At 70.6% G+C, this 57,671-nt stretch carries 45 protein-coding genes (1 of these 45 running past the window's edge); 17 read left to right on the forward strand and 28 right to left on the reverse strand.

Going from position 1 to position 57,671, the window contains the following annotated elements:
- Positions 1-366: 366 nt before the first annotated feature.
- On the reverse strand, positions 367-1,374 hold the full coding sequence (locus H9Y04_RS29395) for a stage II sporulation protein M (RefSeq protein ID WP_187817114.1): 1,008 nt from the start codon (positions 1,372-1,374) through the stop codon (positions 367-369).
- 89 nt (positions 1,375-1,463) lie between these two features.
- Here H9Y04_RS29395 and H9Y04_RS29400 point away from each other — a divergent pair, with 89 nt between their 5' ends.
- The gene (locus tag H9Y04_RS29400; protein ID WP_187817115.1) at positions 1,464-2,543 is read left to right on the forward strand and encodes an RDD family protein; all 1,080 of its coding nucleotides are present in this window, start codon (positions 1,464-1,466) and stop codon (positions 2,541-2,543) included.
- A 49-nt stretch (positions 2,544-2,592) separates the two neighbouring features.
- Here H9Y04_RS29400 and H9Y04_RS29405 read toward each other — a convergent pair whose 3' ends face one another.
- Positions 2,593-3,207, reverse strand: a complete 615-nt coding sequence (locus tag H9Y04_RS29405) for a hypothetical protein (RefSeq protein WP_187817116.1) — start codon at positions 3,205-3,207, stop codon at positions 2,593-2,595.
- 144 nt (positions 3,208-3,351) lie between these two features.
- Positions 3,352-4,806 (reverse strand): adenosylhomocysteinase, encoded by a 1,455-nt coding sequence (gene ahcY, locus H9Y04_RS29410; protein ID WP_187817117.1) that lies wholly within the window; start codon positions 4,804-4,806, stop codon positions 3,352-3,354.
- A gap of 397 nt (positions 4,807-5,203) precedes the next feature.
- Here ahcY and H9Y04_RS29415 point away from each other — a divergent pair, with 397 nt between their 5' ends.
- Positions 5,204-7,309 carry a fructose-specific PTS transporter subunit EIIC gene (locus tag H9Y04_RS29415; protein ID WP_308801149.1) on the forward strand — a complete coding sequence of 702 codons (2,106 nt, stop codon included), beginning with the start codon at positions 5,204-5,206 and terminating at the stop codon, positions 7,307-7,309.
- 265 nt (positions 7,310-7,574) lie between these two features.
- On the opposite strand, the gene H9Y04_RS29420 is transcribed toward H9Y04_RS29415, so the two are convergent.
- From H9Y04_RS29420 to H9Y04_RS29450, 7 genes are all read right to left on the reverse strand, one after another.
- Positions 7,575-8,534 (reverse strand): cation diffusion facilitator family transporter, encoded by a 960-nt coding sequence (locus tag H9Y04_RS29420; protein ID WP_187817118.1) that lies wholly within the window; start codon positions 8,532-8,534, stop codon positions 7,575-7,577.
- 125 nt (positions 8,535-8,659) lie between these two features.
- A complete protein-coding gene (gene manA, locus H9Y04_RS29425; RefSeq protein ID WP_187817119.1) occupies positions 8,660-9,811 on the reverse strand; it encodes a mannose-6-phosphate isomerase, class I in 1,152 nt (383 codons plus the stop codon).
- A gap of 74 nt (positions 9,812-9,885) precedes the next feature.
- Complete coding sequence (locus H9Y04_RS29430) at positions 9,886-11,019, reverse strand: SIS domain-containing protein (RefSeq protein WP_187817120.1); 1,134 nt, start codon at positions 11,017-11,019, stop codon at positions 9,886-9,888.
- A gap of 109 nt (positions 11,020-11,128) precedes the next feature.
- Positions 11,129-11,299, reverse strand: coding sequence for a Trm112 family protein (locus H9Y04_RS29435; RefSeq protein ID WP_187817121.1), 171 nt, complete (start codon positions 11,297-11,299; stop codon positions 11,129-11,131).
- 238 nt (positions 11,300-11,537) lie between these two features.
- Positions 11,538-12,899: a phosphomannomutase/phosphoglucomutase gene (locus H9Y04_RS29440; protein WP_187817122.1), complete on the reverse strand. Its 1,362-nt coding sequence runs from the start codon at positions 12,897-12,899 to the stop codon at positions 11,538-11,540.
- 189 nt (positions 12,900-13,088) lie between these two features.
- The gene (locus H9Y04_RS29445) at positions 13,089-14,705 is read right to left on the reverse strand and encodes an L-lactate permease (RefSeq protein ID WP_187817123.1); all 1,617 of its coding nucleotides are present in this window, start codon (positions 14,703-14,705) and stop codon (positions 13,089-13,091) included.
- Positions 14,706-14,852: 147 nt separating this feature from the next.
- Positions 14,853-15,278 carry a DUF3499 domain-containing protein gene (locus H9Y04_RS29450; RefSeq protein ID WP_187817124.1) on the reverse strand — a complete coding sequence of 142 codons (426 nt, stop codon included), beginning with the start codon at positions 15,276-15,278 and terminating at the stop codon, positions 14,853-14,855.
- A gap of 311 nt (positions 15,279-15,589) precedes the next feature.
- Here H9Y04_RS29450 and H9Y04_RS29455 point away from each other — a divergent pair, with 311 nt between their 5' ends.
- Positions 15,590-16,054, forward strand: a complete 465-nt coding sequence (locus H9Y04_RS29455; RefSeq protein WP_187817125.1) for a metallopeptidase family protein — start codon at positions 15,590-15,592, stop codon at positions 16,052-16,054.
- Positions 16,055-16,202: 148 nt separating this feature from the next.
- Here the strand turns inward: H9Y04_RS29455 and H9Y04_RS29460 are convergent, their stop codons facing one another.
- The 3 genes from H9Y04_RS29460 to H9Y04_RS29470 form a co-directional block, all read right to left on the reverse strand.
- The gene (locus H9Y04_RS29460) at positions 16,203-17,729 is read right to left on the reverse strand and encodes a DUF5719 family protein (protein ID WP_187817126.1); all 1,527 of its coding nucleotides are present in this window, start codon (positions 17,727-17,729) and stop codon (positions 16,203-16,205) included.
- Positions 17,726-21,634, reverse strand: coding sequence for a glycosyltransferase family 2 protein (locus H9Y04_RS29465; protein WP_187817127.1), 3,909 nt, complete (start codon positions 21,632-21,634; stop codon positions 17,726-17,728). Before H9Y04_RS29465 ends, H9Y04_RS29460 begins: the two co-directional genes overlap by 4 nt.
- Before the next feature lie 235 nt (positions 21,635-21,869).
- The gene (locus tag H9Y04_RS29470) at positions 21,870-22,133 is read right to left on the reverse strand and encodes a WhiB family transcriptional regulator (protein ID WP_093617031.1); all 264 of its coding nucleotides are present in this window, start codon (positions 22,131-22,133) and stop codon (positions 21,870-21,872) included.
- A gap of 672 nt (positions 22,134-22,805) precedes the next feature.
- Between H9Y04_RS29470 and H9Y04_RS29475 the strand changes: the two genes are divergently transcribed.
- The 3 genes from H9Y04_RS29475 (at position 22,806) to H9Y04_RS29485 (ending at position 25,678) form a co-directional block, all read left to right on the forward strand.
- Entirely contained in the window at positions 22,806-23,318 is a 513-nt protein-coding gene (locus H9Y04_RS29475; protein WP_187817128.1) for a cysteine dioxygenase, read from the forward strand.
- A 78-nt stretch (positions 23,319-23,396) separates the two neighbouring features.
- Positions 23,397-24,356 carry a 2-phospho-L-lactate transferase gene (cofD, locus tag H9Y04_RS29480; protein ID WP_187817129.1) on the forward strand — a complete coding sequence of 320 codons (960 nt, stop codon included), beginning with the start codon at positions 23,397-23,399 and terminating at the stop codon, positions 24,354-24,356.
- Positions 24,353-25,678 carry a coenzyme F420-0:L-glutamate ligase gene (locus tag H9Y04_RS29485; RefSeq protein ID WP_187817130.1) on the forward strand — a complete coding sequence of 442 codons (1,326 nt, stop codon included), beginning with the start codon at positions 24,353-24,355 and terminating at the stop codon, positions 25,676-25,678. Before cofD ends, H9Y04_RS29485 begins: the two co-directional genes overlap by 4 nt.
- Positions 25,679-25,688: 10 nt before the next feature.
- Here H9Y04_RS29485 and H9Y04_RS29490 read toward each other — a convergent pair whose 3' ends face one another.
- The 3 genes from H9Y04_RS29490 to H9Y04_RS29500 all read right to left on the reverse strand — a co-directional run bounded on the left by H9Y04_RS29490 (position 25,689) and on the right by H9Y04_RS29500 (position 29,587).
- Positions 25,689-26,696: a DNA-3-methyladenine glycosylase family protein gene (locus H9Y04_RS29490; RefSeq protein ID WP_187817131.1), complete on the reverse strand. Its 1,008-nt coding sequence runs from the start codon at positions 26,694-26,696 to the stop codon at positions 25,689-25,691.
- 285 nt (positions 26,697-26,981) lie between these two features.
- Complete coding sequence (gene manB / locus H9Y04_RS29495) at positions 26,982-28,064, reverse strand: mannose-1-phosphate guanylyltransferase (protein WP_187817132.1); 1,083 nt, start codon at positions 28,062-28,064, stop codon at positions 26,982-26,984.
- A gap of 152 nt (positions 28,065-28,216) precedes the next feature.
- On the reverse strand, positions 28,217-29,587 hold the full coding sequence (locus H9Y04_RS29500) for a peptidoglycan recognition protein family protein (RefSeq protein WP_187817133.1): 1,371 nt from the start codon (positions 29,585-29,587) through the stop codon (positions 28,217-28,219).
- Between the two features lie 125 nt (positions 29,588-29,712).
- Here H9Y04_RS29500 and H9Y04_RS29505 point away from each other — a divergent pair, with 125 nt between their 5' ends.
- The 5 genes from H9Y04_RS29505 to H9Y04_RS29525 all read left to right on the forward strand — a co-directional run bounded on the left by H9Y04_RS29505 (position 29,713) and on the right by H9Y04_RS29525 (position 37,496).
- Positions 29,713-30,468, forward strand: a complete 756-nt coding sequence (locus H9Y04_RS29505; RefSeq protein ID WP_187817134.1) for a TIGR03089 family protein — start codon at positions 29,713-29,715, stop codon at positions 30,466-30,468.
- Between the two features lie 176 nt (positions 30,469-30,644).
- The gene (locus H9Y04_RS29510) at positions 30,645-32,087 is read left to right on the forward strand and encodes an LCP family protein (RefSeq protein WP_438818163.1); all 1,443 of its coding nucleotides are present in this window, start codon (positions 30,645-30,647) and stop codon (positions 32,085-32,087) included.
- A gap of 245 nt (positions 32,088-32,332) precedes the next feature.
- Positions 32,333-34,021: an LCP family protein gene (locus tag H9Y04_RS29515; RefSeq protein WP_187817135.1), complete on the forward strand. Its 1,689-nt coding sequence runs from the start codon at positions 32,333-32,335 to the stop codon at positions 34,019-34,021.
- Between the two features lie 91 nt (positions 34,022-34,112).
- Complete coding sequence (locus tag H9Y04_RS29520) at positions 34,113-35,765, forward strand: LCP family protein (protein WP_187817136.1); 1,653 nt, start codon at positions 34,113-34,115, stop codon at positions 35,763-35,765.
- Positions 35,766-36,020: 255 nt separating this feature from the next.
- Entirely contained in the window at positions 36,021-37,496 is a 1,476-nt protein-coding gene (locus H9Y04_RS29525; RefSeq protein ID WP_308801171.1) for an LCP family protein, read from the forward strand.
- A gap of 27 nt (positions 37,497-37,523) precedes the next feature.
- Here H9Y04_RS29525 and H9Y04_RS29530 read toward each other — a convergent pair whose 3' ends face one another.
- Complete coding sequence (locus tag H9Y04_RS29530) at positions 37,524-38,072, reverse strand: acyl-CoA thioesterase (protein ID WP_187817138.1); 549 nt, start codon at positions 38,070-38,072, stop codon at positions 37,524-37,526.
- 118 nt (positions 38,073-38,190) lie between these two features.
- Between H9Y04_RS29530 and H9Y04_RS29535 the strand changes: the two genes are divergently transcribed.
- The gene (locus tag H9Y04_RS29535) at positions 38,191-39,477 is read left to right on the forward strand and encodes an LCP family protein (RefSeq protein WP_187817139.1); all 1,287 of its coding nucleotides are present in this window, start codon (positions 38,191-38,193) and stop codon (positions 39,475-39,477) included.
- Entirely contained in the window at positions 39,474-40,031 is a 558-nt protein-coding gene (locus tag H9Y04_RS29540) for a GNAT family N-acetyltransferase (protein ID WP_187817140.1), read from the forward strand. Before H9Y04_RS29535 ends, H9Y04_RS29540 begins: the two co-directional genes overlap by 4 nt.
- Positions 40,032-40,119: 88 nt before the next feature.
- Here the strand turns inward: H9Y04_RS29540 and H9Y04_RS29545 are convergent, their stop codons facing one another.
- Positions 40,120-41,277, reverse strand: a complete 1,158-nt coding sequence (locus H9Y04_RS29545) for an acyl-CoA dehydrogenase (protein WP_187817141.1) — start codon at positions 41,275-41,277, stop codon at positions 40,120-40,122.
- A 230-nt stretch (positions 41,278-41,507) separates the two neighbouring features.
- Here H9Y04_RS29545 and H9Y04_RS29550 point away from each other — a divergent pair, with 230 nt between their 5' ends.
- Positions 41,508-42,833, forward strand: coding sequence for a UDP-glucose dehydrogenase family protein (locus H9Y04_RS29550; RefSeq protein ID WP_187817142.1), 1,326 nt, complete (start codon positions 41,508-41,510; stop codon positions 42,831-42,833).
- Positions 42,834-42,928: 95 nt separating this feature from the next.
- Here H9Y04_RS29550 and H9Y04_RS29555 read toward each other — a convergent pair whose 3' ends face one another.
- From H9Y04_RS29555 to H9Y04_RS29570, 4 genes are all read right to left on the reverse strand, one after another.
- Positions 42,929-44,191: a dipeptidase gene (locus tag H9Y04_RS29555; RefSeq protein ID WP_187817143.1), complete on the reverse strand. Its 1,263-nt coding sequence runs from the start codon at positions 44,189-44,191 to the stop codon at positions 42,929-42,931.
- A gap of 722 nt (positions 44,192-44,913) precedes the next feature.
- Positions 44,914-46,146, reverse strand: a complete 1,233-nt coding sequence (locus H9Y04_RS29560; protein WP_187817144.1) for a dipeptidase — start codon at positions 46,144-46,146, stop codon at positions 44,914-44,916.
- A 59-nt stretch (positions 46,147-46,205) separates the two neighbouring features.
- Positions 46,206-46,727 carry a 5-(carboxyamino)imidazole ribonucleotide mutase gene (gene purE, locus H9Y04_RS29565; protein WP_187817145.1) on the reverse strand — a complete coding sequence of 174 codons (522 nt, stop codon included), beginning with the start codon at positions 46,725-46,727 and terminating at the stop codon, positions 46,206-46,208.
- Positions 46,724-47,863: a 5-(carboxyamino)imidazole ribonucleotide synthase gene (locus H9Y04_RS29570; protein ID WP_187817146.1), complete on the reverse strand. Its 1,140-nt coding sequence runs from the start codon at positions 47,861-47,863 to the stop codon at positions 46,724-46,726. The genes purE and H9Y04_RS29570 overlap by 4 nt, the downstream gene beginning before the upstream one ends.
- Before the next feature lie 127 nt (positions 47,864-47,990).
- Here H9Y04_RS29570 and H9Y04_RS29575 point away from each other — a divergent pair, with 127 nt between their 5' ends.
- Positions 47,991-48,491, forward strand: coding sequence for a GtrA family protein (locus H9Y04_RS29575; RefSeq protein WP_187817147.1), 501 nt, complete (start codon positions 47,991-47,993; stop codon positions 48,489-48,491).
- Positions 48,492-48,508: 17 nt separating this feature from the next.
- Here the strand turns inward: H9Y04_RS29575 and H9Y04_RS29580 are convergent, their stop codons facing one another.
- Both H9Y04_RS29580 and H9Y04_RS29585 read right to left on the reverse strand, forming a co-directional pair.
- The gene (locus tag H9Y04_RS29580) at positions 48,509-49,774 is read right to left on the reverse strand and encodes a sensor histidine kinase (RefSeq protein WP_187817148.1); all 1,266 of its coding nucleotides are present in this window, start codon (positions 49,772-49,774) and stop codon (positions 48,509-48,511) included.
- Between the two features lie 78 nt (positions 49,775-49,852).
- Positions 49,853-50,530: a response regulator transcription factor gene (locus H9Y04_RS29585; protein ID WP_187817149.1), complete on the reverse strand. Its 678-nt coding sequence runs from the start codon at positions 50,528-50,530 to the stop codon at positions 49,853-49,855.
- 532 nt (positions 50,531-51,062) lie between these two features.
- Here H9Y04_RS29585 and H9Y04_RS29590 point away from each other — a divergent pair.
- Positions 51,063-52,577, forward strand: a complete 1,515-nt coding sequence (locus H9Y04_RS29590) for a peptide MFS transporter (RefSeq protein WP_187817150.1) — start codon at positions 51,063-51,065, stop codon at positions 52,575-52,577.
- A gap of 123 nt (positions 52,578-52,700) precedes the next feature.
- Positions 52,701-53,606 (forward strand): alpha/beta hydrolase, encoded by a 906-nt coding sequence (locus H9Y04_RS29595; protein WP_187817151.1) that lies wholly within the window; start codon positions 52,701-52,703, stop codon positions 53,604-53,606.
- Between the two features lie 138 nt (positions 53,607-53,744).
- On the opposite strand, the gene H9Y04_RS29600 is transcribed toward H9Y04_RS29595, so the two are convergent.
- The 4 genes in view from H9Y04_RS29600 to H9Y04_RS29615 are tightly spaced (at most 56 nt apart) and all read right to left on the reverse strand, a layout consistent with a single transcriptional unit that may run on beyond the window.
- On the reverse strand, positions 53,745-55,091 hold the full coding sequence (locus tag H9Y04_RS29600) for a hypothetical protein (protein WP_187817152.1): 1,347 nt from the start codon (positions 55,089-55,091) through the stop codon (positions 53,745-53,747).
- A gap of 14 nt (positions 55,092-55,105) precedes the next feature.
- A complete protein-coding gene (locus H9Y04_RS29605; protein WP_308801159.1) occupies positions 55,106-56,296 on the reverse strand; it encodes a hypothetical protein in 1,191 nt (396 codons plus the stop codon).
- Complete coding sequence (locus H9Y04_RS29610) at positions 56,293-57,312, reverse strand: COG1470 family protein (protein ID WP_187817153.1); 1,020 nt, start codon at positions 57,310-57,312, stop codon at positions 56,293-56,295. The genes H9Y04_RS29605 and H9Y04_RS29610 overlap by 4 nt, the downstream gene beginning before the upstream one ends.
- 56 nt (positions 57,313-57,368) lie before the next feature.
- Positions 57,369-57,671: the 3' portion of an LPXTG cell wall anchor domain-containing protein gene (locus tag H9Y04_RS29615; protein WP_187817154.1), read on the reverse strand. 381 nt of this gene lie beyond the right edge of the window; 303 of the gene's 684 nt are visible here — the last part of the coding sequence; its start codon lies off the right edge, out of view — the gene reads right to left on this strand; the stop codon is at positions 57,369-57,371.

A 57,671-nucleotide genomic window follows, 5' to 3' on the forward strand; every position in this document is an offset into this window, starting at 1 on the left:
CCTTTGTACTCACCCTCTCGGGCTTTCCTCCGGGCTTCCCTTCGGTCTTGCGTTTCCGACTCTATCAGACTCTTTCGAGTCGATTTCCTCGGCGCCTTTCGGGGTTTCCGCTTTTCGGCGGTTTCCCTTTCCGGTGAGTCCGACTTTATCAGAGTTTCTCGGCCGGTCTGACCGGCCTTGGATTCTGATGAATCGGAAGGGGCTTCGTGAGGAATGAATTTCCTGCGAAGCACGTAGATGTGAAGCTCTGCCGCCGAACCTGACCGGTTCCAGGCAACTGTTCGAATCTACCTCCCCCGTCCTGCCGTGTCAACGACTTTCTTGGGGCGGAGAGGACAGTAGCAGGTCAGGAGGGGTGAACGCACATCACGCGGCGATGGGCACCGAGGCACTCTGTTCGGCCTCTGCCACATCGCCCCGTTCGCCGGCGCGGACAGCGCGGCCGCCCACCACGTACACGTACAGAAGGAAGGCGAGTTCCGCGACGATGCCGATGGTGATGCGTGCCCATGTGGGGAGACCGGACGGGGTGACGAAGCCTTCGATGGCGCCCGAGACGAACAGGACGAGGGCGAGTCCGACGGCCATGCCCAGGGCGGCTCGGCCTTCTTCGGCGAGGGCTGTGCGGCGGGTGCGCGGGCCCGGGTCGATGAGGGTCCAGCCGAGGCGCAGGCCCGTGCCGGCGGCGACGAAGACGGCCGTCAGTTCCAGGAGGCCGTGCGGCAGGACCAGGCCGAGGAAGGTGTCGAGGCGGCCTGCAGAGGACATGAGGCCGATGCCCACGCCCAGGTTGAGCATGTTGAGGAACAGGATCCAGATCACCGGGAAGCAGAGGAACGCGCCCAGGACCAGGCACATCGCGGCGGCCTGGGCGTTGTTCGTCCAGACCTGGGCGGCGAAGGAGGCTGCCGGGTGGCTCGAGTAGTACGTCTCGTAGTCGCCGCCGGGGCGGGTGAGCCGGCGGAGCTCCTCCGGGGCCGCGATGGCGGACTGGACTTCCGGGTGCGTGGCGATCCACCAGCCGATGACCGCGGCGAGCAGGGTCGAGAGCAATGCGGTGGGTACCCACCAGTGGCGGGTGCGGTACATCGCGGCCGGGAACCCGTTGCCCAGGAAGCGGGTGACGTCGCGCCATGAGGCGCGGCGGGTGCCCGTCACCGCGCTGCGTGCGCGCGCGACGAGCTGGCTGAGGCGGCCGGTCAGCTGGGGGTCGGGGGCGCTGGACTGGATCAGCGAGAGGTGGGTGGCGGTGCGCTGGTACAGCGCGACGAGTTCGTCGGCCTCGGCTCCGGAGAGCCTGCGCCGGCGCCGTAGCAGCGCGTCCAGGCGGTCCCATTCGGCACGGTGTGCGGTGACGAAGACGTCCAGGTCCATCCGGCGGCTGCTCCCCTTGCTGCGGCGCGATGTGCTCTCAGCTTGGCAGACTGTCCGGTCCAGGGGCAGTGCGGGGAAGGGCGGGACACGTGAGTGAGCTGGTGACCGGTGAGGCCGTGGCGCTCGAACTGCGTGCCGCGCGGCTGCCCAGCCGTGCCTTGGCGGTGATGATCGATCTGGCTGCGGCTTTCGCGGCGTATATCGCCGTGTCGCTGCTGTTGCTCGCCGCTGCCGGTTCTCTCGACGGCGCCGCGCAGGCGGCGATCTCGGTGGCCACGTTCATCCTCGTGCTCGTCGGCGCGCCGATCGCGGTGGAGACGCTGAGCCATGGGCGTTCGCTGGGGAAGCTCGCCTGCGGGCTTCGGGTCGTACGCGATGACGGCGGACCCATCCGCTTCCGGCATGCGCTGGTGCGCGGGGCGATGGGGGTGATCGAGATCCTGGGGACGGCCGGGGTGGTCGCGTGTATCGCCTCGCTGGTGTCGGCGCGCGGGCGGCGGCTCGGGGATGTGTTCGCGGGGACGCTCGTCGTACGGGAGCGGATCCCTGTGGCCCGTACCGCCTATGTGCCACCGCCTCCGCCCTGGCTGGTGGGGCGGTTCGCCGAACTGGATCTGTCCGGCGTTCCCGACGCTCTGTGGCTGGCGATCCGGCAGTACCTGACGCGGATGGGGCAGTTGGATCCGCAGGTGGGATGGTCGATGGCGGCGCGGCTCGCGAACGATCTCGCGGCTTGTACGGGGAGTGCGGCGCCACAAGAGGTTCCGCCGGCGGCCTATTTGGCGGCTGTGGTGCAGGAGCGGCAGGCTCGGGATGCGCGGAAGGCGTTCGGGGCTGCGCCTGTGCCCGGTTATGGGGCCCCCGCCTATGGGACCCCCGGTAATGGGGCCCCCGCCTATGGGACCCCCGGGTATGGGGCTGTGGCGCCCGCTCCTCCTCAGGCGACTCGGCCTGCTTCTGCTGATGCGTCTGGGCCTGCTTCTGCTCAGTACCCTGCGCCGACTGTCGAGTCCCCTGTGTCTGCCCCCGGCTCAGGGGCTTTTGCGCCGCCTGCGGGGCAGCCCGCTTCTCAGCCGGTTCAGCCCTCCTACCGGTCTCCCGCGGCCGAGCCTCCGGCCGTTGCCCAGGAGGACGTGGCGCCCAAGACCGGCTTTGCGCCGCCTGCTTGAGGCGGCTGCGGGTCGCGTGCCCGCACAACCGCCTCGTGAAGAGGCGGAGTTACGGGAACACCGACGGCGGGGACTCCAGGTCTTCGAGCTCGAGGCCCGGCGCCGCGAGCACCACGTCACCGGCGATGTGCACGGTGTGCTGCTCCCCCGTGTCCAGGTCCGCGACCTGGTATTCGTCCACCGCCAGCGGGCCGTTGTCAGTGGCGTGTGTTTCGCTTTTCAGCAGTGACCAGGACTGGTCGAGGGTGCGCGGGGCGAGCACGGGGTCGGTGAAGCGGACGAGGCGGACGCGCTTCGAGGGGGAGTCGGGGGTGAGGCGCAGCAGCCGTGCTGTGGCGATCAGGAATGAGGGTGAGGCACCGCTGAAGGCATGGGCCCGGACATTGCCTTCGGTGGCGTGCTCGCCGGTGGGGTCGGTGCGCACCCAGGTCACGCCGTCGATGGCGGCGCCGCGCACCTGCCAGTCCGAGGTGTGCAGTTCGAGGCGGATGGGGCGGCCGAGTTCGTCGACGGCCAGGTCGACGGAGCCGGTGAAGTCCCCGGCGGGGGAGGTCAGTTGGGAGACGTAGCGCCAGCCGGAAGGGCCGGGGGCGCAGTGGAAGTGCTCTTCACCGAGGGGGGTGTGGTCGTGCGGATCGTGGAGCGAATAGCGGCCGCGGGGCATGAGGTCGAGTCCTTGCTGGGTCCTGCTCGGGGCCTGGTCGGGGCTGCACGCGGGCAGGCCCCCGCCTGAGGGGCGAGGGCCTGCCTGGCGCCAAGTGCTCCGCCAGCGACGGGATCGGTGGCGGTGGTGGTCCGACCTGCGGGATCAGTACCGGTAGTGGTCCGGCTTGTACGGGCCGTCGACCTTGACGCCGATGTAGTCGGCCTGCTCCGGGCGCAGTTCGGTGAGCTTCACACCGAGCGCGTCCAGGTGGAGGCGGGCGACCTTCTCGTCGAGGTGCTTCGGGAGCACGTACACGTCGGTCGGGTACTGCTCGGGCTTCGTGAACAGCTCGATCTGGGCCAGGGTCTGGTCCGCGAACGAGTTGGACATCACGAAGGACGGGTGGCCGGTCGCGTTGCCCAGGTTCAGGAGGCGGCCCTCGGAAAGGACGATGAGGACCTTGCCGTCGGGGAACGTCCAGGTGTGGACCTGCGGCTTGACCTCGTCCTTGACGATGCCCGGGATCTGCGCGAGGCCGGCCATGTCGATCTCGTTGTCGAAGTGGCCGATGTTCCCGACGATCGCCTGGTGCTTCATCTTGGCCATGTCCGAGGCCATGATGATGTCCTTGTTGCCGGTCGTCGTGATGAAGATGTCGGCCTTGTCGATGACCTCGTCGAGCGTGGTCACCTGGTAGCCGTCCATCGCCGCCTGCAGCGCGCAGATCGGGTCGATCTCGGTGACGATGACGCGGGCACCCTGGCCGCGCAGCGACTCGGCGCAGCCCTTGCCCACGTCGCCGTAGCCGCAGACGACCGCGGTCTTGCCGCCGATGAGGACGTCGGTGGCGCGGTTGATGCCGTCGATCAGCGAGTGGCGGCAGCCGTACTTGTTGTCGAACTTCGACTTGGTCACGGCGTCGTTGACGTTGATCGCCGGGAACAGCAGCGTGCCGTCACGGTGCATCTCGTACAGACGGTGGACACCGGTCGTGGTCTCCTCCGTCACACCGCGGATCTCCGAGGCGAGCTTCGTCCACTTGTCGGAGCCCTCGGTGATGGTGCGGTTGAGGAGCTGCAGGATGACGCGGTGCTCTTCGTTCTCGGCGGTGTCGACCGAGGGGACCTTGCCGGCCTTCTCGTACTCGACGCCCTTGTGGACGAGGAGGGTGGCGTCGCCGCCGTCGTCGAGGATCATGTTCGGGCCGCCGGTGGGGCTGCCCGGCCAGGTCAGCGCCTGCTCGGTGCACCACCAGTACTCCTCGAGCGTCTCGCCCTTCCAGGCGAAGACCGGGACGCCCTGGGGGGAGTCCGGCGTGCCGTTCGGGCCGACGGCGATGGCGGCGGCGGCGTGGTCCTGGGTGGAGAAGATGTTGCAGGAGACCCAGCGGACCTCGGCGCCCAGGGCGACCAGGGTCTCGATGAGGACGGCGGTCTGCACGGTCATGTGCAGGGAGCCCATGATCCGCGCGCCGGCCAGCGGCTGCGAGGCGGCGAACTCCTTGCGGATCGACATCAGACCGGGCATCTCGTGCTCGGCGAGGGTGATCTCCTTGCGGCCGAACTCGGCCAGCGAGAGATCGGCGACCTTGAAGTCCTGTCCATTGACAAGGGTCATGTGAAGCTGCTCCCGGATCGGAGGCGGTATTCGGGCATGGAGCGGCTGCGGCGCGGGCACACGACGCGCAGGCGCAACACCAGCCCGCGCAGGCACACAGAGTGGACCCGGTAGCTCGCAGCGCAGTCCGTCGGAGGCCCTCTCTCCCTCGGACGGCCCAACCATCGGCCCGCCCGACCGCCATCAGCAGCGACGTCTGTCAGGTCACGAATCTACACCGATCGGCCCAGCGGGCAGTAGCCCGCCCCAGGCTCTCGCGAGCGGGGCGCCGGGCGGTCCAGAGGCCTGCCGGGCGCAAGCCTTCTAGAATTTTGCGCACAGACATGCTCATAGCAGGATGCAGTAGGCCAAACCCGCACTGCTGTGCGGTGTCGCACGGAAGCCTGAGGAGACCTACGTGACCAGTCCAGCGCAACCGCCCGCAGGCGCCGGGCCCGACGGGCACAAGCTGAAGCTCCTGGCGGTCACCGCGTGCCCGACCGGTATCGCCCATACGTATATGGCGGCCGAGAAGCTCCAGCAGGCGGCCGACGGTCTCGGCATCGACATGAAGGTGGAGACGCAGGGCTCGATCGGAGCCGAGAACGTCCTCACCGACAACGATGTCAGAGAAGCCGACGGCATCATCATCGCAGCCGACAAGGAGGTCGACCTCGACCGCTTCGCCGGCAAGAAGCTCCTGACGGTTCCGGTCGCGGACGGCATCCACCGGCCCGAGCAGCTGATCGCCGAGGTGCAGAGCGCCACGGTGTACACGGGCGGCGGTGCCGGCGGCGGCGCGGCGGGCGGCTCCGGTGGGGGCGGCGCGGGCGGCGGCAAGGAGCGGAGCCTCGCGTACAAGGCGCTGATGAACGGTGTCTCGTACATGATCCCGTTCGTCGTCGTGGGCGGTCTGCTGCTCGCCATCTCGCTGTCCCTGGGCGGTCATGCGGACGCCAAGGGCGGCCTCGTGGTCCCCGAGGACACGTTCTGGTACTACGTGCAGAAGCTCGGTGAGACCGGCTTCAGCCTGATGCTGCCGATCTTCTCGGGCTACATCGCGTACGCGCTCGGCGACCGCCCCGCCCTCGTACCCGGCATGATCGGCGGTTTCCTGGCGGCCAACGCGACGGGCATCTACGGCGCCGACGCGAACGCGGGCTTCCTTGGCGCGATCGTCACCGGTTTCATGGCCGGTTACCTCGTGATGTGGATCAAGAAGGTCAAGGTGCCGAAGTTCGTGGCACCGATCATGCCGATCATCGTGATCCCCATCGTGTCGACGCTGGTGCTCGGCCTGCTCTACATCTACGTGATCGGCCAGCCGATCTCCTGGGTCTTCACGCACCTCACCGACTGGCTGAACGGCATGACCGGTTCCAGCGCGGTCGTGCTCGGCGCCATCATCGGTCTCATGATCGCCTTCGACATGGGCGGTCCGGTCAACAAGACGGCGTTCCTGGTCGCGGCCGGTCTGATCGGCACGAACAACGAGGTCATGGGTATGGCCGCGGCCGCCATCCCGGTCATGCCGCTCGGCCAGGGTCTGGCCACGCTGCTGCGCAAGAAGTTCTATACGCAGGAGGAGCAGGAGACCGGTCTCGCGGCGCTGTTCATGGGCTTCTTCGGTATCTCCGAGGGAGCGATCCCCTTCGCCGCGGCGCGGCCGGCCCAGGTCATTCCGGCGAACATGCTCGGTGGTGCGGTCGCCGGTGCGATCGCCGGTGTAGCCGGGGTGACGGACTCGGTGCCGCACGGTGGCCCGATCGTCTCGCTGTTCGGCGCGATCGGCGGTGCGCTGATGTTCTTCGTCGCGATCATCGCCGGTACGGTCGTCACCGCTCTGACCACCAACGCGCTCATCGGCATCAAGGCCCGCAAGGACGCCGACGAGACCGTGCAGATGGGTGGCGCCGAGCCGGCCATGGCCAGTGTGGGTGCCGGGGTGAAGGCCGCCGGCGCTGCTGCCGCGGCCGCCGGTACCGCCTCCCCCGCTACTCCGGCCGGTACGAAGTCGGCCGGCATCGGGGCCGGGGCCACGGAGCAGCCGGCTTCCGCGGCCGATGACGAGGTCCTCTCCGGTTACCTCACCGCGCAGACCGTCAAGGTCCGGCTCACCTCCGACGACAAGGAGGCGGCGATCCGCGAGATGGCCAACATGCTGGCCTCCACCGGCAAGGTCAACGACACCGAGGAGCTCGTACAGACCGCGCTGCGGCGCGAGGCGCAGGGCACCACGGGACTCGGCGAGGAGATCGCGATCCCGCACGCCAAGACGGATGCGGTCGACGAGCCCGTCGTCGGGTTCGCCCGGTCCCCCGAGGGCGTCGAGTGGGGCTCGCTCGACGGTACGAAGGCCAAGCTGATCTTCATGATCTCCGTGCCGGAGGCTGCCGCGGGCGATGAGCATCTGCGGATCCTCGCGCTGCTGTCGCGCAAGCTGATGGACACCGGGTTCCGTGAGCGGCTGCAGTCGGCGCCGGATGACGCGGCGATTCTGGATGTGCTGCGCGAGATTCGGTAGCTCCCGGATTTCGTACGGCGACGGGCCCCGCACCTCGGAAGGTGTGGGGCCCGTTCGCTTGCCGAAGGTGCTGCCTGGTGGTCGTACGGCAGGTGTGGATTTCCCCTACCCGCCCCTTCCCGAAACCGGGGCTGCGCCCCGGACCCCATGTGCGGGGCCCCAGGGTGGGTGGGACCGCGGGGGCTTCGCCCCCTGCACCCCCAGCATCCGAACTTCGTTCGGATCTCCTCAAACGCCGGAGGGGCTGAGTGGGGCTGAAAAGGGATCAGTGTCCGCCCGGGGACTTCGCCGGGTTGTCGCCCGCCTCGGCCGCCGACTCGCTGTAGATGTCCGGCTCGAGGTAGATCACGCGGGCGATCGGGACGGCGGCGCGGATGCGGTCCTCGGCTGCGTTTATGGCGGCTGCCACCTCGGCGGCCGTGTCGTCGTGCTGGACCGCGACCTTGGCGGCAACGAGGAGTTCCTCGGGGCCGAGGTGCAGCGTACGCATGTGGATGATGCGGGTGACGGTGTCGCCGTCGACCATCGCGGCCTCGATCTTGGCGACCTCCTCGGCACCCGCGGACTCACCGAGCAGCAGCGACTTCGTCTCGGCGGCGAGCACGATCGCGATCAGGATGAGCAGCACACCGATGCAGAGGGTGCCGATGCCGTCCCAGACGCCGTTGCCGGTGGCGAGCGCGAGGCTGACGCCGACCAGGGCGAGGATCAGACCGACCAGCGCGCCGAGGTCCTCGAGGAGGACGACGGGGAGCTCGGGCGCCTTGGAGCGGCGGATGAACTCCTTCCACGACTGCTTGCCGCGGATCGCGTTCGACTCCTTGATGGCCGTACGGAAGGAGAAGGTCTCGGCGATGATCGCGAACACCAGGACGCCGACCGGCCAGTACCAGTGCGTGATCTCGTGCGGGTGCTTGATCTTCTCGTAGCCCTCGTAGATGGCGAACATGCCACCGACGGAGAAGAGCACGATCGAGACGAGGAAGGCGTAGATGTAGCGCTCGCGGCCGTAGCCGAAGGGGTGCTGGGGGGTCGCGGCGCGCTGCGCCTTCTTGCCGCCGAGCAGGAGCAGGCCCTGGTTGCCCGAGTCGGCGAGCGAGTGGACGCTCTCCGCCAGCATCGACGAGGAGCCACTGAAGATGAAGGCCACGAATTTCGCTACCGCGATGGCGAGGTTGGCGGCGAGTGCCGCCACGATCGCCTTGGTGCCGCCTGACGCGCTCATCTAGCCCGATGTCCCTTCGAACCGCTGCCTTGTACGTACGTGAGTAGGCCGTGTACGCAATGGACCGCACGGCCGCCGGGGCCATGCGGTCCGTCATTGTTGCAGCAGTGGCAGGGGACGGCGCGTCAGGCCACCACAGTGGCGCGGAAGAGGGTGCCGTTTCCGGAAATCTCCGCCGCCTCGTCCGCGGGGACGAAGACCGACTGGCCCGGAGCGAGCTCGTACTCCCCCGCGGTCACCGTGCCCGCCGTGCAGAGCAGGATCTGCGGAGTACGGGCGGTCACCGTGCGCTTCTCGGAGCCCTCGGCCAGGACATAGCGCGAGAGGCGGAACTCGTCGATCGGCGTCTCGTAGACCTCCTCGCCGTCGGGGCCCGCCTCGGGGCGCAGGACGCCCGGGTCGGTGGCCTCGAAGCGGACGATGCGCAGGAGTTCGGGGACGTCGACGTGCTTGGGGGTGAGGCCGCAGCGCAGCACGTTGTCGGAGTTGGCCATGATCTCGACGCCCAGGCCGTTGAGGTAGGCGTGCGGGACGCCCGCGCCGAGGAACAGGGCCTCGCCGGGCTGCAGTTGGACGTAGTTGAGCAGCATCGCGGCGATCACGCCCGGGTCGCCCGGGTAGTGGCGGGCGATGCTCGCGTACGGGGCGTAGGCGCCGCCCAGGCTCTCGGCGGCGGCCGCGGCCTCGGTGACCGTGGCCGTCATCGCGTCCTTGTCGGCGCTGAGCACGGCGGTGAGCACCTCGCGCAGCGCCGCTTCCTCGGGCTGTGCGTGCAGCAGGTCGACGTACGGCTTCAGGGAGTCCACACCGAGACCGGCGAGCAGCTCCGCGGCCTCGGCCGGGGCGCGGAAGCCGCACAGGCCGTCGAACGGGGTGAGCGCGCAGATCAGTTCGGGCTTGTGGTTGGCGTCCTTGTAGTTGCGGAACGGTGCGTCGATCGGGACGCCGCGCTGCTCCTCGTCCGCGTAACCCTCCTTCGCCTGCTCCAGATTGGGGTGCACCTGCAGCGAGAGCGGGGCGCCGGCGGCGAGCAGCTTGAGCAGGAAGGGCAGCCGGGGGCCGAACTTCGCGACGGCCGCGGCGCCCAGCTCGGCCTCGGGGGCGGCGTCGATGACCTCGTTGAGCGGGCCGCGCTCCAGGCGCGAGGGGGCGCCGGGGTGAGCGCCCATCCACATCTCGGCCTGCGGTTCGCCGGTCGGCTCCACGCCGAGCAGCTGCGGGATCGCGGTGGCCGAACCCCAGGCGTACGGGCGGATGGTGTTGGTGAGGCGGTCCATGAGGGGTGTTCCTTCGACGTGCGTACTTTGTCCGTACGGGAATCAGGTGCCCGGGACGGGCACCGGCAGGCCGGTCATGATGAGCCCCCGGAGGCGAGCGCCAGGTAAACGGCGGCGAAATCCGTGACGGCGATCAGCTCCGCCAGGGATTCCAGGTCGCTGCCCTCCTGCGGTTCGAGCTCGCTGATCGCGATGTCGTGACCGAGCGCGAGCTCGCGGGCGGCCGGGGCGGCGCTGAGGCCGCCGGTGGGGCGGTCGCGCAGGAGCACGGCGCGGGCGCGCAGGGCCTGCGGTTCGTCCACGCGGTCACGGAAGAAGTCCTCCGGGTCGCCGCCCGCCGCGAGGTTGCCCGTCAACAGGGCGCCATGGGCGGGCAGGGCCTCGGGCAGCTCGCCGGCGAGGGCGGCGCGGCCCGCGATCTCGGCGAGCATCGCGGCGAAGCGGCGGCCGACCGGGCCCGCGGGCGGTCCCTCGGTCCAGATCAGCGGCAGGGACTCGTCGAGCTCGGCGGCGAGGGTCTTGGCCGGGTTGCTGTACGTGGCGATCGCCGGGCCGCAGCGTTCCGCGGTGGCGTCGAGCCGGTCGGCGACCTTCTGCAGGCTGTCGGGTGCGGCCTCGATCAGGCCCGCGCGGTCGAGGAGCGCGAGCATCGGGGTGAGCAGCGCCCACAGGGCGTCCGGGCCCGCGGCCGCGCCCTCCTCGTACTCGGCATGAAGGCTCTTCGCCATCGGTACGGCCAGGCCGTGCTTGGCCCCGACGGTCTCGTGCAGCGGGGATCCGGCGGGGGCCACGGAGGTGACCGAGCAGCCCCGGCGGTACGCCTGCTCGGCGAGGAGTTCGAGGCCGGGCTCGGTGCCGTCGGGTGTGGCGATCAGGAGCAGGTCGACCGGGCCCGCCCAGCCGGGCAGGTTCCAGCGGAGGGCTCCGGCGGCGGGGGCCACGCCGGTGGGCTGCAGCCTGACGACCGGGCAGGCCGCCCCCGCCAAGGTGTCGATCAGGTCGGCGACGCACACGGACGCGGCGCCGGGGCCCGCGATGAGGATCGCCCGGGGGCGGCCCTCGGGGCGCAGGCTGCTGACACCGGCCTCCTCCGCGAAGCGCACCGCGGTGCGCACCCTGGCACCGGCCTCGGCCGCGCCGCGGAGCAGGCCTCTGCGGTCGGCTCGGGCCAGGGCTTCGGGGCTGTCCAGCAGCGAGTCGTCTAGCACGGGGGTGGGCCTCCGAACGCTGGGTGCGGGGTGGCTTCGGTGTGTGCGGGGTGCGGCGGCTTGTCGCGTACGGCTCCGGAGTCGTCGCGTCCGTGCCGCCGGGGCCGGATCAGGCCGGGCGGCGGGCCTCGTCGACCAGGAGGACGGGGATGCCGTCGCGGACCGGGTAGGCCAGGCCGCAGTCCGTGCCGGTGCAGATCAGCTCGGTGTCCGCTTCCTTGAGGGGTGCGTGGCACGCCGGGCAGGCGAGGATCTCGAGGAGTCCGGCTTCGAGCGGCATGGTGAGGGTCCGTCCCTTCGAACTGGTGGTTTGACCACGTCAGGGTATCGCTGTGTGCGGTGGGGTGCCGGGTCTTGGGGCGGCGGGGCCGCGGCCTCAACGCGGCCGGAGGGGACGGGGTCGGGTGCCTGGCATTCGGGCGGTCCGATACGTCAGCGTCAGTCCCTCGGTACCGGCCCACAGCCCCAGCAGGGGCCCGGGGGCTGTGCCCCCGTGACCCCCGCGGCGTCAGGCCGGATCAACCGCGTACCAGTGCCAGGACCTCGTCCCGTACCCGCTCCATCGTCGCCGCGTCGCGCGCCTCCACATTCAGGCGCAGCAGCGGCTCCGTGTTCGAGGCCCGGAGGTTGAACCACCAGTCGGAGGCCGAGACCGTCAGGCCGTCCAGCTCGTCCAGGGCGAGGCCCTCGCGGCCCTCGTACGCGGTCTTCACCGCGGCCGCACGAGCCACCTGGTCGTCGACGGTGGAGTTGATCTCGCCGGAGCCGGTGTAGCGGTCGTACTGGGCGACGAGGTCGGACAGCGTGCCCTCCTGGCCGCCCAGCGCGGCGAGGACGTGGAGCGCGGCGAGCATGCCCGTGTCCGCGTTCCAGAAGTCCTTGAAGTAGTAGTGCGCCGAGTGCTCGCCGCCGAAGATCGCCCCGGTGTGGGCCATCTCCTGCTTGATGAAGGAGTGGCCGACGCGGGTGCGGACCGGGGTGCCGCCGTTCTCCCGGACGACCTCCGGCACCGACCACGAGGTGATCAGGTTGTGGATGATCGTGCCCTTGCCCCCGTGCTTGGCCAGCTCACGGGCCGCGACCAGAGCCGTGATCGCGGACGGCGAGACCGGCTCGCCCCGCTCGTCGACCACGAAGCAGCGGTCGGCATCGCCGTCGAAGGCGAGGCCGAGGTCGGCGCCCTCCTCGCGCACCCGCTTCTGCAGGTCCACGATGTTGGCCGGGTCCAGCGGGTTGGCCTCGTGGTTGGGGAAGGTGCCGTCCAGCTCGAAGTACATGGGGACGAGGTCGAGCGGCAGGCCGTCGAAGACGGTCGGCACGGTGTGGCCGCCCATCCCGTTGCCCGCGTCCACCACGACCTTCAGCGGCCGGATCGAGGTCAGGTCGACCAGGCGCAGCAGATACGCCGCATAGTCGGTGAGCGTCTCGCGCTGCGTGATCTCGCCGGGAGCGGCGGCCGGCTCGGGGGCACCGGAGTCGGCCCACTGCTCGACCAGCTCACGGATCTCGGCGAGGCCCGTGTCCTGGCCGATCGGGGCGGCGCCGGCGCGGCACATCTTGATCCCGTTGTACTGCGCGGGGTTGTGCGAGGCCGTGAACATCGCGCCCGGCAGATCCATGTCACCGGAGGCGAAGTACAGCTGGTCGGTCGAGCAGAGGCCGATCTCGGTGACCGCGACGCCCAGTCGCGACGCACCGCGCGCGAAGGCGCGCGAGAGCCCCGGGGACGACGGGCGCATGTCATGTCCGACGACGATCGCGTCGGCACCGGTGACCCGGGCGAACGCGGCGCCGAACAGCTCCGCGAGCTGCTCGTCCCACTGGTCGGGCACGACGCCGCGAACGTCGTACGCCTTCACGATCTGTGTCAGATCAACCACAGCCCAAGCCTCTCTGGAATGTCAGTGCGGTGCACCAAAACTACCCGCCGCCCACAAGCCCCCGTACCAGCCTGTGGACAACCGGCGAAGCAGGTCGGAAGTGAGGACCGACAGTCCGTTTCCGGGCCGCCCGGCCACCTCACCCGACGGCCCGCAGCAAGGCACTCACGGCAGCACTCCCAGCACCACTCACGGCAGCATCCACCCCAGCACCGCCGTGCTCTGCAGCACCACGATCAGGCACATCACCAGCAGCAGCCCGACACTCCACGGCAGCACCTTGCGCAGCAGATCGCCCTCCTTGCCGGCGAGCCCGACCGCCGCGCACGCGATCGTCAGGTTCTGCGGCGAGATCATCTTGCCGAGCACACCGCCCGAACTGTTCGCCGCCGCAAGGAGATCCGGCGACAGACCCGACTGGCGCGCCGCGGTCACCTGCAGCGCACCGAACAGTGCGTTCGCCGAGGTGTCGGACCCCGAGACCGCCACCCCGAACCAGCCGAGCACGGGCGACAGGAACGCGAGCCCCGCACCCGCCGCCGCCACGTAGTGCCCGATCACGGCCGCTTGACCGGACAGGTTCATCACATAGGCGAGCGCGAGCACCGACGTCACGGTCAGGATCGCGAAGCGCAGCTCGTACACGGTGGCCAGCCACTCCCGTACGGCGGGACGCAGCCGCACCCCGATCACGGCGGCCGTGCCGACTCCCGCGAGCAGCACGAGAGTTCCGCCGGTCGACACCAGCGGCAGCGTGAACAGGTCGGCCCCGACCGGCTCACCGTCCGGCCCTGCCACATCGAGCAGCGGCCAGTCGAAGACCTGCGTCGCCCCGGCCAGGAAATCCTTCACCGGCGGGATCTGCGCGACCGAGAACACGGCCACGATCAGCCCGTACGGAGCGTAGGCGCGCACCACTTCGCGCCGCGCGTCCACCACGTCCAGGTCCTCACTCCGTACGCCGGTGAGGACGGCGGTCCGTACGGGCTCCGCCGCCGGCCTGCGCGCCCCGGGCAGGGCCACGAGCGCGGCCGCACCCGCGAGCGCGGCGCCGATGTCGGCGAGCTGGGCGGAGACGTAGTTGGAGGCCGCGAACTGGGCCACGGCGAAGGCGACTCCGCACGCAAGGGCGGGCACCCACGTCTCGCGCAGCCCGCGCCTGCCGTCCACGAGGAAGACGAGAACGAGCGGCACGACCAGCGCGAGCAGCGGCGTCTGCCGCCCGACGACCGAGGCCACGCTGTCCAGCGGCAGCCCGGTGACCTGCGCGAGCGTCACGACCGGTGTGCCCATGGCGCCGAAGGCGACCGGCGCGGTGTTGGCGACGAGCGCGACCACGGCCGCCTTCACCGGCGCGAAGCCGAGCGCGACCAGCATCACCGCGCTGATCGCGACCGGCGCCCCGAACCCCGCGAGCGCTTCGAGCAGCGCGCCGAAACAGAAGGCGATGACGAGTGCCTGGATACGGGGGTCGTCGGAGAGCCTGCCGAAGGAGCGGCGCAGGATGTCGAAGTGCTGGGTGCGGACCGTCATCCGGTACACCCACAGGGCGTTGACGACGATCCACATGATCGGGAAGAGCCCGAAGAGCACCCCCTGGGCGGCCGCCGACGCGGTCTGCGTCACCGGCATCCCGTACGCGATCCAGGCCACGGCCGCCGCCACGGCCAGGCCGATCAGACCGGCGCGATGGGCGCGCATACGGACGGCGCCGAGCAGTACGAGGACGGTGACGAGCGGCAGCGTCGCGACCAGTGCGGACAGGGCGAGCGAAGCGGCGACGGGTTCCAGTTCCTGAACGAACACACAGGCCTCCCGGGTCGCGGGAAATGGTCGTGTCCGCAGCGAGAAGGAGTCAATGGCCCGTACAACGAAGGGTGTTGAGGGGAGTGCGACGATCCACGTCAGGAGATGTGAAGGGAACTAGACGGCGGCGAGGGCCATTTGAGCCGCTCAGGACTCCGGCGACCGCAGCACCCGCAGATGGCCGCGGCGCGCGACCTCCATCGGGTCGGCCCCCGCACGCCCGCTGCCGCCGGCCTCCGCCGTGCGCTCCTGGGGCCTCGCGGCCTCCCGTACGGCATTGGCGAGGGCTTCGAGATCATCGCCACTCGGGCGGGGCGGGGCGGAGCCGTCGGCCAGGCGGACGACCTCCCAGCCGCGCGGGGCGGTCAGGCGTTCCGAGTGCTCGGCGCACAGGTCATAGCAGTGCGGCTCTGCGTACGTGGCGAGCGGACCGAGCACAGCGGTCGAGTCCGCGTAGACGTACGTCAGCGTCGCGACGGCGGGACGGCCGCAGGCGGTGCGCGAACAGCGACGTACGAGGCTCACGACGTTGGACGGTACCGCACTCTTGAGCGGGCCGCGACGACTCTCCACGAGGTCACCCCACCGTGTCGTGCTGTGAGCCCGCCCACACCGCGCTCTTCCCTCTCCTCGCTGACCTGCGCGGAGCCCATCCGGCGCGGCAGTGACGGGTGTTGAATCCGGTCACCACTCGATGCAAATGACGTCATTTGCCATGAGAAGGGCGGTCTTCAAGCCGTACGGAATCGAGCTCAATCGCGATCCGAACGGTCAGGAAGCGACAGCCCGCCCGCCGGACGCCACACCTCCCAGCGGCACCGCCCGGGTGACGCCCCGCGCCGGGAACAGCGCCTGTCGGTCGAGAGGACTAGGCTGCACCGGTAATGGACAGCCCCGTACCGCCTCGCCCCACCGAGCCCAGGCCCCGTCGCCGCGACCGTCATGGCCGTGGCATGCGCGGGCCCGTCGCTCCCCCGCAGGTGCCGCTGTCCGCGAGCCGGGCCGAGCTGTTCACCGATCTGGTGCAGGACTCCGTGGAGCGCCTGGAGCGGCGGCTGCCCCAGCTCTCCGACATCGAGTTCCTGGTCCTCGAAGTGCCTCGGCTCCAGGCCCCGGCCGGTACCCCCGACGGGGACTTCGGCGGCGGCTCCGTACCGCTCGGCGGCATCGTCCCGGCGCGTGACGGCAAGCCCGCCCGTGTGGTGGTCTACCGCCGCCCGGTGGAAATCCGCACCAAGAGCCGCGACGAACGGGCCGCGCTGGTGCACGAGGTGGTCGTCGAGCAGGTGGCCGAACTCCTGGGCCTGTCACCGGAGTCGGTGGATCCGCGGTACGGCGAGGAGCAGTAGGTCCGCCCGTCCCGCCGTCCGCGACACCTCTGCTTCGGCTGACCGCCTGCTTCGGCAGGGCGACCGCTTCGGCAGGCCGCCCGCTTCAGCAGACCACCTACTTCTGCAGGCCGCCAACTTCTGCAGGCCGCCTACTCCTGCAGACCACCTACTTCTGCAGCACCGACAGATCCTGCTTCGCCTCCGGCACCGACACCATCCCCCGGTCGTACGGCAGCGTCTGCACCGTGAACATCGGCACGCCCTCCGTGGGGAGTTCGAGCGTGCGCGCCGCGTGGACCGTGCCGGACAGCGACTCGACCGTCAGCGCATACGTACCCTTCAGGCCGCTCGGCACCTTCGGCGCGACCTCCAGGGTGGTGCCCCTGCGCACGGTGTACGTCTCCGTCACCGACGTACCGCCGCCGCTGCCGTCCGAAGCGGTGACCCGCACCTTGGCCTGACCGCCCGGAGCGGTGAGGCTCAGCGTGGAGCCCTTGGCGCGGTTGTCCGGCGAGGTCGCGCGCTCGCCCACGGCGGCCGTCGCCGGGATGAACGCCACGTCCTGCTTCGCGCCCTTGCCCCGCGTCACCCGCAGCGCCGCCACCACCGGTACGGACCGGTCGGTGGGGGTGAGCACCAGCGAGCCCGCCTCGCCCTTGGTGACGTCGCCGAGGTCCACCGCGGCCGTCATACCGCTCTTGACGTGCAGCGACTCATGGCCGGCCGGGGTGATCGAACCGGTCGCGCCCGCAAGGGAGATCTTCAGGTCGGCGTCCTCGTCACCGGGCGCGAAGGCCACCAGCCGTACCGACTCGGCGTCCTTGGGGATGCCAGGCAGCACGACGCTGCCGCTCGGGTCGGCCGACGCGGGCAGCCAGTCGGCGCCCAGCTTCTGGTCCGCGACCTGCACCGCGGCGCCGATCCGGCCGGTGCGCGCGGTGACATGGGCCGTCACGTTGTCCACGGGCTCGTCGGTCAGCGTCGAAAGGAGCACGGGCACGCTGGAGTGCGGCGGCACCGTGATGTCCTCGCCCACCTCGGACTCGAGCGCGCCTTCGGGCCCGAACAGCTCGATGTCGACGACCGCCGCCGTGGCGTCGGGGTTGGACAGATGCACATAGTCGGCGCGGTCCGCGGCGGTGCTCGCCGCCGGGAACCAGAAGTCGGTGTCCGGCGCACCGCAGTTGAGCCCGAGCAGTCCGCGGCCGTTGCCCGGGGGCAGCTCGGTGGTCTGCTGCACGGACCAGCCGGGCGCGAGCGCGCCCTGGGCCGAGCCGATCAGCGCCGGGGAGTCGGCACCCGCGGCCTTCGCGGTGACGGGCTTGCCGACGGCGTCGGCTTCGAGGGCGGGCTTGGCGGCCTTGTCCTCCGCCTTCTTGTCGTCCGCCTTCTTGTCGTCCTTCGCGTCGTCCGCGTCCTCCTCGGAGGACGGCAACTTCTTTGCGGCGCGCTCCAGTCGGGCCTCGCCCTTGCCTGCGGCGTCCTCGGCCTTCGGCGTGAACGAGGTGTAGACCGTCTCGGCCAGCTCCGACGCACTCGGCGCCGGGCACAGCAGCGAGGAGCGGTCCACCGGCCGCTGTGCGGCCGCCTCGGCCGGTGCCGCGTCGCCGCCGGGGGCGTTGAGCGCCGCGAATCCGGTCACGGCGACGAGCGCGGTGCCCGCTGCGATCAGGGACAGGGTGGTGCGGTTCACTGCCGGCTCCCGTCGGGGCGCTCTTGGTCGGTCTGGCTGCTCTGCCCGTACGGATCCGGCTCCTGGCCCTCGTACGAACGGGGCGCGTCACCCTCGTACGGCTGCTGCCCGTGCCCCTCGTACGCGCCGGAGTCGTAACCCCCGCCGTACGCGGCGTCACCGCCGTACGTGCCGTCCGTACCGCTGCGGTAGATCGACGGGTCGTAGCCGCGGCCGTCGTTCTCCGCGTAACCGCCGTCGCCGCGCTCGCCGTAGCCGCCGTCGCCGCCCTGGCCGTAACCGCCGGAGTTCTCGCCGTAACCACCGGCGTTCTGCTCGTACGAGCCCTGCGCCGGGAACGTGCCCGCCCCGTAGCCGCCCGCGGCATAGCCCTGGCTGTCATAGCCGTACGGGTCGAACTGGCCGCCGCCGTCCGGGTTCTGGCCCGCCTGGTACGGGTCGGCCTGGTACGGCTGCTGGTAGGAGCCGGCCTCGTAACCCTGGAACTGCTCACCCGCGGACACGGGTTGCTGCTCGTCCCACTCGCCGTACGTCCCTTGCGCGGGTACCTCCACCGGCTCGGGTCCGTTCTGCTCCTGCTCGGCCTGCGCGCGCATCCTGCGGGCTCTGCGGCCCTCGCCCGCGACCGCCTGCGCGGGCAGCGCGACGGGCTCCTGCGGCAGGTCGTCGTCCACGGTGCGGCGGCGGCCCGGCAGGGCGAGCACGACGAGCACGAGCGCGAGCGCGCCCTGGGCCCAGAGCCATCCGGTGTGGGCGCCGGAGTCCTCGTGGACGACGCTCAACCGGCCTCCGGCCGCGGGCAGTTCGAAGCCCTGCGCCCAGCCGTCGACGGTCTTCTTCGCGAGCGGCTTTCCGTCGAGTGTGGCGGTCCAGCCCTCGGCGGCCGAGTCGGCGAGCCGCAGCACGCGGCCCGCTTCGCCCGGCGGGATCTCGGTGTCGACGGTGACCGGGCCCGCGGCCACGGGCTTGGGCTCCTCGCCGCCGGAGACGATCGCGGCGCGGGAGACCTGGCGGTCCACCCGCCACAGCGAGGTGCCGTCCTGCTGGCTGAGCCGGGAAAGGCCCGGCGTCGAGTCGAGCACGCGGTGGACGCGGCGCGGCGCACCGTCCTTGACCAGCACGTAACGCACGGCGAACGCGCCGAGTTCATCGGCCTGGTCGGCGCCCGAACCGGCCACGAGCCGCGCCACGGCCTCGTCGAGCAGCTCACCGCCCTTGCCGTGCGCCGTGAGCTCGGCGTCACCGAGCCGCGCGCCTGCGCCCCGTACGAGCGTGTACGTGACGCGCTGCGGGGAGTCGCTGTCGAGGATCAGGGTGCGGGCCTGGTCGCGGGTGTTGGCCTCCTCGGCCACGAACGCGGGGACCTGGGCGGGGTCGGTGCGCCGCAGCGGGCCGTCGGCGCCGCGGATCATCCATCCCGCGGCCGCGAGCAGCGGTGCCGCCGCCGCGGCGAGCGCGATCAGGGCCGCGACCGGCTGCCGCCAGCCGAAGCTCTGCTCGGCCACTCGGGAGCGCGCGCCGTCGGCGCCGAGCACGGCGGCCGCGATCAGCGCCAGACCCTGCACGAGCGTCGCGGGTCCGGCCCAGACCGAGCCGTTGGAGAGCGCGGCGAAGAAGAAGCCGAGCAGCGCGACGACCCATGCCGTACGGATGGGCAGCAGGCGCTCCTGGCGCAGGAGCGCGCCGAGCGCCGCGAGCACGATGCCGATCAGGAGCAGCCCGCCGACCGTGCCGGGACCGCCGGGGCTCGCCCCGAGCAGATCGAGCGCGCCCGCCGATCCTGCGCCGAACTCGAGGCCCGCCTCGCGGAAGAACCCGAACGGCAGGAGCGACAGCGACCAGGGTGCGAGCACCAGGAGCGGCGTGCCGATCTGGGCGAGGAGGCGCAGCCCGTACGCGGTGATGTCGTCGCGCCGCAGCACGAGCAGCCCGATGCCGAGGAGCAGCGCGAGGGGCCAGACGATCGGCGTGAAGGCGGTGGTGACGGTGAGCAGCAAGGCGTACGCCCAGGTGGCACGCCAACTGCCGCGCGCCCCTTGGCCCTGCGCGAGCAACCCGCTCGCCGCGATCGCGGCGCGGGCCATCAGCGGGAGCAGCACCGCGAGCACGGCGGTGCCGATGCGGCCGCCCGCGAGCGCACCCGTGGCGGCCGGCAGGAAGGCGTACGCGACCGCCGCCCAGGCGCGCAGGAGGCGCGACTCGACCAGCGGGCGTGACGCGAAGTACGCGGTGAAACCGGCGAGCGGCACCGAGCAGACCAGGAGCACGGTGACCGCGAGCCCGGTGGAACCGAAGAACACCGTGGCCAGGGCGGCGATGAACGCGAGATACGGCGGGGCCGCCTCGGTGCCGCCGGTACCGGCCTCGTGCCAGCTGTCCAGATAGCGCGACCAGAGCCCGGCGGCGTCCGCGGGCGCGGGCAACAGGGCGCCGCCCGCGAGTGCGCCGCTGCCGATCAGGGCGCGGCAGGCGATCAGCGAGACGAAGAGCAGGACGACGAAGAGCATCGGGCCCGGCTTGCGCGCGATCCGCTTGAGGCGCGCGAACTGCTCGATCTCCAGGAAGTCGGCATCGTCGCCGCCGGGCCCGGACTCGACCGCGCCATGGCGTCCGGCGGACACCTCGGGGTCGGTGCGGCCCGCGACTTGGGACGCGACCTGCTCGACGGTGAGGCGCACGGTCGCGCCGGGCGGCGGGAACAGCGGCCGCAGTTCGGCCGCCTCCACCACGCTGCGCCGACGCCTGCGCGCCCCGAAGATCCGGCCGGGGCGCAGCAACGTACCGAAAAGACCGGTGACTTCGTCGACCGCCTGGCCGGGGGCCTTGCCGACCAGATACGCGAGGGTGCGCAGGAACGTGCCGAGCACGAGCCGCAGGAGCACCCAAGGCACCACCGCACCGCGCGCGTTGGCGAGCAGGGTGTAGACCGCGCCCGCCTTGTCGACCCGGTGCGGGCTCGCGCTGGTGCGGCCCGCACAGTCGACGGTGCGCCGCTCGCGCGAGGCGGCCTCGGCGTGCCGGAGCACGGCGTCGGGCGCGATCAGGACACGGTGACCGGCCTGATGAGCGCGCCAGCACAGGTCGACGTCGTCGCGCATCAGCGGAAGCCTGCGGTCGAACCCGCCCAGCTCCTCGTAGACATCGCGCCGGATCAGCATGCCCGCGCTGGACACGGACAGGACGGGCCGCACCTGGTCGTGCTGCCCCTGGTCCTGCTCGCGGCGGTCGACGCCGGTCCAGCGGCGGCCGCTGTGGGCGATCGAGACACCGACTTCGAGCAGCTGCCGGCGGTCGTACCAGCCGCGCAGCTTGGGCCCGACGACGGCGACCTCGCGGCCGAGCTCCTGCTCGTTCTCCACCACGCGAAGCAGCTCCGCGAGCGCGTCGGGCTCGGGCGCGCAGTCGTCGTGCAGCAGCCAGAGCCACTGGACCGGTTCGCCGTAGGGAAGTTCGGGCAGGTCGTAGGCGTCGTCGCGCCAGCTCCTGCTGACCGGGTCCCAGCCGCTGGGGCGCTTCAGATACGGAAGCTCCTCGGGGCCGAGGGTCCCCGCCGTGCGGGCCGCCTCGTCCACGGCCGTGCCGAAGCCGGACCTGCGGGCGAGATGCAGCACCCGGTCGGCGCCCAGGGCCTCGGTGACGAGCCGCGCGGAGTCGTCGCCGCTGCCGGTGTCGGCGGCGATGACGTTCTGCACCGGGCGCTCCTGGCCGAGCAGGCCGGACAGGGCCTCCGGCAGCCAGCGGGCGCCGTCGTGCGAGACGAGGACGGCCGTGACCACGTGCCGCGGATACTCGGGTGGGCGGGTCGGGTCCGCCACGGACGCGCGTGAGGGATCGAACGGCGCCGGGCGGTTCGGGTCGGCTGCGGCGGCGCCATGGGCGCCGGCCGGTGAGCTGTGCACGGACATCGAGGTACGGGCCCCGGTTCGATGGACTGCGGTGGACGCCTGTGCCCAGCGGGGGGCACGGGGCGTCTCGGACGGGGCCCCACACTAACGGCAACCAAACAACGAGGTCCGCCGCCTGTGGATAACCCACGGACGACGGACCGTTCCTTACGTATGGCTGTGTGCGATTTGATCGAGCTTGCGCGGCTCGGCGCCGGCCTCCCGCCTTCTCAGGCTGCCTGCGGCTGACGCGGTCTCAGACCGCGGCCTTCTTGAGCCGTCGGCGTTCGCGCTCGGACAGGCCGCCCCAGATGCCGAAGCGCTCGTCGTTGGCGAGCGCGTACTCGAGGCACTCGGAGCGGACCTCGCAGGCGAGGCAGACCTTCTTGGCCTCCCGGGTGGAGCCGCCCTTCTCCGGGAAGAAGGACTCGGGATCGGTCTGGGCGCACAGCGCGCGCTCCTGCCAGCCGAGTTCCTCTTCCGCGTCCTCGACCAGCAGTTGCTGGAACGACTCGGTCATGTGCGCCCCTCGTCTGTTTTGTGCAGCCCCGTGATGTTGCCGTTACCGATTTCGGCCGAACGACACGAGTGAAATTACAAGTGTGCCGATCCGGGCCAGTCAAGCCGAGATCTGCTATTGGGCCCCTTATTCACTCTGCGGAACCAAGGCTTTGCGGAAAGTGTTCAAATCGCCATAAACCCAGACACTTACCTTTGGCCAACCCTGTGCATCCATCCGACAGTCAGAAGGACGCGTTGGAGTTTGATCTCGTTGCGGAGTGAGCGTCGAAGCGAAACGGATCACATTCGGATCACGGGACGACCCCGACGTTTGCGCACCCGGACACTGCGCCACCTGTCCTTCGCGGGTTCTGCACAAACCTTTCAGCAGACAGGACAACCGGATACGGTGAAACATATCTCGCAATACGGACAATGAGTTGACAGTCCGTGCATGAACCGGTCTCCTGGTGGGCATGCTCGCGAACTTGGCGCTCACCCGGACCCACAGCAGTGGGTTCCGCAGTGCTGCCCTCGCGAGCTGTTGCTGTTGCTGTCCCAGCTGTTGAGCCCACCGAGCTCCGGCTGATTCCCGCCGCTTTGGCACACCGCCTCTTGGCACCTCTCGCCCGCGATCCGGGCGTATGACCGCGACGCCAGCACTTCTCCCCGCCGAGGAACCCAGCACTCCATGAACAGCGACAGCGACCTGCAGATCGCCGGCGACATCCTTGAAGTCCCGCACCTCCTCCAGCCCGCCCGTGAGCACCCGTCGACCGTGGCCGAGTTCGTCGGCCTCGCGCGTTCCATCGCCGCCGACCGCTCCCAGTGGGAGCACCTGGTGCAGTACGACGCGACGAGCCGCTGGTACCACCGGCTGCGCACGGGTCCCGGCTACGAGGTCTGGATCCTGAGCTGGGTCCCGGGCCAGGGCACCGGACTGCACGACCACGGTCCGTCCTCCGGTGTGCTCACCATGCTCGACGGCGAGCTCACCGAGCACACACGCCGCGGCACCCGGGCGCTCGGCGCCGGTGCGCAGCAGGTGTACGCGCCGCGCTCGGTGCACGGGATCGTCAATGACAGCCTGGAGCCGGCCGTGAGCCTGCACATCTACTCGCCGGGCCTGACCGAGATGCCGATGCACGCCGCCGAGATGCCGGCGCATGCGGTCACCGAGCCGTACGCGGCTGCGCGCCTCTGACCTCGTATTTCCTTGGTGACGGCGGGAGTTGTCCACAGGCGGCCGAACCTCCGTGCGGGCACCTGACAGACTGTCCGCATGCAGCGCATTGTGGTTCTGGCCGGTGGCATCGGTGGTGCCCGTTTTCTGCGTGGTCTCAAGGCGGCCGCGCCCCAGGCGGACATCACCGTGATCGGCAACACCGGTGACGACATCCATCTGTTCGGGCTCAAGGTCTGCCCCGACCTCGACACCGTGATGTACACGCTCGGCGGCGGCATCAACGAGGAGCAGGGCTGGGGGCGCACCGACGAGACCTTCAAGGTCAAGGAGGAGCTCGCCGCCTACGGGGTCGGACCCGAGTGGTTCGGGCTCGGCGACCGTGACTTCGCCACGCACATCGTGCGCAGCCAGATGCTGGCCGCCGGCTATCCCCTGAGCGCGGTCACCGAGGCGCTGTGCGACCGGTGGCAGCCCGGGGTCCGGCTGATCCCGATGTCCGACGACCGGGTCGAGACGCATGTGGCCGTCGAGATCGACGGCGAACAGAAGGCGATCCACTTCCAGGAGTACTGGGTGCGGCTGCGCGCCTCCGTGGACGCGCTCGCGGTCGTGCCCGTCGGCGCCGAGCAGGCCAAGCCCGCGCCCGGGGTCCTCGAGGCCATCGCCGAGGCGGATGTCGTCCTCTTCCCGCCGTCCAACCCCGTGGTCAGCGTCGGCACGATCCTCGCCGTGCCCGGCATCCGCGAGGCCATCGCCGAGGCCGGGGTGCCGGTCGTCGGCCTCTCCCCCATCGTCGGTGACGCGCCCGTGCGCGGCATGGCCGACAAGGTGCTCGCCGCGGTCGGCGTGGAATCCAGTGCCGCCGCCGTCGCCGAGCACTACGGGTCGGGGCTGCTCGACGGCTGGCTCGTCGACACCGTCGACAAGGGCGCGGTCGAGCGGGTCGAGGCGGCCGGGATCCGGTGCAGGGCGGTGCCGCTGATGATGACGGACGTGGCCGCGACGGCGGAGATGGCGCGGGCCGCCCTGGAGATGGCCGAAGAGGTACGAGGGTGAGCGACGGGGTTGCAGAGGCAGGCGGAGCGCCCGCCTTCCGGGTGTGGGCCGTGCCGGGGCTGCCCGAGGTGCAGCGCGGTGACGATCTCGCGAAGCTGATCGCCGCCGCCGAGCCGGGTCTGGCCGACGGGGACGTCGTGCTCGTCACCTCGAAGATCGTGTCCAAGGCGGAGGGCCGGATCGTCGCCGCGGACTCCCGTGAGGAGGCCATCGACGCGGAGACGGTACGGGTGGTCGCGCGCCGCGGGACCCTCCGTATCGTCGAGAACCGGCAGGGCCTGGTGATGGCCGCGGCCGGGGTCGACGCGTCCAACACCCCTGCGGGGACCGTGCTGCTGCTGCCCGAGGACCCCGACGCCTCGGCGCGCGCGATCCGCGACGGGCTGCGTGACGCGCTCGGCGTCGAGGTCGGTGTGCTGGTCACGGACACCTTCGGACGGCCCTGGCGCAACGGGCTCACCGACGTCGCGATCGGCGCGGCCGGTGTGCGGGTCCTCGACGATCTGCGCGGCGGCACGGACGCGTACGGCAATCCGCTGAGCGCCACGGTCGTGGCCACCGCCGACGAACTGGCCGCCGCGGGCGACCTGGTGAAGGGCAAGGCTGCCGGGCTTCCGGTCGCCGTGGTGCGCGGGCTTGCGCAGGCCGTCTCCTCGGATCAGGACGGCGGCGCGCGGGAGCTGGTGCGGTCCGCGGCCGACGACATGTTCCGGCTCGGCACCTCCGAGGCCGTACGGGAAGCGGTCACGCAGCGGCGGACCGTTCGGGAGTTCACCGACGAGCCGGTCGATCCGGGCGCCGTACGGCGTGCGGTTGCGGCGGCCGTGACGGCTCCCGCCCCGCACCACACGACGCCCTGGCGGTTCGTGCTGCTCGAATCGGAGTCCTCGCGGGTGCGGCTGCTCGACGCGATGCGCGAGCAGTGGATCGCGGATCTGCGGCGCGACGGCAAGTCCGAGGAGTCCATCGCCAAGCGGGTGCGGCGCGGTGACGTGCTGCGCAAGGCGCCGTATCTGGTGGTGCCCTGCCTCGTGATGGACGGGTCGCATACGTACGGGCATGCGCGCCGGGATGCCGCCGAGCGCGAGATGTTCGTGGTGGCGACCGGCGCGGGGATCCAGAACTTCCTGGTGGCCCTGGCCGGTGAGCGGCTGGGGTCGGCGTGGATCTCGTCGACGATGTTCTGCCGTGAGGTCGTACGGGAGGTGCTCGGGCTGCCGGACGACTGGGACCCGATGGGCGCGGTGGCCGTCGGTCACGCGGCCGCGGCGCCCAAGTCGCGGCCCGCGCGGGAGGCTTCGGACTTCATCGAGGTGCGCTGAGCCCGTCGGCTCAGAGTTTGCCCATGTCCGTCTTCGGCATCTTCGGGGTGCGGCGCGGTGGGGTGCGGCCGGTGAGCAGGATGTAGCGGGCGGCGCGGTGGCGCTGGCCGCGGTAGGGCTCGAGGAGTTCGAGCATGCGGGCGTCGTCGGCGTCGCGCTCACCGGCGAGCGCGTAGCCGATGATGCCGGGCAGGTGCAGATCGCCGACGGTGACCTCGTCGGGGGCGCCGTGGGAGCGCTGGACGGTCTCGGCGGAGGTCCACGGGCCGATGCCGGGGACCAGCTCCAGGCGTTTGCGGGCCTGTTCGGGGTCCATGGCCGTCGCCTCTTCCAGGCGCGGGGCCACGCGTACGGCGCGCAGGATCGTCTGGGCGCGCTTGTTGTCCACGCCGGCGCGGTGCCACTCCCAGGACGGGATCATGCGCCACTGCTGCGGCTCGGGCATGACGTACAGGTCGGGCATCCCGTCCGGTCCGGGTGCCTGCTCCCCGTACGTGCGGACCAGGATGCGCCAGGCGCGGTAGGCCTCGTCGGTGGTGACCTTCTGCTCCAGGATCGACGGGATCAGGGACTCCATGACGAGTCCCGTACGCAGGAGTCTGAGGCCGGGGCGGCGGCGGCGGACGTCGGCGACGAGGCGGTGGCGCGGGGCGAAGGCGGCGGGGTCGTCCGCGTCGCCGAGCAGTCCGGGCAGCCGGTCGAGCAGCCACTCGGCGCCTTGGCCCCAGGCTTCGGCCTCGACTGCCGTGCTCCGCGCGGTGATACGGAGGGTGGCCGGGCCCTGGGGTGTGCGGGTGGCCCGCCAGACGGCGCCGTTCGTGACCCGGAAGGTGGGGTCGGCGGGGCCGCGGCGCAGGGGGCCCACGACGAGGCCGAGGTCCAAGGGGGCGGTGGGGGTCCAGGTGCGGGTGCGGCCGGTGAGCGGGCCGCTCGGCCGGGCCACGGGTACGCGGGTGTCGCCGCCGCGCACGGTGGTGCGGGTCGGGCGTGGTGCGCGGGGCTGGAAACGGCCTGCCACTCGTGGGTCCTCGGGGGTCGGGGGTGCCCTACGAGGGTAGGGCGTTTTTTCTCCCCCACCCCGCCCCTTCCCGAAACCGTGGGCTTCGCCCCCGGGCCCCGGGTGGGTGGGCCTCTTGGGGCTGCGCCCCTCGCCCCCCTTTCGCGCCTGGACGGCGCTCGTCCTCAAACGCCGGACGGGCTGGGAGTGGACGCTCCGTCCAGCGCAGCCTGCGCTGCCAGCGCAGGCGGGCAGGCGGGCAGGCAGCGCAGGCGGGCAGGCGGCGCAGCCCTCGTGGGCGGCCGGCTACATGTCCGACGAGAAGCGGACGCAGCCGTCCGGGAGGGTCGTGTTGCACCAGACCCTGACGCCCGCGCGGAGTTCGTTGTCCGCGCCCACCGATGCGCCGTCGCCGATGACCGCTCCGGTCAGGACCGAGCGCGCGCCCACCCTGGCGCCCGCGCCGATCATGGAGTCCGTCACGACCGCGCCCGCTTCGATGACGGCCCCGGACAGGACCGTGCTGCCGGTCACCCGCGCGCCCTCGCCGATCACCGCGTCCTCGCCCACCACCGTGCCGCCCGTCAGCTTGGCGTCCGGTGCGACGCGCGCCGTCGGCAGGACCAGGCGGTCGCCGCAGCGGCCGGGGACCGCCGGGGACGGTGCGCGGCCGAGCACCAGGTCCGCGGAGCCGCGGACGAAGGCCTGCGGGGTGCCCAGGTCGAGCCAGTACGTGGAGTCGACCATGCCCTGGAGGTGCGCGCCCTCCGCGAGCAGGCCCGGGAACGTCTCGCGCTCGACCGAGACCGGGCGGCCGGCCGGGATGGAGTCGATGAGCGCGCGGCGGAAGACATACGCGCCCGCGTTGATCTGGTCGGTGACGATTTCCTCGGGGGTCTGCGGCTTCTCCAGGAAGGCCGTCACACGCCCCGTGGAGTCGGTGGGGACAAGACCGTACGCGCGAGGGTCCTCGACCCGCGTCAGGTGCAGGGACACATCCGCGCCCGTGTCCGTATGCGTGGAGACGAGCGCGCGGATGTCGAGGCCCGTGAGGATGTCGCCGTTGAAGATCAGCACCGGCTCGTCGGGGCCCGAGCGCAGCCGCGAGGCGACATTGCGGATGGCACCGCCCGTGCCGAGCGGCTCGTCCTCCGTGACGTACTCAAGATCGAGGCCGAGGTCGGAGCCGTCACCGAAGTGCGGCTCGAAGACCTCGGCCAGATACGAGGTGGCCAGGACGACATGGGTGACGCCGGCCGCGCGGGCGCGGGCCAGCTGGTGGGTCAGGAAGGGCACACCGGCCGCCGGGACCATCGGCTTGGGTGTGTTCACCGTGAGCGGACGCAGCCGGGTGCCCTTGCCGCCGACCAGAAGGATCGCTTCAGTCACCGATGTCTTCGCTTCCTGCCGGGGGCCGGGCGGCCCAGGTCACGGATCGGCCAGTGTATGCAGTTCTGAGTAGGAAATTTGTCCGGTCGCTACGCCTCACGTACGCCTTGTGTCCGCCGGCCGCGTACGCCCCGCGTCCGCCTGCCGGCGGCTCAGCGCCCCTGGTACTGCGCCGAGGTCTGCCGTGCGTTGCCGAGCTTGCTGTACAGCCGGCGGCCCGGGCACTCCGTGGCGAAGCCGTCACGGTGGCCGGAGATCACATGGAGCCGGACGTTCTTCCCCTTCTTGTACAGATTGCTGCCGCCCGATTTCAGGACGGTCGTGCCCTTCGGATTGGCTCCGTACAGCCCGAGCTTCCACGCCGAGAGCTTCGCGACCGCGTTGAGCGCGGCCGCGGGCGGCGCCGAGTTGCTGTACGTCCCGAGGACCGCGATGCCCATGCTGTTGCTGTTGAAACCGAGGGTGTGCGCCCCGTAGACCGGCTTGGCCACGCCGCCCGCGCGGCCTTCGTAGATGTTTCCGCACTTGTCGACGGCGAAGTTGTAGCCGAAGTCCCGCCAGCCGCTGCTCTTTACGTGGTAGCGGTAGATACTGCGCAGTACGGAGGGCGCCTGCGCACAGCGGTAGTTGTTGCCGGACGCGCTGTGGTGCACGAAGGCCGCGCGGACCGCCTTCGTGTAGACGAAGTTCTTCTCGCGGAGCTTCTCGTCCGCACCCCATCCCTTGCGCGTGATGATCCGCGGCCGGGGACCCACGTACGGCTTGCCCGTGGTCTCGCCGCGCGCGGCGAGCAGATCGGCCTCCGTCTCCTCCTTGGTCAGCTCGGGGATCACGGCCGCGCCGAGCGGCGCCATCTCCGCGTTGACCGCCCAGCTCGCCGCCGCCTCGGCCGTGAGCACGCTGCGCGGGCCGTCCGCGAGCGAGCCCTGGGGCGGGGTGGGGTCGTCGCCCGGGTCGACGAGTTCGAGCCGCATGTTCCTCGGGAACTCGGGGGCGGCGGCGCGGTCGGAGTGCGCCGCGGTCTCGGCGAGGACACGGACCTCGACGCCGTCCGAATTGCCCACCCACAGCGGTGCGGTGGAGCCGCGCAGCCGGCCCGAGGCGCGCTCCGGGGAGTCGAGGTCGGCGGCGTGCTCGTGGTTGTGCGTCTCCAGTGCCTGCCAGGCCGACCACGCATGGGTGTCCGCGGCGCGGGTGCGCACCTCGACCCGGCCGTGCAGTTCGGCATCGGGGTTGTCCCAGACCACGCCGACCAGGGCGAACGGCAGGACGTCCTGGCTGAGCACGCCCTGGGCCGCGCCCGCGCGCAGCGCACGGTCCGAGGTGAGCGGCTTCAGGGGCAGCGACTGGGTCGAGCCGGCCACGTCGGTTGCGCGCAGCGACTCGGCAGCCTCGGGGCCGCGCGCCGATGCGTCCGCACCGGCCTCGCGCAGCGACTCGTTCGCGCTCGCCGGCAGAGCGAGCGGCAGGGACAGGGCGACGGCGCAGGCCACACCGATCGAGGAAGCAAGGAATCCACGCATGCGTCGATGGTGGGCGCAACCGGACATGGCCGCATGTCGTGGACGTAAGGGAATTGACGGTCTGTCGGGTGCCGTGGAGCGCGGACCGCCTGGCCCCGGGGCCCGGCGCGCGTAGGCTTGCCGCTGTGAACGCGACCGACCGCACCCCCGCCGACCTGCTGCGATCCGCGCTCGCCGCGGACCCGGGCCGCCCGCTTGTGACCTTCTACGACGATGCGACCGGTGAACGGGTCGAATTGTCCGTGGCCACCTTCGCCAATTGGGTGGCCAAGACCGCGAATCTGCTCCAGGGCGAGCTCTCCGCCGAGCCCGGCGACCGGCTCGCGCTGCTGCTCCCCGCGCACTGGCAGACAGCGGTCTGGCTGCTCGCCTGCTCGTCCACCGGTGTGACGGCCGTCGCGGGCGGCGACCCCGCCGATGCCGATCTCGTGGTCTCGGGTCCCGACACGCTCGACGCCGCCTCCGCCTGCTCCGGCGAGCGGATCGCGCTCGCGCTGCGCCCGCTCGGCGGCCGCTTCCCGCAGCCGCCCGACGGATTCCTCGACTACGCGGTCGAGGTGCCGGGCCAGGGCGACCAGTTCGCCCCGTTCGCCCCCGTATCGCCGTCGGATGACGCCCTGGTCATCGGCGATACGGCGCTGTCCGGCGCCGAGATCGTGGAACGCGCCCTCGCCGACGGACGCGGCCTGGGGCTCGGGCCCGGATCACGGGTGCTTTCCGGTCTCTCGTACGGGAATTGGGACGGCCTCTCCGCAGGGCTCTACGCGCCCCTGGCCACCGGGTCTTCGGTGGTGCTCTGCCGGAATCTGGACCGGCTCGGGGCCGAGGAGCTGGAGAAGCGGGTCGAGAGCGAGCGGGTCACGGTACGCCGGGAGGGCTGACCCACGGCCGGCTCCCGCCGCCGGCTCACGCGCCCCGCTGCCGCGAAAGTCCACCCGTCCGGCGCAGGCCGGGACCGGCCCGCAGGCGCGGGGGCGGGGCCTCGGGTCATGGTCGAGGAAGCGCCCTTCGCCGGGTGCCGTCCGTGACGCCGAAGCCATGAGGGGTGGACCCCGACGTGACCGACACCGCAGGCACGCCTGAGGTTCCGCAGGAACCCGGAGACGACGCGCCTGAGCCGGTCCCGCCGGAGGCCGAGACCGGAGCCCCCGCCGATGCCGGGGCTCCGGCGCACCAAGGTCCGCACTGGCTGCGCTGGATCGCGCTCGGCGTCTCCGTGCTCGTGCTCGTCGTGGCCGGGATCGGCTGGGGGATCTACAAGCAGCTGCAGGGGAACATCACCCAGGACCTCACCGCCGCCGAGGAGCTGGAGCGCTACGAGAAGGAGCGGCCCGCGCCCTCCACGCACAACGCGCAGAACATCCTCCTGATCGGCTCCGACACCCGGGCCGGCAAGGGCAACGACCGGTACGGCAAGGACTCGGGCACCGACGGCGGCCGTTCGGACACCACGATCCTGCTGCATCTGGCCGCCGACCGGAAAAGCGCCACCGCGGTGTCCCTGCCGCGCGATGTGATGGTGGACATCCCGAGCTGCCGGCGCGGCAACGGGACCCGGACCGAGGAGCAGTTCGCCCAGTTCAACTGGGCGTTCGAGTGGGGCGGAGCGGCCTGCACGATCCGTACCGTCGAGGCGCTCACCGACATCCGCATCGACCACCACATGATCGTGGACTTCCGCGGCTTCAAGAAGATGGTGGACGCCGTCGACGGCGTCGAGGTCTGCCTGAAGGATCCGATCGACGACCCGGACGCCAAGCTCAAGCTGCCGGCCGGCCGCCACAGGCTCGACGGGGAGCAGGCGCTCGGTTACGTCCGCGCGCGCAAGACGCTGGGCGACGGCAGCGACACCGAGCGGATGGACCGCCAGCAGGCCTTTCTCGGCGCGCTGGTGAACAAGGTGAAGAGCAACGGCGTGCTGCTCAATCCGACCCGTCTCTATCCCGTCCTGGACGCGGCGACCTCCTCGCTCACGACGGACCCCGCGATCGCCGGTCTCACCGATCTCTACGACCTCGTACGGAGCATGCGCAACATCCCTGCGGAGAAGGTGCAGTTCCTGACCGTGCCCCGGCAGTCGTACATCTACGACGCGAACCGGGACGAACTGGTGCAGCCTGACGCGGGGCGCCTCTTCGACCGGCTGCGCAACGACGCCCCGCTGCAGGTCGCCGAGGAAGTACCCGCGACGGAGGAGGCGTCCGCCGAGGAGCCGGCCGAGGGCGAGGAGCCCGCGAGCGAGCGGGACGGCGCCGAGAACGGCGACGGCGGCTACTGGGTGGACACCGGCTATTGGAGCGACGAGGGCTACTGGGTCGACGACGGGTACTGGGTCGACGGCAAGTCGGCGGACGAGGATCCGGCCGAGCGCAAGAAGAACGAGCGCAAGAAGAAGTCGTCCGACGACGGCAAGCCGGACGAACCCACGAGCAAATCGGGTCAAACCCCTTCCCCGGAGCCGACGTTCCGCGGCAGCACCGCCGCCGGAGCCACTTGCTAGCTGTGGACTTGGTAAAGGGATCCCAAAGCACAAGGGGCCGTTGACCTTGAATTGGGGCGGATTGACCGTTGTAAGGCCAGTGGAATTTGTCACCGTCGTCCCTCGGCGCCGACCTGGGCGGATAGTGTGAGCGATCCGGTGCAGCCGACTGCGATGAGGCAGCGATCCGCACTTGCACTACCGATCGACCGGACGCCTTGGAGGGGGAAGGCGCCGCGTGGCCCCGACGGAGGACTCAAGCAACCGTGGACGCGCAAGGCCGTGGGCGGGCGGAGAACGTCGACCCCGCAGACCAGTGGGTACTGAACCCGCAGACCGGCGACTACGAACTGCGACTGCACCCCTCCGCACCGGAGTCAGGCATCCCCTCGCCGCGCAGATCCAGTTTCGCCCCGGGCAGGCCCCAGGCCCGGCCGGGCCGCAGGCCGCAGGGGCCGCCGCCGAGTGATGTCCCCGGGCAGCGCAGGCGCCGGATGCCCGAGGAGCCGATGCCGGGCCGCCGCAGGCCCAAGCAGCGGAAGTCCAAGGGCAAGAAGGCCCTCATGTGGACCGGTGGCGCGCTGGCGTTCCTGCTCGTGGGCGGCGCCGCCACCGCGTACTTCTACATAGAGCATCTGAACGGCAACCTGAACTCGATGTCCACGGACGGCGCGGGGACGGGTGGCTGGGCCAAGGACCGCGCGATCAACGTCCTGGTCGTCGGCACGGACAAGCGCACCGGCAAGGGCAACAAGGGCTACGGCGACGCCGGCAGCCCCGGCCACGCGGACACCACGATCCTGCTGCATGTCTCCAAGGACCGCACCAACGCAACGGCGTTGAGCATTCCGCGCGACATGATCGTGGACATTCCGGACTGCCCGACGGAGCAGGACGGCGAGACCAAGGTCATCCCGGGGTCGCAGAACGTCCGCTTCAACGAGAGCCTCGGCCAGTCCGGCCGTACTCCCAGCTGCACGATGCGCACGGTCACCGAGCTCACCGGTGTCGAGCTCGACAACTTCATGGTCGCGGACTTCAACGCGGTCAAGACGCTCAGCAGCGCCGTCGGCGGTGTGGACGTCTGCCTCGAAAAGCCGATCAACGACCCGAAGTCGCATCTGAAGCTGCCCAAGGGCGACAGCACGGTCGAGGGCGACGACGCCCTCGCGTTCGTACGGACCCGTCATGCGGTGGGCTTCGGTTCGGACCTCGACCGCATCAAGTTGCAGCAGCAGTTCCTGAGTTCGCTGATGCGCAAGATGAAGTCGAAGATGACCGACCCTGGCGCCATGCTGGATCTCGCCGAGGCCGCCACGAAGGCGCTCACCGTCGACGAAACGCTCAGCGATGTGTTCAAGCTCCGCGATCTCGGTACGGAGCTCGGCAAGGTGAACCTGAAGAACATCAGCTTCACCACCGTCCCGGTCGTGGACAACACGGACGGCGCCACCGTCCTGGTCAACGAGCCCAAGGCGAAGCCGCTGTTCGCGGCCATCAAGGGCGATGTCTCGCTGACGGCGACGAAGCAGAAGAAGAAGGATGCCGAGGCCGCACGCCTCAAGGGCACCAAGTCCGCGGCCGCCGACGTCCGCGTGAACATCTACAACGGCAGTGACACGCAGGGCGCGGCGAGCAAGACGCTCACGTATCTGCAGACCGAGCACGGCATGAACAAGGCCAGCCAGCTCGGCAATCACGATCCCAAGCAGGCGAAGACCACGCTCGAGTACTCACCCGACCAGGCCGACCAGGCACGCAAGCTGGCCGAGGTGATGGGACTTCCGGGTTCGGCGTTGAAGCCGGGAAAGAGCGAGACCAATGATCAGGGGCTGCCTGCGATGGTCCTGATCCTCGGAGCGGATTTCTCGGAACCGGGCACACCCGTGGGGACTGTGGCCGTACCGGACGACCTCGACAAGACCGAGGCCGACAAGAAGACCTGCGCCAAGTAGACAACCCGGGGGCCGTCTCGACCGTCTGCTCGTGCAGAGCGACGTACGGACGTGGGTTGTCCAGGGCGCGCCAGGCTGGGGAGGGACTGGCATGACGCAGAACAGCGTGCGCGGACACGGAACGCGACGATCTCGCGTACCGCATGCGCGTGACCGGGGCTGGGACGACGGCTTGTACGAGGGGTCCGGTGCGCCGGACCCCGGTACACCGGGCGATTCCCCCGCTCCGCCGGGCCGCGGCCGCCGCTCCAGGCGCAAGCCGCTCAGCCGCAAGCGGCGGATCCTGCGCTGGACGGCGGTGGTGTTCGCGCTCCTGATACTCGGCACGGCCGGCGCCGGATATCTCTACTACCAGCACCTCAACAACAACATCGAGACCACTCCGCTGCCCGAAACGGGCCGGGCGCCCAAGGCGACCGCGAACGCCGCGGGCCAGACTCCGCTGAACGTGCTCCTGATCGGTTCCGACGACCGGAACAGCAAGGAGAACCTGAGGCTCGGCGGGCACAAGGAGAGCGTCGGCGCGAAGCCGCTCGCCGACGTGCAGATGCTGCTGCACCTGTCGGCGGACCGCAGCAACATGTCGGTGGTCAGCATGCCGCGTGACACGCTGCTCGACATTCCCAAGTGCGAGGACCCCGAGACGGGCGAGAAGTTCGGGGCCCTGACCTACACGCCGACCAACCAGAGCCTCGGCCGCGGCGGTCCGGCCTGCACGGTGCTCACCTGGGAGAAGCTCACCGGCATCCACATCGACCACTACGTGATGGTCGACTTCACCGGTGTGGTCTCGATGGCGGACGCGATCGGCGGTGTGCCGGTCTGCGTGGACGCCAACATCCACTCGCGCAACTCCAAGGGCGAGGGCTCCGGGCTCAAGCTGGAGAAGGGCACCACGGAGGTCAAGGGCGAGGACGCGCTGAAGTGGCTGCGCACCCGTTACGGCTTCGAGGACGGCAGCGACATCGCCCGCGCCAAGGCCCAGCACATGTACATGAACTCGATGATCCGCGAGCTCAAGGCGAGTGCCCGGCTCACGAACCCGAGCGAGATGCTGAGCCTCGCCGAGGCGGCCACGGACGCGCTGAACGTCGATGACGGCCTCGGCTCGGTGTCCAAACTCGCCGATCTGGGCGGCGAGTTGAAGAAGGTCCCGACCTCCCGCATCAACATGACGACGATGCCCTTCAACTACGTGGGCCCCAAGGTCGTGCCCAAGCCCGGCGAGGCGGAGGACCTCTTCGAGCTCGTCCGCGAGGACATCGCGCTCGACGGCAAGGACGCGGCCAAGAAGAAGAAGGAGGAGGAGCTCTCCGACGACCCGGCCGCGGCGCCCGCCGACACCGGGGTCGTGGTCCAGAACGCCTCGGGCGACGCCACCCGTGCCCCGCTCCAGGGCCGTGCCACCGCCGTGGCCGAGCTGCTCAAGCAGCAGGGCTATACCCGCGCGACCGCCGAGCGGCCGGCCGCCGGCGCCGATGTCTCCGTGGCCCGTACGGTGATCCGCTTCCCCAGCGCCGAGCTGGAGGGCGACGCCCAGGCACTCGCCAAGTCCCTCGGCCTGCCGCCGAGTTCGGTCAAGAAGAGCACGGACGTCTCCGGCGTCACTCTGATCGTGGGCGCGGACTGGCGCGAGGGGAACACCCCGGCGAAGCAGACCCCGAAGGCACCGGACAAGAAGGCGATCTCGAACGGCGCCGACAAGGACGCGTGCATGCACGTGGACCCGGACTTCACCTGGTAGCACCTGGTCCCCCCGTACGGGAGGAGCCCCGGCCGATCGGATCGGCCGGGGCTCCTCCCGTACGGGAAGACTCAGGCATGCGCGCCGGTCTCCGCCAAGCGCTCATCACCCGTCGCGTTACCGCGAATGGGGGACAAGGCCGCGCGGCCCCCGGGTGGCCTCCCCGGGCCGCATTTCGTATGGGCCTACGGTTGCACGGTCCCTGCGCCCGCTTGTGGTCCGAACGTCCCACCGCGGAGGTGTCCCCCTGTGCCCGTGCCGCCCAGCCCCGCTCGACCTCCAAGGCAAGGGCCACGGCAGCCCGGGCGCCCAGCCGCGCGGCAGGCCCCAGGACGGCGCAGACGGCCGCCGGCCCGGCCCAAGTGGGCGATGCGGATGGCGACCACCCTCTCGATGGCGGTGCTCGCGGCGGCGGGCATCGGACATGCGGTGGTGACCAGCCTGGACACCGGGATCGACCGGGTCGACCCCTTCAAGGACATGAAGAATCGTCCCTCCGGCGGGGACGGCATGAACGTCCTGCTCGTCGGCACGGACGGCCGCGACAAGATCACCGAGCAGGAGCGGCAGAAGTACCGCCTCGGCGGCGCACCCTGCCACTGCACGGACACGATCATGATCGTGCACATCTCCGCCGACGGTGACCGCGCCAGCATCGTGAGCCTGCCGCGCGACTCGTACGCCGAGGCGCCCGCGCACACCGACCGCAACAGCGGCGAGAAGCACAAGGCGCACCCGATCAAGCTGAACGCCGCGTACGCGGAGGGCGGACCGAATCTGACGGTCCGGACCGTCGAGCACATGACCAAGGTCAAGATCGACCACTATCTCGAGGTCGACTTCACCAGCTTCATGAAGACCGTGGACGTGCTCGGCGGTGTGGAGATCTGCACCGCGAGCCCGATGAAGGACTCGTACACCGGTCTCGACCTGGCGGCCGGCCGGCACCATCTCAGCGGCGGCGAGGCGCTGCAGTACGTGCGCTCGCGGCATATCGACGGCGCCGCGGACCTCGGCCGGATGCAGCGCCAGCAGCGCTTCCTCGCCGCGGTCATCGCCAAGGCCACCTCGTCGGGTGTGCTGCTCAACCCCGTGAAGTTCCGCGATGTGACCCGGACCATCCTGGGTTCCGTACGCGCGGACAAGTCCTTCGGCACGGACGAGATGCTGGACCTCGGCCGGGCGATGCGCGGTTTCACGCCCGCATCCTCCGAGTTCACCTCGGTGCCCATCGGTGAGATGGGCTACATGGTGAAGGGCATCGGCTCCACGCTGAAGTGGGACAAGGAGCGCTCGGAGAAGCTGTTCCAGGCGCTGCGCGACGACAAGCCGCTCGCGCCGCTGCGCAAGAAGCGCAAGGCGGTCCTGGTGGATGTGGCCCCGCAGCAGATCCGCGTCCAGGTCGCCAACGGCACGGATGTCTCCGGGCTCGGCGGCCGGGTGGACAAGGCCCTGCGCAAAACGGGCTTCCGTACGACGGGGGCGCCGCAGGACGCGCCGCCGGTCAAGCGCACACTCGTCGAGTACGACCCCCGCTGGGACCGCTCGGCCCGTTCGCTGGCGACGGCGCTGCCCGGCTGTCAGCTCAAGGAGGTCAAGGGCCAGGGCGGGACGCTGAAGGTGACGGCGGGGCCCGACTTCAAGCAGGTGCGTGCGGTGCGGGCCTCGGACATCAACCAGGGCGAGTTCGGTGTGGTGACCGGGGACCAGGTGGTGTGCGGCAAGGACTGAGAGGGCTGAGCCTGCCAGGCGAGGCCCTCAGTCCTCCAGGCCCTCCGCCGCCCGCTTCTCGCGCAGTTCCATGATCGCCCGGCGGCGCGCGAGGCGGTGCGTGCGGCGGATCTGCGCCTCCTGGTAGCGGCGCCGGTCGCGCTCCGTCTCCGGCAGCACCGGCGGGACCCGGCGCGGCTTGCCGTCGGCGTCGACCGCCGCGAACACCAGATACGCGGAGCCGACCTGCTGCAGCGGGGTCGACTCGTTCCACCGCTCGGTCAGGACCCGGACGCCGACCTCCATCGAGGTGCGCCCGGTCCAGTTGACCTGGGCCTTCACATGGACGAGATCTCCGACACGTACGGGTTCGAGGAAGGCCATCTCGTCCATCGAGGCCGTCACGGCGGGGCCGCCCGAGTGCCGTCCCGCCACCGCGCCCGCGGCATCGTCCACCAGTTTCATGATCACGCCACCGTGCACCGTCCCCAGTAGGTTGGTGTCGTTGTGGGTCATGATGTGGCTGAGCGTGGTCCGGGAAGCCGAGGTCGGCTTGCCCGGAATCTCCGCCTCCGGGGGACGGGCCTGGTCTGTCATGGCCTCCACTCTATGTCCGCCCAGGTGATGGGTGCTTTGTGTCAGCTCTGCAACAGCCGTGGTCCGGTTTCTCGGCATCCCTTGTCTCAGACCTTTATGGAACCTGCACACTGGGGTCATGAATGACTGGCCCCAGGGTTTGAGTGGAGACCGCGACCGTGGATACGGACGCGGCGCGAGCAGCGCGCAGCCGGAAGGCGCGCGCGTGATGCGCCATGTCCAGCGCGGCCAGGCCCCCAGGCCTCAGGCGGCCCCGCAGTACGGCGTCCCTTCGCAGCCCGCGTACGGCGACGGCGAGCGCTACGACGACGGCCGCGGCGGCTACGACAGCGGCTACAGCGACGGTCAGGTCTACGGCGGCACGTCCCGCGGCAGCCGCGGTGGCGGCGGCCGGGGCGACGACGGCTACTACGACGCGGGCCGGCCCGCCCCGGACTGGCGGCGCCGGATCAAGGTCGGCACGATCACGCTGCTCGCGGTTGTCCTGGTCTGGTCCGTCGCCACGTACTTCTGGGCGGACTCCAAGCTCAAGCGCGAGGTCGACCTGTCGAAGGTCATCGAGCGCCCGAGCGGCGGGGACGGCACCAACTACCTGATCGTGGGCTCCGACAGCCGCGAGGGCATGTCCGCCGAGGACAAGAAGCGCCTGCACACCGGCTCGGCCGAGGGCAAGCGCACGGACTCGATGATGATCCTGCACGTGGGCGACAACGGGAACACGATGATCTCGCTGCCCCGTGACTCGGACGTGGAGATCCCGACCTTCGTGGGCTCGGAGTCCGGCAAGACCTTCCAGGGCACGGGCCGCAGGGTCAAGCTCAACGCTGCGTACGCGGAGGACGGCCCCGAGCTGCTCGTGCGCACCGTCGAGCACAACACCGGCCTGAAGATCGACCACTACGCGGAGATCGGCTTCGGCGGCTTCGCGAAGATCGTGGACGCGGTCGGCGGTGTCGAGATCAACGTCGAGAAGCGGATGAAGGACAAGAAGTCCGGCTCCGACTTCGAGCCGGGCAAGCACACGATGAACGGCGAGCAGGCGCTTGCCTTCGTCCGCCAGCGCTACGGGCTCGACGGCGGCGACCTGGACCGTACGAAGAACCAGCAGAAGTTCCTCTCGGCGCTCGCCAACCAGGCCGCGACCCCGTCGACGGTCCTGAACCCCTTCAAGCTCTACCCCACGATGAGCGCGGGCCTGGACACGCTGGTCGTCGACAAGGACATGGGCCTGTTCGACGTGGCCGAGATGTTCTGGGCGATGAAGAGCGTCTCCGGCGGCGACGGCAAGTCGATGAACATGCCGATCTCCGGCAGCCGCGGCGGCAACCTGGTCTGGGACAAGGCCAAGGTGAAGCAGCTCGTGGAGCAGCTGAACAACGACGAGAAGGTGACGGTCACGGAGTGACCGACGTCCGGCTGGGGGTGGACGCGACGGCGTCCGCCCCCGCGCTTGTCCTGCGTCCCTGGCACGAGGACGACCTGGAGCCGCTGATCGAGGCGTTCCGCGATGCCGAGATGCGCCGCTGGCTGCTGTCCTCGATCGAGAACGCGGCGGACGCGAGGAGCTGGCTGGAGTCCCAGGATCGCGGCTGGGCTTCCGGGAGCCGGCTGAGCTTTGCCGTACGGGAGTCGTCCGGCGGTTCGGGAGTACCGGGCCGGCTGCTCGGCAACGTGGTCCTGAAGCGGGACGACAGCGGGAAGTCCGCCGAGGTCGGTTACTGGACCTCGGCGGCGGCGCGCGGAAGGGGCGTGGCCTCCCGCGCTCTCGAAGCCCTCACCGCCTGGTCCTTCGAGACCTTCGCGGCGGACGGCCTCGAACGCCTCGACCTGCTCCACCAGGTCGGCAACCGCGCCTCCTGCCGCGTCGCCGAGAAGACCGGCTACGGCTTCGACCGGATCCTGCCGGCCGAGCCGCCCTGGCCCGAGGACGGGCATCTTCACGTACGTCGTCACCGCTGACGGGTATCTCCACGTACGTCATCACTGCTAGGGAAACGTATGGCGGGCGCCCCGCAGGACGCCCGCCATACGTTCAACTGCCTTGCCGCTACGGCAGGTTGCGCGCCATCACGATGCGCTGGACCTGGTTCGTGCCCTCGTAGATCTGGGTGATCTTGGCGTCGCGCATCATGCGCTCGACCGGGTAGTCACGGGTGTAGCCGTAGCCGCCGAGCAGCTGGACGGCGTCCGTGGTGACCTCCATGGCGATGTCCGAGGCGAAGCACTTGGCGGCCGCGCCCAGGTACGTGAGGTCGGCGTCGCCGCGCTCCGAGGCGGCGGCGGCCTGATAGGTCAGGGCCCGCGCGGCCGAGATCTTCATGGCCATGTCGGCGAGCATGAACTGGATGCCCTGGAAGTCGGCGATCGGCTTGCCGAACTGCTTGCGCTCCTGGACGTAGCCCTTGGCGTAGTCGAGGGCGCCCTGGGCGATGCCGAGCGCCTGGGCCGCGATGGTGATGCGGGTGTGGTCCAGGGTCTTCATGGCGGTCGCGAAGCCCGTGCCCTCCTCGCCGATCATGCGGTCGGCGGGGATACGGACGTTGTCGAGGTAGACCTCGCGGGTCGGGGAGCCCTTGATGCCGAGCTTCTTCTCCGGGGCGCCGAAGGAGACACCCTCGTCGCCCTTCTCGACCACGAAGGCGGAGATGCCCTTGGAGCGCTTCTCGGGGTCCGTGACGGCCATGACCGTGTAGTACTCGGACTCGCCCGCGTTGGTGATCCAGCGCTTGACGCCGTTGAGCACCCAGAAGTCGCCGTCGCGCACCGCGCGGGTCTTCATGCCCGCCGCGTCCGAACCGGCGTCCGGCTCGGAGAGGCAGTACGAGAACATGCCGTCGCCCTTGGCGAGGGGGCCCAGGTACTTCTTCTTCAGCTCCTCGGAGCCGGAGAGGATGACGGGGAGCGAGCCCAGCTTGTTCACGGCGGGGATCAGCGAGGAGGAGGCGCAGACGCGGGCGACCTCTTCGATCACGATGACCGTGGCGAGCGCGTCGGCGCCGGCGCCGCCGTACTCCTCGGGGACGTGCACGGCGTGCAGATCATTGGCGGTCAGCGCGTCCAGGGCCTCCTGCGGGAAGCGGGCCTCCTCGTCGACGGCCGCGGCGAAGGGCGCGATCTTCGCTTCGGCGAGCGAGCGGATGGCGTCGCGGAGCATGTCGTGCTCCTCCGCCGGGCGGTACAGGTCGAATTCAGCGTTTCCCGCCAAGTTCTCTCACTCCCAAGGTGCCACTGCTGCTAACTACCGTTAAGTAACCAAGATTTTAGGCGCCGTGCGCCTCGCTCGATACGTGAGTTTGGCGACAGCGGGAAGGACCCTGGCCGCAGGCTCCGTACCGGGCCCTGTATCCGGCCCCGTGCCCGGGGCGAATGTTCCCCTCCGTATCCCCGACTATGCTCGGGCGGCAGTCCTGCCCCGCACCCTCAGGAGCACCGCGCATGTCCCTCAAGATCACCGTGATCGGCACCGGCTATCTCGGCGCCACGCACGCAGCGGCCATGGCGGAGCTCGGGTTCGAGGTGCTCGGTCTCGATGTCGTACCCGAGAAGATCGAGCTGCTCTCGGCGGGCAAGGTGCCGATGTACGAGCCGGGGCTCGAGGAACTGCTCGCCAAGCACGTCGCCGGGATCGAGGGCTCCAGCGGACGGCTGCGCTTCACGACCTCCTGGGAGGAGGTCGGCGCGTTCGGCGACATCCACTTCGTCTGCGTCAATACGCCGCAGAAGCACGGCGAGTACGCCTGCGACATGAGCTATGTGGACGCGGCCTTCGCCTCGCTCGCCCCCGTCGCACGGGAAGGCTCCCTGGTCGTCGGCAAGTCCACCGTGCCCGTGGGCTCGGCGGACCGGCTCGCCACGCTGCTGCCGGAGGGCGTGGAGCTGGCGTGGAACCCGGAGTTCCTGCGCGAGGGCTTCGCCGTGCAGGACACGCTGCACCCGGACCGCCTTGTGGTCGGTGTGCGCAGCGAGCGCGCGGAGAAGCTGCTGCGCGAGGTGTACGCGGCCCCGATCGGCGAGGGCTCGCCCTTCGTCGTCACCGACTTCCCCACCGCCGAGCTGGTGAAGACCTCCGCGAACTCCTTCCTCGCGACCAAGATCTCCTTCATCAACGCGATGGCCGAGGTCTGCGAGGCCGCCGGCGGCGATGTCGTGAAGCTGGCCGAGGCGATCGGCTACGACGACCGGATCGGCAAGAAGTTCCTGCGCGCGGGGATCGGCTTCGGCGGCGGCTGTCTGCCGAAGGACATCCGCGCGTTCATGGCGCGCGCCGGTGAGCTCGGTGCCGACCAGGCGCTGACCTTCCTGCGCGAGGTCGACTCGATCAACATGCGCCGCCGCGGGCACATGGTGGAGCTGGCGCGCGAGGCCGTGGGCGGGGACTCGTTCCTGGGCAAGCGGGTCGCGGTGCTCGGTGCGACCTTCAAGCCCGACTCCGACGACGTACGGGATTCGCCCGCGCTGAACGTCGCCGGGCAGATCCATCTGCAGGGCGGCCAGGTCACCGTCTACGACCCCAAGGGCATGGACAACGCCCGCCGTCTCTTCCCGACCCTCGGTTACGCGGACACCGCGCTCGGGGCGATCCGCGGCGCGGACGTCGTGCTGCATCTGACGGAGTGGCGCGAGTTCCGCGAGCTGGACCCGGCCGCGCTCGGCGCGGTGGCCGCCGAGCGCGTGATCCTCGACGGCCGCAATGCGCTCGACCCGGTCGTCTGGCGCGAGGCGGGCTGGACGTATCGGGCGATGGGGCGGCCGGCGGCGTAGGTCTTTCAGGGCCGCCCTGGTCTCCTCAGGGCCGCCCCGGTCTGCTCAAGGCCGCCCTGGTCTCCTCAGGGCCGCCCCGGTCTGCTCAAGGCCGCCTATCCGTCGAGGCGCTCGATCGTCGCCGTCGACGGAGGGCGGCGCTGCTGGGCCGCGCGGGCGGTGAAGTCCGTGTCCCTGAGCACCCGTTGGGCATTGCCCCAGGTGAGCAGGGCGAGATCGGGCTCGCTCCAGCCGCGGCGCACCAGCTCCGCGATCAGCTCGGGGAAACGCGAGGTGTCCTCGACGCCCTCGGCCGGCTCCTCAGTCGTGTCGTACGTACCGGAGAGCGCGACGCACTCCGCTCCCGCCACCTCCCGTACGTGGTCCAGGTGGTCCGCGATCCGTGCCAGCGTGCCGCCCGTACGGGCGGAGGCGCACGGGACCATGCACAGGCCCTTGTTCGTACGCAGAGCAGTCAGCGTTTCGTCGGAGAGGTTGGCCGGGTGCGGGGTCAGGGCGGCGGCGCCCGACCGGGAGAAGACCACCGGGGCCTTGGTGACAGCGAGGGTGCGGGTGACGGTCCGCTCCGAGCTGCCGCAGAGGTCGATCAGGAGGCCCAGGCGGTTGCACTCGCGGACGACTTCCTCGCCGAAGCGGGTGAGGCCTTCCGGACCGGCCCAGGACGTTCCGTGGAGGCCGATGCTGCGCACGCCGAGCGCGTACAGGGAGCGCAGGGCGCCGAGCGAGTCGCCGAGGGCGACGGCCTCGGCGGGGCCGAGCAGACAGGCGATCCGGCCGTGGGAACGGGCGTCGGCGGCGTCCGAGGGCGAGCGGGTCAGCCGCATGGCCTCGGGGTTGGCCTCGATGACGTGGGCGGCCAGGTCGACGAGGTCGAGCGTGGCGGAGACGGCGCGCTCGCCGCGTACGCCCTCGGGGAGGGCGAGGGACCAGAACATCGCGCCCACGCCGCCCTCTCTGAGGCGGGGGATGTCGGTGCGCAGGGCGCTCTCGCCCAACTCCAGGTCGTACCAGGAGAGTTGGCGCAGCGCCCAGGGGAGGCCACTGTGGCCGTCGGCCACGGGGTGCCGCCTCAGGAGGGTCTGGGCCTGGGTGAGGGGGTTGGTCTCGGCGGGGTTAGGTGCCTCGGGGCGCTGCGGCTCGTCGGGGCGCAGCGGTTCGGCTGTCTCCGCGCTCGGTCGTTCGTCCGTGCTCGGTCGTTCGTCCGTGCTCGGTCGTTCGTCCGTGCGGGACGGCTCGGCGGCGGCCGGGCGGGCCTCGGTGGTTGCCGGGGCGTGGGTGGTCGGCGGAGCGGCGGCCGGGGGGTCGTCCAGCTTGCCGATCTCTCCAGGGGCCAGCGACTCTTCCTGCAGGTCCGCCATCGGGGGCTCCGGTCACGTGGGGGTGCGGGGGCGCGTATCGCCACGGTGGCATGTGCGGGCGGGGGTGACCTGGCGGGTGGTGCGTCCGGGGGTACGGGGTTCGGCCAAGCGTGGCGGTTGCTTGGGCGGGTGCGGGTTCGGGTGGTCGGCGCGGGGTGCGGTGCGGTGTCGCGTGCGGGTGGTAGCCGCGTAGTGCGGTGCGTTGTCGCGTGCGGGTGGGTGGGGGTGCGGGTGGGGGTGCCTGCGGCGGGCGGATGTCCCCTACCCGCCCCTTCCCGAAACCGGGGCTCCGCCCCGGACCCCCGGGGTGGGTGGCCAACACGGGGCTGAGCCCCGGCTTGCGAGCGCCCGGGGTGGGTGGGCCTGCGGGGGCTTCGCCCCCTGCGCCCCCGCATCCGAACTTCGTTCGGATCTGCTCAAACGCCGCAGGGGCTGGATTGCCGAACCGGCTGGAAGCCCCACCGAGCGGCAGCCGCGGAACCGGCCGGAGGGGACGGGGTGGGGTGCCTGGTTTTCGGGCGGACCGTCAACACCAACGCGAGTCCCTCGGTACCGGCCCACATTGCCCGAAAACCAGGTACCCCACCCCGGCACCGACCCCACGCCGAACCGCAGGCGCAGCCAAGGCGGCAGAGCGCCGGACACGAAGCGGCAGCGACAGCAGAGGGGGGTCCGGGCTGCGCCCGCCCCCAGACCCCGCCGCCGCCTCCGACCGCAGGGCGCTAGTTGGCGTTCACCCCGTCCAAGGAATCCAGCGTCGCGTTCGAAGGACCCCGCTGGGACTGGAGCGACGCGGCCACCGATTCCGCGTCGCGCAGGGCGCGGACCGCGTTGGACCAGGTCAGCTTGGAGAGGTCCGTGGACGACCAGCCCCGGCGCAGGAGCTCCGCGATCAGGTTGGGGTAGCCGGCCACGTCGTCGAGGCCGGACGGGGTGAAGGCCGTGCCGTCGTAGTCGCCGCCGATGCCGATGTGGTCGATGCCGGCGACCTCGCGCATGTGGTCCAGGTGGTCGGCCACGGTCGAGACGGTGGCGATCGGGCGCGGGTTCGCCGCCTCGAAGGCGCGGTGGATCTCCATCGCCTCGGGGGTGGTGTCCAGGTGGTGGCGGCCGTGCGCGCGCATGTTCTCGTCCGCCGCCTGCGTCCAGGCCACGGCCGCGGGCAGGATGAACTTCGGGACGAAGGTGGCCATGGCCACGCCACCGTTGGCGGGCAGCTGGGCCAGCACGTCGTCCGGGATGTTGCGCGGGTGGTCGCAGACCGCGCGGGAGGAGGAGTGGGAGAAGATCACCGGGGCCACGGACTCGTCCAGTGCGTCCCGCATCGTCGAGGCCGCAACGTGGGAGAGGTCGACGAGCATGCCCGTGCGGTTCATCTCGCGGACGACCTCGCGGCCGAAGGCCGACAGACCGCCGACACCGGGCTCGTCCGTCGCCGAGTCCGCCCACGCGATGTTGTCGTTGTGGGTCAGCGTCATGTAGCGCACGCCCAGTGCGTACAGCGCGCGCAGCGTCGCAAGCGAGTTGTTGATCGAGTGGCCGCCCTCGGCGCCCTTCAGGGAGGCGATCCGGCCCTCGCCGCGGGCCTTCTCCATGTCGTCCGCGGTCAGCGCGCGGGCGAGGTCCTTCGGATACGCGGCGAGCAGCTGGTCGACACAGTCGATCTGCTCGAGCGTGGCGCTGACCGCGTCCTCGCCGGCCATGTCGCTGCGTACGTACACCGACCAGAACTGCGCACCGACCCCGCCGGCCCGCAGCCGCGGGATGTCGGTGTGCAGCCGGCCGCGCAGATCTCCGGCGATGTCGCGCCGCGCGAGGTCGTACCGCACGGTCTCGCGCAGCGCCCAGGGCAGGTCGTTGTGCCCGTCGACCACGGGGTGCTCGGCGAGCAGGTCGAGGGCCTCGGCCAGGTACGGAGAGAGATCGGTGTCCGGCGACGAGGAGGGAGAAGTCATGCCCCCAACGTAACCCCGGGGGCATGACCTGCTCATAAGCGCCGGACCCGAGCGGACTCCTACTTCGCGAAGCCGAAGGATTTGTTGCCCTCCGCCTTGGCGCGCAGGCGGCGGCCCTTCTCGGTGGCCTGGTCGTTGAGCTCCTGCTGGAACTCCCGCATCCGGCCGAGCAGTTCGGCGTCCGAGGTCGCGAGGATCCGTGCCGCGAGCAGTCCGGCGTTGCGGGCGCCGCCCACCGACACCGTGGCGACCGGCACACCGGCCGGCATCTGCACGATGGACAGAAGCGAGTCCATGCCGTCCAGGTACTTCAGCGGTACGGGGACGCCGATCACCGGCAGCGGCGTCACCGAGGCCAGCATGCCCGGCAGATGGGCCGCTCCCCCGGCGCCCGCGATGATCGCCTTGAGACCACGGTCGGCCGCCTCCTCGCCGTACGCGATCATCTCGCGCGGCATCCGGTGCGCCGAGACCACATCGACCTCGTACGGGATCTCGAACTCGGCGAGCGCCTGCGCGGCCGCCTCCATCACGGGCCAGTCGGAGTCCGAGCCCATGACAATGCCAACGACAGCACTCATTCGGTGATCGTTCCTCGCAGGTAGCCGGCGGCGTGCGATGCGCGCTCGAGCACATCGTCCAAGTCGTCGCCGTAGGTGTTGACATGACCGACCTTGCGGCCGGGCTTCACATCCTTGCCGTACATATGGATCTTGAGCTGGGGGTCCCTGGCCATGCAGTGCAGATACGCGGAGTACATGTCCGGGTAGTCGCCGCCGAGGACGTTCGCCATCACGGTCCACTTGGCGCGCGGGCGCGGGTCCCCGAGCGGCAGATCGAGCACGGCGCGTACGTGGTTGGCGAACTGGGAGGTGACGGCGCCGTCCTGGGTCCAGTGGCCCGAGTTGTGGGGGCGCATCGCCAGCTCGTTGACCAGGATGCGGCCGTCGGGCGTCTCGAAGAGCTCGACGGCGAGGTGCCCGACGACACCCAGTTCGTGGGCGATGCGCAGGGCCAACTCCTGGGCACTGCCCGCCAGTTCCGCCGAGAGATCGGGCGCGGGCGCGATCACCGTGTCGCAGACGCCGTCCACCTGGCGGGACTCCACGACCGGGTAGGCCACGGCCTGGCCGTGCGGCGAGCGGACGACGTTGGCCGCCAACTCCCGTACGAACTCCACCTTCTCCTCGGCGAGCACCGGGACACCGGCCCGGAACGGATCGGCGGCGTCTTCGGCGGAACGTACGAACCACACGCCCTTGCCGTCGTAACCGCCGCGCACCGTCTTGAGGATGACAGGGAAGCCCCCGCCCTCCTCCGCGAACGCGACCACGTCCGCCACATCGCGCACGATGCGATGGCGCGGGCAGGGTGCGCCGAGCGCGGTGAGGCGCTCGCGCATCACGCCCTTGTCCTGCGCGTGCTGGAGCGCATCGGGCCCGGGGCGTACGGGGATTCCGTCCGCCTCCAGGGCGCGCAGGTGCTCCAGGGGCACATGCTCGTGGTCGAAGGTGATCACGTCACAACCGCGCGCGAAGTCACGCAGCGTGTCCAGGTCGCGATAGTCGCCGATGACGACATCGCCGACGACCTGCGCCGCGGAATCCGTGGGGGTGTCACTGAGGAGCTTGAACCTGATGCCGAGCGGGATGCCTGCTTCGTGCGTCATGCGCGCGAGCTGCCCACCGCCGACCATGCCGACTACCGGGAACGTCACATCCTCCAGGGTAATGGCCCCCGGGATACGTAAAGTCCTACGAGTCCTGCGTCACACATCACAGCGTGGTTAGCATGGTCGGAAGACATAAGCGGGGGAAACGACCGAACGGGGCTGGCCGATCACCATGAGTGAGCGTGGCGCACTGCGCGCACAACTGGATCAGCTCTGGCGGGAGATCGCGAAGTTCGGTGCCGTGGGTGGCGTCGGCATGCTGGTCAACCTCGGCGTCTTCAACCTGCTGCGGCACACCACGGAGATCCCCGTGGTGCGCGCCTCGATCCTCGCGACGGCCGTGGCGATCTGCTGCAACTACGTGGGGTTCCGGTACTTCACTTACCGTGACCGGGACAAGAGCAGTCGTACGAAGGAGATGACGCTCTTCCTGCTGTTCTCGATCGTGGGACTCGTGATCGAGAACGGGGTGCTGTACGCGGCGACGTACGGATTCGGCTGGGACAGCCCGCTGCAGTCCAATGTCTTCAAGTTCGTCGGCATCGGGATCGCGACGCTGTTCCGGTTCTGGTCGTACCGCACGTGGGTGTTCCGGACGCTGCCGGCCCGTGAGGCCGTGGCCAGCGCGGAATCGTTCCTCGAGGAGTCCTCGCCGGAGCGCACGCGGCGCTGAGCCGCTCCTCGCCGTCGCTAGCGGACCGTGCGCTCCTCGTCCGCCGGTGTCCGCGGCGTGCTGGACAGGAACAGGCCGAACACCGGCGGCTGCGCCTGCAGCATCTCCAGACGGCCGCCGTCCGCCTCCGCCAGGTCGCGGGCGACCGCGAGGCCGATGCCGGTGGAGTTGCGGCCGCTGATGGCGCGCTCGAAGATCCGGGTGCCGAGCTCGGGCGTCACGCCGGGCCCTTCGTCCGTGACCTCGATGACCACCTGGTTGCCCGCGACGCGGGTGCGCAGCGCGACCGTGCCGCCGCCGTGCATCAGGGAGTTCTCGATCAGGGCCGCGAGCACCTGGGCGACCGCGCCCGGGGTGCCGACGGCCCGCAGGTTCTGCTTTCCGGAGTGCACGATGGCGCGGCCCGCGCTGCGGTAGGCCGGGCGCCACTCCTCCAGCTGCTGTTTGACGACCTCGTCGAGGTCGAAGGAGACCGCCGAACCCGTACGGGGATCACGGGAGTTGGTGAGCAGCCGCTCCACCACGTCGGTGAGCCGCTCCACCTGGGTGAGCGCGATGGTCGCCTCCTCCTTCACCGTGTCCGGGTCGTCGGTGAGCGTGATCTCCTCCAGGCGCATGGAGAGCGCGGTCAGCGGGGTGCGGAGCTGGTGGGAGGCGTCGGCGGCGAGCCGGCGTTCGGCGGTCAGCATGCGGGCGATGCGCTCGGCCGAGGAGTCGAGGACGTCGGCGACCCGGTCGAGCTCGGGCACGCCGTAGCGCTTGTGGCGCGGGCGGGGGTCGCCCGAGCCGAGGCGTTCGGCGGTCTCCGCGAGGTCGGTGAGCGGGGACGCGAGCCGGTTGGCCTGGCGTACGGCGAGCAGCACGGCGGCGATCACGGCGAGCGTGGCCACCGCGAGGATCATGAGGAGCGTGCGCCAGACCTCGTTGGTCACCGAGGAGCGGGGCTCCTGGACCGTGACGGTCTCGCCCTGCTCGCCCTTCTCCTCGGCCTCGATGACATCGCCGGCGGGGCGCTCGCCGATCTCGATGGGGTCGCGGCCGGGGATCTCGATCAGGGCATAGCGCCCGCCGTCGACCTGGTCGCCCAGGACCTGGGCGCTGATCGACTCATGGCCGAGGATGCGGGAGTCGACGATGGACGCGAGCCGCACCGCCTCGGACTCCACCCGCTCCTGGGCACTGGTGGTGATCGTCCGGGTCTCCACGATGACCAGGGAGACCCCGAAGACGGCGATCACGACGAGCACCACGGCGAGCGTGGAGTTGATCAGACGGCGGCGCACAGGGGGGACCTTTCGGTACGAGGGGGTTCAAGGGGCGGTCCCCCACACCCCCCGTATCAGCTCTGCCTCGGCTCCGCGTCAGCTCTTCTCGAAGCGGAAGCCCACTCCGCGCACCGTGGCGATGTAGCGCGGGTTGGCCGCGTCGTCGCCGAGCTTCTTGCGCAGCCAGGAGATGTGCATGTCGAGGGTCTTGGTGGAGGACCACCACGTGGTGTCCCAGACCTCGCGCATCAGCTGGTCGCGGGTGACGACCCGGCCCGCGTCGCGCACCAGGACCCGCAGGAGGTCGAACTCCTTGGCGGTGAGCTGGAGTTCCTCGTCGCCCATCCAGGCGCGGTGCGACTCGACGTCGATCCGCACGCCGTGCGTGGCGGGCGCCTCCTTGACCTCCGCGGCGCCGCGCCGCAGCAGGGCCCGTACGCGGGCGAGCAGTTCGGCCAGGCGGAAGGGCTTGGTGACATAGTCGTCGGCGCCGGCGTCGAGGCCGACCACCGTGTCCACCTCGTCCGCGCGGGCGGTCAGGATGAGGATCGGGATCGCGTGCCCGTCGGCCCGCAGCCTCCGTGCGACCTCCAGGCCGTCCATCCCCGGCAGCCCCAGATCGAGCACCACCAGGTCGACACCGCCCTGCAGGCCCGCGTCGAGAGCGGTCGGTCCGTCTTCGCGTACTTCGACCTCGTAACCCTCCCTGCGCAGTGCACGGGCCAGTGGCTCCGAGATGGACGCGTCATCCTCGGCGAGCAGTACACGGGTCATGGCCCTGATGGTAGTCGGCCCGGGCTGCGGAGATACGGGCATCCGGCATGCCTTCCGTACCTCTGGGGCAGGAGGGCCGCATGGGAGCCCCAAGAGGTACGGAGCACCTTGAGAGACCTGCGAGACTGTTGGCGTTTCTCGTGAGTTACCTTCGAATTGCGGGTTCGGTTCCATCAGGGCTTGTGATCCAGCTCTCAAATGCTTCCATACGCACCCTTAATCTCTTTATGGTGTGCGAACGCCTATAACCCCAGATGGGACTTTCGGCCCCCTGAATCAGCCGAAAGTCTCTTATTGCGGGGCGAGGTTGCGCCGCAACCTTTAGTGATTGACCTATGGGCCGGGCCCCCTGCGCGAAGAAGCGCGAGGGGCGTGGATCCCGGAGCGCACTGCTCTCTTCTTCGTCTCCGTACGGAACGAGGCCCCCTGGGCGTGGGGACGAGCTGAGGCGACCGGTGCCGGCCACCCCCCACCGGGCGCGCATCACGCTCACAGCTGCGTGCAGCGCGTCCCGAGCGAACAAGGAACGACCATGGCGTCCAGCCTGACGAAGCCTTCCGCCGCCGGCGAGAAGACCTTCTTCGGCCACCCCCGCGGCCTGGCCACACTCTTCATGACCGAGATGTGGGAGCGCTTCTCCTACTACGGCATGCGCGCGCTGCTCGTGATGTACCTGATCTCCGGTGGCGCCGATGCCGCGACCGGTTCCCAGGGCGGCGGCCTCGCCTACACGGCGGCGGCCGCGACCGCGATCTACTCGGTCTACGTGTCGCTCGTGTACCTCTTCACGCTGCCCGGCGGCTGGTTCGGTGACCGCGTCTGGGGCGCCCGCAAGACGGTCGCCATCGCGAGCGTCGTGATCGTCGCCGGTCACGTCAGCCTCGCGCTGCCCACGCAGGTGATGTTCTTCGTCGGTCTGGCCCTCGTGGCCGTCGGCTCCGGCCTCCTGAAGGCCAACATCTCCACGATGGTCGGCCAGCTGTACACCGACCCGAAGGACGTCCGTCGCGACGGCGGCTTCACGATCTTCTACATGGGCATCAACCTCGGTGCCTTCGCCGCTCCGTTCGCGATCGGCATCCTCGGCGAGAAGGTCAACTGGCACCTCGGCTTCGGTCTCGCGGCCGTCGGTATGGCGCTCGGCGCCATCCAGTTCATGATCGGCTCGAAGCACCTGGCCCCGGTCTCCAGCGAGGTCCCGAACCCGCTGACCGCGCCCGAGAAGCGCGCCGTCATCACCAAGACGCTGGCCGCCATCGCCGTGACCGCCGCGTTCTACCTGGTCGTCGCCTTCACCGGTGTCTGGGACCTGACCCTCAACTGGGCGCTGCTCCCGATCACCATCATCGGCCTGGTCGTCCCGATCGCCGTGATCGCCCGCATCAAGTCCGACAAGGACCTGAACGGCGAAGAGCAGACCAAGATGAACGCGTTCATCTGGTTCTTCGTGGCCGCGGCCGTGTTCTGGATGATCTTCGACCAGGGCGGCTCGACGCTGTCGATCTTCGGTGAGACCTCCACCGAGCGCTCGATCTTCGGCTGGACCATGCCGAACACGCTGTTCCAGTCGCTGAACCCCGGCTTCGTCATGATCTTCGCGCCGATCGTCGCCGCGATCTGGCTGGCCCTGGCCCGCCGCAACCGCGAGCCCGACACCGTCGTGAAGTTCTCGATGGGTCTGGTCATCATCGGCGCCTCGTTCTTCGTCTTCCTGGTCCCCATGGGCATGGCGGGCGAGGGCAAGGTCTCCATGTGGTGGCTGGTGCTCATCTTCCTGATGCACACCTTCGGTGAGCTGTGCCTGTCCCCGGTGGGTCTGTCCCTGACCACCAAGCTGGCGCCCCGCAAGTACGCCGCCCAGATGATGGGTGTCTTCTTCCTCGCCGTCACCGCCGGTGACTCCGTGACCGGCATGCTCTCCATCGCCGGTGTGGACCTCAACGGCAAGGGCGTCGTCGCCCTGGAGGCCGCCGCCGCGGTCCTGGCCGGCTTCGCGATCTACATGTCGCGCAAGAAGGTCAAGTCCCTGATGGGTGACGTCCGCTGAGGTAGCTCACGGATCGCGCGTCTCGTACGCCGCTCTCGAACGAAGGGCCGTCGCACCACTCGGTGCGGTGGCCCTTCGTGTTTCTCCCGTGGACCGCGGCGCGCCCCGTGGACGATGCGGGACATGCGCCTCCTCCCGCGCCGCCCGACCCCGCGCCACGCGCTTCCGCGCCGCACGTTCCCGCGCCACGCGCCGCACCACTCCTTCCCGCGCCTCTCGCTGCGCCGCGTCTCGCTCGCGCTGCTCGCCTGCGCGGGGCTGCTGTCGTCCTCCGCGGCTCCGGCCGTCTCCGATCCGGTCGTACGGAAGTTCTCCTACGGATCGCACGCACGGCAGACCGTCACCGTGTACGGGGACCACGGCCCGGCGCTCGTCATCGTGCACGGCGGCTACTGGGCCGACGACACGGACTGGAGCCGCTGGGCGCGCTGGTTCGCCACGGAGGGCTTCCGCGTGTACGACGTGGACTACCGGCTCAACTCCGACGCCCGCTGGCCCGCACAGCGCACGGACGCCCTTGCCGCCCTCGACTGGGTGGCCCGGCACAGCGGCATGCGCCCGGTGGTGCTCGGCTCGTCCGCGGGCGGCCAGATCGCCACGGTCGCGGGCGGGTACGGGGAGGGCGCGTCCCGGGTACGCGGGGTCGTGGCGCTGTCGCCCGTGGCCACGCCGCGGCGGGCGTGGACGGACGGGGGCCGCGCCACGGCCTCGGCCAAGCAGCAGCGGCTGCGCAAGGAGGCGCGTCGGCTCGCGGGCTGCACGCCGTCGGTCTGCCCCGCGCAGTGGCGGTCGATGGCGGCGGCGACGTATGCGTCGGGTCCGGACGACGCCCCACTGTTCCTGGTGCACTCGGCCTCGGAGTTCGTGCCGCCGGCGCACTCGCGGGATCTGTCATCGGCCGCGCGGGGAGCGGGACTTGGCGATGTCACCGTCCGTACGGTGGCGGGCTCGGCGCACGGGGCGGCCCTGCTGTCGTCGGCCGCCGTGCGGGGTGCGGTGGTGGACTGGCTGCGGTCGCGGTCCGGTTGAGGGCGGGGCCTTTTCCCCTACCCGCCCCTTCCCGAAACCGGGGCTCTGCCCCGGACCCCGTATCCGAACTTCGTTCGGATGTCCTCAAGCGCCGGACGGGCTGGATACGCAGCCCGTCCGACACCGTTGGACCATCACTTACTGCGTGCGTCGCCGCGGCATGAACGTGAAGACCGCTCCGCCGAGGAGGATCACCGTGCCGGCCACGAGGCCGAGCGCGCGCAAGGCGCCGTCGGACTCGGCGCCGGTCTCGGCGAGGTTGCCGCCGTCCGTACCGGCCGAGGCCGTGGAGCCGCTGTCGCCGCCGCCGGCCACTCCGCCGTCGTCCTTCACGTCGAGTTCGAGGGAGACGTTGGTCTTGACCGCCTTGCAGAGCACCTTGATGTCCTGCCCGCCCAGGTTGACGCTGATCGTCATGTCACCGGGGCTGAGGCCCACCTTGCCGTCCGCGCCCGGCTTGTAGGTGCCGGTCATGTCCGAGAGCGCGACCGGAGCGTCCTTCGGGATCTTCTCCTTGTTGGCCGGCCCCTTCACATCGACCGAGCCGGTCTCCGCGCCGCTCACCTTGATCTTCATCGAAGGTGCCATGGCGTTGGCCGGCAGCTCCATCGGCATCGTCATCAGACCCTTGGCGGTCGACACCGTGAGGTCGTAACTGTTGCCGTTCTTCTTGGCGTTGACGGTCGCCGCGCCCTTGATGTTCTTCTTCGGGCTGGGCGAGGCGCACTCGAAGTCGACCGTGGCCTCCTTGCCCTTGAAGTCGCTCCCGCCGCCGCCACCGCCCGCGTCGCCGCCGCCGGTCGAGGTCGTACCGCCGGCCGTCGTACCGCCGGCTGTCGTGCCACCGGCTGTCGTGCCACCGGACGTGGTCGTACCGCCGTTGTCACCGCCGCCCGTCGTGGTCGTGCCGCCGGAGGTGGTCGTGCCGCCGTTGTTGCCGCCACCGGTGGTCGGGGCGGGCTCGCCGGTGACCTTGACGGTGACCGCGGTCGGCACCTTCTCCAAGGGGACGCACTCGGTGTCCACGGTGAAGCCGCTGACCTTGGCGTTGATGTTGTACACATCCGGCGTCAGGGTGAGGTCACCGGGCGCCGTCAGCTTGAACTTGCCCTTCATGTCGGCGAGTTTCATGTCGCCGCCCTTGGGGATGGCCGGGTTCTTGCGCGGCCCCTCCAGCTTGATGTCGCCCGTCTGCGCGCCCGCCGCCTTGATGGTGCCGGTCGGGAGCAGCGAGTCCGCGGGCAGATCGATGATGTCGGGGTTCTTCGACGCGGCCTGGACGAATTTCCAGGTCACCTCGATCTCGTCGCCCACCTTCGCCTCGGCGGGAGCCGTGATGTCGGCGATCGACGTGCCCTCGATCGGGTCCGAGCCCATGCTCGGCGTGCACTTGGCCTTCCAGGTCGACTCTGCCGCCTGGGCGGGTGCCGCGGTCAGCAGTATTCCCGCGCCGCCGAGCATGAGCGCGACGCCCAGCGCGCTCACTCTCCTTTGAGTGTTCACGTAGTGCCCTTCCTCTCGGATGAAGCTGGTGGAGCTGGTGGATTGGGGCGGTTCTCTTGCGGTGCGGAGTGCTGTGCCGGTACGCCCGGCGCGGTGTCCGGGGTGAACCACGGCAGGGTGGCGGTGGTGCCGGTCCCGTTCGCGGCGGCCCCGGAGTTCTGGGGGGTGGGTACGGGTGCCGTCGCATCCGGATCGCCCTTGGGGCGTCCCGGCACACGCGGCTTCTTGTGCTCGCCGCCGACGCCCGACAAGGGCCCCCGCAGCTTCGGCAGCTTCGCGGTGACCTCCGCGAGCCGGCGTGACCTGTTGCCCTTGCGGGTGGGCCGCACCCGGTCGACCACGGCCATGCCGATACGGAACACGGCGGCCGGCACGACGATGCAGAGCAGGATCCAGAAGAGCGTCACGCCCCACGGCCTCGGCACACCCCACGGCTGCTCGGCGAGCACCTTGCCGCCGTACTGGAGGGAGACCAGATAGTCGCCGTGGGCGCCGGCGTCGAGCTGGACGGACAGTTCGACCTGGGCCTTCTGCCCCGGCGCGATGGTGCCCTTCCACTGCTGTTCCTCCCACTGCGGCGCGAAGACGCCGTGCGAGGTGCCGACTTTGAAGACGGGGTCCGTGACGGGTGCGGAGCCCAAGTTGCCCATGGTCACGACGAGTTTGCGGCTCTGCGGGGAGCCGAACCAGTTGAGGATCCCGCTGTCGCCCTCGAACCGGGGCGCCGCGAGCACGGCGAGCCTGCCGCCGCTCGTACGGTCGGGAAGCGCCTTGACCGGATGGCCCGCGACCTTGAACGGCACCTGGGCCGTGGCCTTCTCGCCCGTCACGGTCGCCACATGGATCACACAGGGGCAGGCCTTGGGCGGCTCGGCCACCGGGACCTTCTGCTTGAACTCGCCCTTGTCGCTGGTGTTGATGGCCACCCCGTCGGCGTTGGCGCAGCTCGGGGTGCCGCCGATCATGTTCTGGCCGCAGATGAGGATCGTCACCAGGGCGCCGGGCTTCCATCCCTTGCCGCTGACGGTGACCTCGCCGCCCTTGCCCGCCTCTTCCTTGTCGACGGATATGGACGGTTTCTCCGCGGCGGCGGCGCCCGGCGCCGGGAGCGTGACGAACGCCAATGCCGCCAAGAGCGCGGCCACCAGCGGGCTCAGCCACTTCGAGCGGTAGCGGTCGACGTTCACTTCTTCTCTCCCGTCCCTGCGGAAACCAACTCGCGCTGTCCGTCCTCTGGTTGCAGCTCTGCGGTGAACGCTTCGAGCGCGCGTCTGCGCCGTACGGTGAAGACCGCGAGCCCCGCACAGCCGGCGACCAGCGCGCAGCCGCCCGCCACCGCGGCCCAGGGCACCAGGCGCACCTCGGCGGCCTCGCTGTCCTTGCCCGCGCCGTCCGCGGAGACCGTGAGTTCCACCCGTACGGAATCGAAGGCGGGCCGGTCCGTCCAGGGTTCGGTGAGCGTGATCTCGCGGCCGGGCAGGAGCTCCACCGGCAGCGGGCGCGCGGGGCGGTCGAGCACCTCGCCGAAGAGGCCTTCGGCGTGCACGGCGAGCTTCGGTGCGAGCACCGTGTTGCCGCGGTTCACCAGGGAGTACGTGATGGTGTCGCCGTCGACGGACACATCCTCGACGGTGACCGCGGACAGCGTGGGCCCGCTGACCCGCAGATGCACCCGCACCCCCATCTTGCGCTCGCCCGCCTGGGCGATGACGGCCGCGGGATGGTCGCCCGGCATCGCGCCCTCGGGCACCGCCACCGAGAACGGCACGCGGGCGGCGGTGTGTGGCGGGATCTTCACCTCGTCGTCGGCGAAACGCAGCCAGCTCCCCGCGTCCTGCGGCTTGTCGGTGCCCTTGGTGTCGCGCACCGCGAAGGAGCCGTCCGCCCGGTTGTAGGCCTCGGCGGCCCGCAGCTTCACGACGGTGGGCTCGGAACCCGGGTTCGTCACCGTGACGCTGTCCTCGAGGACCGTGCCCGCCGCCCCCTCCATGTAGAAGTAGGGCCGCCCCTCTCCGGCAGCGCCTCTGCCGCTGCCGGAGGAGGGGGCGATGGACCACGTGGGGTCCTTGTCCTTGGCGGACACCGCGCGGTCCTTCGCGGACACCGCGCGCTCCGCCGATGCCGCCGCGCCGCCCGTGGGCAGCCCTACGAGACCCGCGACAGCGAGCAGGCATACGGCGGCGCTACGGTGACCGGACAGCATCGGCGGCTCCAAGTGCGGTTCTTCGCGGGCGCGTTGAGCGGGCGCGTTGTGTTGACCTACCGGCGGGCCGCTTGGTTGCGCCGGGTCAGCCACAGAACGCCGCCGGCACCGACGAGCAGCACCGTGCCGCCGAGCGTACCGAGCGCGACCGCGGAGTCCTGCGGACCGGTCTGCGGCAGTTCCGAGCCGCCGGCCGGAGCGCTCTGGGAGTCGCCGGCCGTGCCGCCGCCGCCCGCGCCCTTGACGTCCATTTCGAGGGACGGCTTGGGGTTGTTCTTCGCCGTGCACGTGGTGGTGGTCGACATCGCCGAGATGGTGAGCGTCCCCGCGGTGAAGGTGACCTTGCCGCTGCCCTTGGG

Origin of the sequence: Streptomyces polyasparticus, from assembly GCF_014493765.1 — a bacterium.
Taxonomy (GTDB): domain Bacteria; phylum Actinomycetota; class Actinomycetes; order Streptomycetales; family Streptomycetaceae; genus Streptomyces; species Streptomyces polyasparticus.

Coding starts and splice junctions, on each gene's coding strand:
- H9Y04_RS29395 (WP_187817114.1), bottom strand. CDS start 1,374: ATGGACCTGGACGTCTTCGTCACCGCACACCGTGCCGAATGGGACCGC.
- H9Y04_RS29405 (WP_187817116.1), bottom strand. CDS start 3,207: ATGCCCCGCGGCCGCTATTCGCTCCACGATCCGCACGACCACACCCCC.
- ahcY (WP_187817117.1), bottom strand. CDS start 4,806: ATGACCCTTGTCAATGGACAGGACTTCAAGGTCGCCGATCTCTCGCTG.
- H9Y04_RS29420 (WP_187817118.1), bottom strand. CDS start 8,534: ATGAGCGCGTCAGGCGGCACCAAGGCGATCGTGGCGGCACTCGCCGCC.
- manA (WP_187817119.1), bottom strand. CDS start 9,811: ATGGACCGCCTCACCAACACCATCCGCCCGTACGCCTGGGGTTCGGCC.
- H9Y04_RS29435 (WP_187817121.1), bottom strand. CDS start 11,299: ATGCCGCTCGAAGCCGGACTCCTCGAGATCCTCGCCTGCCCGGCGTGC.
- H9Y04_RS29455 (WP_187817125.1), top strand. CDS start 15,590: ATGGACAGCCCCGTACCGCCTCGCCCCACCGAGCCCAGGCCCCGTCGC.
- H9Y04_RS29465 (WP_187817127.1), bottom strand. CDS start 21,634: ATGTCCGTGCACAGCTCACCGGCCGGCGCCCATGGCGCCGCCGCAGCC.
- H9Y04_RS29470 (WP_093617031.1), bottom strand. CDS start 22,133: ATGACCGAGTCGTTCCAGCAACTGCTGGTCGAGGACGCGGAAGAGGAA.
- H9Y04_RS29475 (WP_187817128.1), top strand. CDS start 22,806: ATGAACAGCGACAGCGACCTGCAGATCGCCGGCGACATCCTTGAAGTC.
- cofD (WP_187817129.1), top strand. CDS start 23,397: ATGCAGCGCATTGTGGTTCTGGCCGGTGGCATCGGTGGTGCCCGTTTT.
- H9Y04_RS29500 (WP_187817133.1), bottom strand. CDS start 29,587: ATGCGTGGATTCCTTGCTTCCTCGATCGGTGTGGCCTGCGCCGTCGCC.
- H9Y04_RS29520 (WP_187817136.1), top strand. CDS start 34,113: ATGACGCAGAACAGCGTGCGCGGACACGGAACGCGACGATCTCGCGTA.
- H9Y04_RS29530 (WP_187817138.1), bottom strand. CDS start 38,072: ATGACAGACCAGGCCCGTCCCCCGGAGGCGGAGATTCCGGGCAAGCCG.
- H9Y04_RS29535 (WP_187817139.1), top strand. CDS start 38,191: ATGAATGACTGGCCCCAGGGTTTGAGTGGAGACCGCGACCGTGGATAC.
- H9Y04_RS29550 (WP_187817142.1), top strand. CDS start 41,508: ATGTCCCTCAAGATCACCGTGATCGGCACCGGCTATCTCGGCGCCACG.
- H9Y04_RS29555 (WP_187817143.1), bottom strand. CDS start 44,191: ATGGCGGACCTGCAGGAAGAGTCGCTGGCCCCTGGAGAGATCGGCAAG.
- H9Y04_RS29560 (WP_187817144.1), bottom strand. CDS start 46,146: ATGACTTCTCCCTCCTCGTCGCCGGACACCGATCTCTCTCCGTACCTG.
- purE (WP_187817145.1), bottom strand. CDS start 46,727: ATGAGTGCTGTCGTTGGCATTGTCATGGGCTCGGACTCCGACTGGCCC.
- H9Y04_RS29575 (WP_187817147.1), top strand. CDS start 47,991: ATGAGTGAGCGTGGCGCACTGCGCGCACAACTGGATCAGCTCTGGCGG.
- H9Y04_RS29585 (WP_187817149.1), bottom strand. CDS start 50,530: ATGACCCGTGTACTGCTCGCCGAGGATGACGCGTCCATCTCGGAGCCA.
- H9Y04_RS29590 (WP_187817150.1), top strand. CDS start 51,063: ATGGCGTCCAGCCTGACGAAGCCTTCCGCCGCCGGCGAGAAGACCTTC.
- H9Y04_RS29595 (WP_187817151.1), top strand. CDS start 52,701: ATGCGCCTCCTCCCGCGCCGCCCGACCCCGCGCCACGCGCTTCCGCGC.
- H9Y04_RS29610 (WP_187817153.1), bottom strand. CDS start 57,312: ATGCTGTCCGGTCACCGTAGCGCCGCCGTATGCCTGCTCGCTGTCGCG.